Source organism: Streptomyces sp. NPDC088730 (genome assembly GCF_044751215.1).
GTDB lineage: Bacteria > Actinomycetota > Actinomycetes > Streptomycetales > Streptomycetaceae > Streptomyces.
This window is the reverse complement of record NZ_JBIVLK010000002.1, coordinates 940371-996823: the sequence shown is the minus strand read 5'-3', so window position 1 is coordinate 996823 and position 56453 is coordinate 940371. Positions and strand designations below refer to the sequence as shown.

General features: G+C 71.6%; 50 protein-coding genes and 2 pseudogenes (1 of these 52 only partly in view). 28 read left to right on the top strand and 24 right to left on the bottom strand.

All coding sequences use genetic code 11. The features are described 5' to 3' along the window. Both ACIP89_RS11365 and ACIP89_RS11360 read left to right on the top strand, forming a co-directional pair. Positions 1-445, top strand: partial view of a 2OG-Fe(II) oxygenase family protein gene (locus ACIP89_RS11365; RefSeq protein WP_402114396.1) — the 3' end only. It extends 470 nt beyond the left edge of the window; the window shows 445 of its 915 coding nt (coding positions 471-915); the start codon falls outside the window, past its left edge; its stop codon occupies positions 443-445. Further along, on the top strand, positions 442-1383 hold the full coding sequence (locus ACIP89_RS11360) for a 2OG-Fe(II) oxygenase family protein (RefSeq protein ID WP_402114393.1): 942 nt from the start codon (positions 442-444) through the stop codon (positions 1381-1383). The genes ACIP89_RS11365 and ACIP89_RS11360 overlap by 4 nt, the downstream gene beginning before the upstream one ends. A gap of 174 nt (positions 1384-1557) precedes the next feature. On the opposite strand, the gene ACIP89_RS11355 is transcribed toward ACIP89_RS11360, so the two are convergent. Further along, entirely contained in the window at positions 1558-4560 is a 3003-nt protein-coding gene (locus tag ACIP89_RS11355; RefSeq protein ID WP_402114390.1) for a S8 family serine peptidase, read from the bottom strand. A gap of 282 nt (positions 4561-4842) precedes the next feature. Between ACIP89_RS11355 and ACIP89_RS11350 the strand changes: the two genes are divergently transcribed. From ACIP89_RS11350 to ACIP89_RS11340, 3 genes are read left to right on the top strand one after another with little or no spacing between them, the layout of a single operon-like run. Beyond that, complete coding sequence (locus tag ACIP89_RS11350) at positions 4843-5823, top strand: transcriptional regulator (protein WP_402114387.1); 981 nt, start codon at positions 4843-4845, stop codon at positions 5821-5823. 8 nt (positions 5824-5831) lie between these two features. Beyond that, entirely contained in the window at positions 5832-6332 is a 501-nt protein-coding gene (locus ACIP89_RS11345; RefSeq protein WP_402114385.1) for a hypothetical protein, read from the top strand. 19 nt (positions 6333-6351) lie between these two features. Then, entirely contained in the window at positions 6352-6726 is a 375-nt protein-coding gene (locus ACIP89_RS11340) for a type II toxin-antitoxin system VapC family toxin (protein WP_402114383.1), read from the top strand. A gap of 34 nt (positions 6727-6760) precedes the next feature. Here ACIP89_RS11340 and ACIP89_RS11335 read toward each other — a convergent pair whose 3' ends face one another. Genes ACIP89_RS11335 through ACIP89_RS11320 form a run of 4 tightly spaced genes read right to left on the bottom strand, consistent with a single transcriptional unit; the run spans position 6761 to position 11454 of the window. Next, entirely contained in the window at positions 6761-7819 is a 1059-nt protein-coding gene (locus tag ACIP89_RS11335; RefSeq protein WP_401928360.1) for a hypothetical protein, read from the bottom strand. A gap of 11 nt (positions 7820-7830) precedes the next feature. Beyond that, a complete protein-coding gene (locus ACIP89_RS11330; RefSeq protein WP_401923750.1) occupies positions 7831-8766 on the bottom strand; it encodes an N-acetylneuraminate synthase family protein in 936 nt (311 codons plus the stop codon). Positions 8767-8776: 10 nt separating this feature from the next. Beyond that, entirely contained in the window at positions 8777-10030 is a 1254-nt protein-coding gene (locus tag ACIP89_RS11325; RefSeq protein WP_402114380.1) for a cytidylyltransferase domain-containing protein, read from the bottom strand. Between the two features lie 32 nt (positions 10031-10062). Further along, positions 10063-11454: a DUF6716 putative glycosyltransferase gene (locus ACIP89_RS11320; RefSeq protein ID WP_402114378.1), complete on the bottom strand. Its 1392-nt coding sequence runs from the start codon at positions 11452-11454 to the stop codon at positions 10063-10065. Positions 11455-11673: 219 nt separating this feature from the next. Between ACIP89_RS11320 and ACIP89_RS11315 the strand changes: the two genes are divergently transcribed. Continuing rightward, entirely contained in the window at positions 11674-12654 is a 981-nt protein-coding gene (locus ACIP89_RS11315) for a glycosyltransferase family 2 protein (protein WP_401923742.1), read from the top strand. Further along, positions 12651-14024, top strand: a complete 1374-nt coding sequence (locus ACIP89_RS11310) for a polysialyltransferase family glycosyltransferase (protein WP_401928371.1) — start codon at positions 12651-12653, stop codon at positions 14022-14024. The genes ACIP89_RS11315 and ACIP89_RS11310 overlap by 4 nt, the downstream gene beginning before the upstream one ends. Positions 14025-14113: 89 nt before the next feature. On the opposite strand, the pseudogene ACIP89_RS11305 reads toward ACIP89_RS11310, so the two are convergent. Further along, positions 14114-16426: pseudogene (locus ACIP89_RS11305) on the bottom strand (glycosyltransferase); the annotation flags it as partial. Further along, a complete protein-coding gene (locus ACIP89_RS11300) occupies positions 16423-17976 on the bottom strand; it encodes a hypothetical protein (protein ID WP_402114375.1) in 1554 nt (517 codons plus the stop codon). The gene ACIP89_RS11300 and the pseudogene ACIP89_RS11305, both read right to left, overlap by 4 nt. 267 nt (positions 17977-18243) lie before the next feature. On the opposite strand from ACIP89_RS11300, the gene ACIP89_RS11295 reads away from it, so the two are divergent. Beyond that, positions 18244-20751, top strand: coding sequence for a YfhO family protein (locus ACIP89_RS11295; RefSeq protein WP_402114372.1), 2508 nt, complete (start codon positions 18244-18246; stop codon positions 20749-20751). Positions 20752-20772: 21 nt separating this feature from the next. Here ACIP89_RS11295 and ACIP89_RS11290 read toward each other — a convergent pair whose 3' ends face one another. After that, positions 20773-21417, bottom strand: a complete 645-nt coding sequence (locus ACIP89_RS11290) for a TetR/AcrR family transcriptional regulator C-terminal domain-containing protein (RefSeq protein ID WP_401923729.1) — start codon at positions 21415-21417, stop codon at positions 20773-20775. Positions 21418-21477: 60 nt separating this feature from the next. Between ACIP89_RS11290 and ACIP89_RS11285 the strand changes: the two genes are divergently transcribed. Beyond that, a complete protein-coding gene (locus ACIP89_RS11285) occupies positions 21478-22905 on the top strand; it encodes an FAD-dependent monooxygenase (RefSeq protein WP_402114369.1) in 1428 nt (475 codons plus the stop codon). A gap of 58 nt (positions 22906-22963) precedes the next feature. After that, on the top strand, positions 22964-23422 hold the full coding sequence (locus ACIP89_RS11280) for a MarR family winged helix-turn-helix transcriptional regulator (protein WP_401923844.1): 459 nt from the start codon (positions 22964-22966) through the stop codon (positions 23420-23422). Positions 23423-23459: 37 nt separating this feature from the next. Here the strand turns inward: ACIP89_RS11280 and leuE are convergent, their stop codons facing one another. Beyond that, the gene (leuE, locus tag ACIP89_RS11275) at positions 23460-24128 is read right to left on the bottom strand and encodes a leucine efflux protein LeuE (protein ID WP_073733130.1); all 669 of its coding nucleotides are present in this window, start codon (positions 24126-24128) and stop codon (positions 23460-23462) included. A gap of 160 nt (positions 24129-24288) precedes the next feature. Here leuE and ACIP89_RS11270 point away from each other — a divergent pair, with 160 nt between their 5' ends. Continuing rightward, positions 24289-25227, top strand: a complete 939-nt coding sequence (locus tag ACIP89_RS11270; protein WP_401923724.1) for a L,D-transpeptidase family protein — start codon at positions 24289-24291, stop codon at positions 25225-25227. Positions 25228-25403: 176 nt separating this feature from the next. Here ACIP89_RS11270 and ACIP89_RS11265 read toward each other — a convergent pair whose 3' ends face one another. Beyond that, positions 25404-26582: a hypothetical protein gene (locus ACIP89_RS11265; RefSeq protein ID WP_402114367.1), complete on the bottom strand. Its 1179-nt coding sequence runs from the start codon at positions 26580-26582 to the stop codon at positions 25404-25406. Beyond that, positions 26582-27394, bottom strand: coding sequence for an RNA polymerase sigma factor (locus ACIP89_RS11260; RefSeq protein WP_402114593.1), 813 nt, complete (start codon positions 27392-27394; stop codon positions 26582-26584). The genes ACIP89_RS11265 and ACIP89_RS11260 overlap by 1 nt, the downstream gene beginning before the upstream one ends. 619 nt (positions 27395-28013) lie before the next feature. Between ACIP89_RS11260 and ACIP89_RS11255 the strand changes: the two are divergent. Continuing rightward, positions 28014-28142 (top strand): annotated as a pseudogene (locus ACIP89_RS11255) (Uma2 family endonuclease); the annotation flags it as partial. 115 nt (positions 28143-28257) lie between these two features. Here ACIP89_RS11255 and ACIP89_RS11250 read toward each other — a convergent pair. The 3 genes from ACIP89_RS11250 to ACIP89_RS11240 all read right to left on the bottom strand — a co-directional run bounded on the left by ACIP89_RS11250 (position 28258) and on the right by ACIP89_RS11240 (position 31709). Beyond that, complete coding sequence (locus ACIP89_RS11250) at positions 28258-28827, bottom strand: hypothetical protein (RefSeq protein WP_402114365.1); 570 nt, start codon at positions 28825-28827, stop codon at positions 28258-28260. 132 nt (positions 28828-28959) lie between these two features. After that, on the bottom strand, positions 28960-29880 hold the full coding sequence (locus ACIP89_RS11245; RefSeq protein ID WP_402114363.1) for a DUF4328 domain-containing protein: 921 nt from the start codon (positions 29878-29880) through the stop codon (positions 28960-28962). A gap of 221 nt (positions 29881-30101) precedes the next feature. Next, positions 30102-31709 carry a glycoside hydrolase family 20 protein gene (locus tag ACIP89_RS11240; protein ID WP_402114360.1) on the bottom strand — a complete coding sequence of 536 codons (1608 nt, stop codon included), beginning with the start codon at positions 31707-31709 and terminating at the stop codon, positions 30102-30104. Positions 31710-32046: 337 nt separating this feature from the next. On the opposite strand from ACIP89_RS11240, the gene ACIP89_RS11235 reads away from it, so the two are divergent. The 6 genes from ACIP89_RS11235 (at position 32047) to ACIP89_RS11210 (ending at position 37107) form a co-directional block, all read left to right on the top strand. After that, positions 32047-32556, top strand: a complete 510-nt coding sequence (locus ACIP89_RS11235) for a 2-oxo-4-hydroxy-4-carboxy-5-ureidoimidazoline decarboxylase (RefSeq protein WP_402114358.1) — start codon at positions 32047-32049, stop codon at positions 32554-32556. Positions 32557-32936: 380 nt separating this feature from the next. Then, positions 32937-33317, top strand: a complete 381-nt coding sequence (gene sdhC, locus ACIP89_RS11230) for a succinate dehydrogenase, cytochrome b556 subunit (protein WP_073732547.1) — start codon at positions 32937-32939, stop codon at positions 33315-33317. Between the two features lie 5 nt (positions 33318-33322). Beyond that, positions 33323-33796 carry a succinate dehydrogenase hydrophobic membrane anchor subunit gene (locus ACIP89_RS11225; protein WP_401923708.1) on the top strand — a complete coding sequence of 158 codons (474 nt, stop codon included), beginning with the start codon at positions 33323-33325 and terminating at the stop codon, positions 33794-33796. A 30-nt stretch (positions 33797-33826) separates the two neighbouring features. Then, on the top strand, positions 33827-35581 hold the full coding sequence (sdhA, locus tag ACIP89_RS11220) for a succinate dehydrogenase flavoprotein subunit (protein WP_401923706.1): 1755 nt from the start codon (positions 33827-33829) through the stop codon (positions 35579-35581). Continuing rightward, the gene (locus tag ACIP89_RS11215; RefSeq protein WP_401923704.1) at positions 35581-36357 is read left to right on the top strand and encodes a succinate dehydrogenase iron-sulfur subunit; all 777 of its coding nucleotides are present in this window, start codon (positions 35581-35583) and stop codon (positions 36355-36357) included. The genes sdhA and ACIP89_RS11215 overlap by 1 nt, the downstream gene beginning before the upstream one ends. Before the next feature lie 177 nt (positions 36358-36534). Beyond that, positions 36535-37107 (top strand): hypothetical protein, encoded by a 573-nt coding sequence (locus tag ACIP89_RS11210; protein ID WP_402114355.1) that lies wholly within the window; start codon positions 36535-36537, stop codon positions 37105-37107. A 277-nt stretch (positions 37108-37384) separates the two neighbouring features. Here ACIP89_RS11210 and ACIP89_RS11205 read toward each other — a convergent pair whose 3' ends face one another. After that, on the bottom strand, positions 37385-37894 hold the full coding sequence (locus ACIP89_RS11205) for a MarR family winged helix-turn-helix transcriptional regulator (protein ID WP_402114353.1): 510 nt from the start codon (positions 37892-37894) through the stop codon (positions 37385-37387). Positions 37895-38087: 193 nt separating this feature from the next. On the opposite strand from ACIP89_RS11205, the gene ACIP89_RS11200 reads away from it, so the two are divergent. Genes ACIP89_RS11200 through ACIP89_RS11190 form a run of 3 tightly spaced genes read left to right on the top strand, consistent with a single transcriptional unit; the run spans position 38088 to position 39740 of the window. Further along, a complete protein-coding gene (locus ACIP89_RS11200; RefSeq protein WP_401923695.1) occupies positions 38088-38519 on the top strand; it encodes a hypothetical protein in 432 nt (143 codons plus the stop codon). 9 nt (positions 38520-38528) lie between these two features. Beyond that, positions 38529-38963 carry a thiol-disulfide oxidoreductase DCC family protein gene (locus ACIP89_RS11195; RefSeq protein WP_401923692.1) on the top strand — a complete coding sequence of 145 codons (435 nt, stop codon included), beginning with the start codon at positions 38529-38531 and terminating at the stop codon, positions 38961-38963. Positions 38964-39002: 39 nt separating this feature from the next. Beyond that, positions 39003-39740, top strand: coding sequence for a TetR family transcriptional regulator (locus ACIP89_RS11190; RefSeq protein ID WP_401923690.1), 738 nt, complete (start codon positions 39003-39005; stop codon positions 39738-39740). Between the two features lie 87 nt (positions 39741-39827). On the opposite strand, the gene ACIP89_RS11185 is transcribed toward ACIP89_RS11190, so the two are convergent. The 3 genes from ACIP89_RS11185 to ACIP89_RS11175 all read right to left on the bottom strand — a co-directional run bounded on the left by ACIP89_RS11185 (position 39828) and on the right by ACIP89_RS11175 (position 43231). Continuing rightward, on the bottom strand, positions 39828-41381 hold the full coding sequence (locus ACIP89_RS11185; protein ID WP_401923688.1) for an ABC transporter substrate-binding protein: 1554 nt from the start codon (positions 41379-41381) through the stop codon (positions 39828-39830). A 209-nt stretch (positions 41382-41590) separates the two neighbouring features. Further along, the gene (locus ACIP89_RS11180; RefSeq protein ID WP_402114351.1) at positions 41591-42931 is read right to left on the bottom strand and encodes a metallophosphoesterase; all 1341 of its coding nucleotides are present in this window, start codon (positions 42929-42931) and stop codon (positions 41591-41593) included. Between the two features lie 54 nt (positions 42932-42985). After that, positions 42986-43231 carry an SCO4848 family membrane protein gene (locus ACIP89_RS11175; RefSeq protein WP_079193131.1) on the bottom strand — a complete coding sequence of 82 codons (246 nt, stop codon included), beginning with the start codon at positions 43229-43231 and terminating at the stop codon, positions 42986-42988. Here ACIP89_RS11175 and ACIP89_RS11170 point away from each other — a divergent pair. Beyond that, positions 43170-44633 carry a D-alanyl-D-alanine carboxypeptidase gene (locus ACIP89_RS11170; protein ID WP_402114349.1) on the top strand — a complete coding sequence of 488 codons (1464 nt, stop codon included), beginning with the start codon at positions 43170-43172 and terminating at the stop codon, positions 44631-44633. The two genes, ACIP89_RS11175 and ACIP89_RS11170, sit on opposite strands and share 62 nt — an antisense overlap. Here the strand turns inward: ACIP89_RS11170 and ACIP89_RS11165 are convergent. Beyond that, a complete protein-coding gene (locus tag ACIP89_RS11165) occupies positions 44581-45648 on the bottom strand; it encodes a YihY/virulence factor BrkB family protein (RefSeq protein WP_402114346.1) in 1068 nt (355 codons plus the stop codon). The two genes, ACIP89_RS11170 and ACIP89_RS11165, sit on opposite strands and share 53 nt — an antisense overlap. Positions 45649-45788: 140 nt before the next feature. Between ACIP89_RS11165 and ACIP89_RS11160 the strand changes: the two genes are divergently transcribed. Together ACIP89_RS11160 and ACIP89_RS11155 are read left to right on the top strand one after the other, a co-directional pair. Next, entirely contained in the window at positions 45789-47234 is a 1446-nt protein-coding gene (locus ACIP89_RS11160; protein WP_402114344.1) for an FAD-binding protein, read from the top strand. 127 nt (positions 47235-47361) lie between these two features. Further along, positions 47362-48141, top strand: coding sequence for a decaprenylphospho-beta-D-erythro-pentofuranosid-2-ulose 2-reductase (locus ACIP89_RS11155; RefSeq protein WP_402114342.1), 780 nt, complete (start codon positions 47362-47364; stop codon positions 48139-48141). Between the two features lie 77 nt (positions 48142-48218). Here the strand turns inward: ACIP89_RS11155 and ACIP89_RS11150 are convergent, their stop codons facing one another. From ACIP89_RS11150 to ACIP89_RS11140, 3 genes are all read right to left on the bottom strand, one after another. Beyond that, positions 48219-48809 (bottom strand): 2'-5' RNA ligase family protein, encoded by a 591-nt coding sequence (locus tag ACIP89_RS11150; RefSeq protein WP_401923672.1) that lies wholly within the window; start codon positions 48807-48809, stop codon positions 48219-48221. A gap of 106 nt (positions 48810-48915) precedes the next feature. Beyond that, the gene (trpS, locus tag ACIP89_RS11145; protein ID WP_402114341.1) at positions 48916-49929 is read right to left on the bottom strand and encodes a tryptophan--tRNA ligase; all 1014 of its coding nucleotides are present in this window, start codon (positions 49927-49929) and stop codon (positions 48916-48918) included. Positions 49930-50475: 546 nt separating this feature from the next. Next, positions 50476-50679, bottom strand: coding sequence for a hypothetical protein (locus ACIP89_RS11140; RefSeq protein WP_402114338.1), 204 nt, complete (start codon positions 50677-50679; stop codon positions 50476-50478). A gap of 442 nt (positions 50680-51121) precedes the next feature. On the opposite strand from ACIP89_RS11140, the gene rocD reads away from it, so the two are divergent. From rocD to ACIP89_RS11125, 3 genes are all read left to right on the top strand, one after another. Beyond that, complete coding sequence (gene rocD, locus ACIP89_RS11135) at positions 51122-52327, top strand: ornithine--oxo-acid transaminase (protein WP_402114336.1); 1206 nt, start codon at positions 51122-51124, stop codon at positions 52325-52327. A 137-nt stretch (positions 52328-52464) separates the two neighbouring features. Then, entirely contained in the window at positions 52465-53325 is an 861-nt protein-coding gene (locus ACIP89_RS11130; RefSeq protein ID WP_401923838.1) for a hypothetical protein, read from the top strand. Between the two features lie 187 nt (positions 53326-53512). After that, entirely contained in the window at positions 53513-54064 is a 552-nt protein-coding gene (locus ACIP89_RS11125; RefSeq protein ID WP_402114333.1) for an EF-hand domain-containing protein, read from the top strand. 63 nt (positions 54065-54127) lie between these two features. Here ACIP89_RS11125 and ACIP89_RS11120 read toward each other — a convergent pair whose 3' ends face one another. Both ACIP89_RS11120 and ACIP89_RS11115 read right to left on the bottom strand, forming a co-directional pair. Continuing rightward, on the bottom strand, positions 54128-55105 hold the full coding sequence (locus ACIP89_RS11120) for an alpha/beta hydrolase (RefSeq protein ID WP_401923668.1): 978 nt from the start codon (positions 55103-55105) through the stop codon (positions 54128-54130). A 184-nt stretch (positions 55106-55289) separates the two neighbouring features. After that, positions 55290-55643: a PRC-barrel domain-containing protein gene (locus ACIP89_RS11115; protein ID WP_401923666.1), complete on the bottom strand. Its 354-nt coding sequence runs from the start codon at positions 55641-55643 to the stop codon at positions 55290-55292. 505 nt (positions 55644-56148) lie between these two features. On the opposite strand from ACIP89_RS11115, the gene ACIP89_RS11110 reads away from it, so the two are divergent. Then, positions 56149-56304, top strand: coding sequence for a hypothetical protein (locus ACIP89_RS11110; protein ID WP_401923663.1), 156 nt, complete (start codon positions 56149-56151; stop codon positions 56302-56304). Positions 56305-56453 lie beyond the last annotated feature (149 nt).

The following is a 56453-nucleotide window of genomic DNA, read 5'->3' as shown; positions in this document are numbered from 1 at the left end:
GCAGGACACGGGCCTGTGCTACACGACGGTCAACCACTACCGGGCCGGCCTGAGCGACCGCGCCGGTATCGTCGAGCACTCCGACAGCGGGTTCATCACCACCATCTGCACCGACCAGCAGGGCTACGAGATCCTGCACGAAGGCCGCTGGCTGCCGGTGCGCGAGCGCCCCGGCCACTTCACCGTCAACCTCGGCGACGCCTTCCGGGTCCTGACCAGGAAGCTGGCCACCCCGGTCACCGCCGTCTACCACCGGGTGCCGGAACTGCGCCCCGAAGCGGGTCTCCCGGACCGCTCCTCGTTCACCGTCTACATGGGCCCCCGCTACGACATGCCGCTCTACCAGTACGACACCGGGGGAACGCTGCGGGAGTACCAGAGCTTCCGCGACTTCTCGGTGGAGAAGGCCGGCAAACTCGGCTACGACTTCCACTCCCGCATATGAGCACCGCGGCGGGACACCCGCGCACGGTCGCGCTGCAAGGCTGGCAGTTCGCCGAACTACGCGACGGCGAGCTGGTCTTCACCGCAGAGGACGGGCTAGAACGCGCGCTGCGGGACGGCTTCTTCTACGTGCGGCAGCCCGCCGGCACCGACCTGTCGGCGGGTGACCGCTTCGCCCGTTCCTTCTACCTGCCGGCCGGGAGCCCGGCGGGCGACGCCTCGGGGCCCCCGGACCCCTACCGGGGCTTCCACCCCTGGACCGAGGAGCGGTTGGGCAGCCACCAGGGCTACTTCTGCCGTGATGCCGACCAGACCGAGCAGTTCTTCCTGGAGAGCGCCCGGTGGGACGAGGTCTATCCGGCCGCGCTCACCCGGCAGGCCGAACGCATGCGTGACTTCGCGCTCGACGTGCAGCGTGCCGTGCTCGCCCGTCTCGACCTGCCGCGCGCACTGTGGGAAGAGGCGACCGGGCACAGTCTCACCCCGCACGGCACGCACACCCTCACCTTCAACCACTTCCGTCCGGAGGTGGCCGCTCGCGGCCTGAACATCCACAAGGACTCCGGCTGGGTCACGGTCCTGCGCTCCATCGAGCGCGGACTGGAGGTGGACCGGGACGGCGAGTGGCGGCCGATCGACCCGGTCCCCGGCACATTCATCGTGAACTTCGGCTGCGCGATGGAGATCCTGACCCGGCGGACCGCCACGCCGGTGGCCGCGGTGGCCCACCGCGTGGTGCGCCAGCCGCCGGGCGGCGGGACCAAGCCCGACCGCTTCTCGTACGCCCTCTTCGTCGACAGCACGCTCGACGAGAGTGTGTGTCCGGGGCTGTTCGCCTACGAACCGGGCAGCGGGCTCCACCTGCACTCGGGGTTCGGGGCCTTCCTCGACGACATCCTCGACAACACCTACCGGGAGGACACCAGCGGTCTGTACTGAGAAGGCTCCGGCCGGTGGGGAGCGGGCCGTGGTGCCCAGCCCCGCCGTCCGCCCGGCCGGCCCCGAGCCGGCCCCCGTGACACCTGGGGGCCGGCGCGGGGCCGGCGTCCGCGACAGCGGGTCCGGAGGGGCGGTGACGGTGCTCTCGCACCGCCACCGCCCCTCCGGAACGGGTCAGTTGAGGGTCAGGACGGTGCCCGCGCCGTTGGCGTACTCGATCCAGGCGGTGGACCGGGCGTCCGACGGGAGGCCCGACCAGGCGGCGGTCATACCGGTCGGAGCTCCGGGGGTCACGTGGACGCGGTCGGGAGTGACGGTGACCGTACCGGCGGCCGGCGGGGCGTCGGTGACGTTGTTCACCTGGTAGGTGTACGGAGTGACGCTCTCCCCGGTGCCGCTGCCGTCGACCGAGACGAGGGCCACGAAGATCTTCCCGGCCTCGGGCTGCCGCAGGGTGATGGTGACGGTTCCGTCGCTGTCGGGGTCGGCGAACGCGACGTCCGTCGGGGCGCCGCCGACCAGCCGTCCCCAGACGACGCCGGCGATGTCGCCCTCGGCGACGTCGAAGTGGGCCGAGATCTGGGTGGCCCTGGTGCCGTCCGGGATGACCGCTTCGTAGTCGGCCTCGCCGTTGCCGGTCAGGGTGCCCCTGGTGAGGGGCGCGGAGACGGGGCCGTAGGCCTTGGCCACCAGGGTCTTGGTGGCCGGGGTGACGGAGTAGGTGCTTTCACCGTGGGTGCCGGTGCCCTTGACCTCCTCGGGGGCGTGGATGCTCTGCGGAGTGACGACGATCGGGCTGCGGACCGTGGTGCGGCCGGACTTCCAGATCAGCGAGCCCGTGTCGACGGCCCCCGCGCGTGCGGTGGTCACCTTGAGCTTGACGGTGAAGGTGCGCTTCTGCCCGGCGTGGCTGAAGTGCAGGACGGACGGGGAGACCGTGGCGGAGACGCCGGGGAGGTCGACCTCGGCACGGTAGGTGCCGGCCGAGGTCGCCGTCACGGTGCGGGTGACCGTCTGGCTGCCGAACAGCTCACCGATGGCGATCGAGGGGTAGTTGAGGTCGCTGGGGTCGATGGCCCTGGTGCCCGTCCCGGTGTCGACACCGGAGCCTTCGAGGTAGGCGAGCCAGTCCCGCTCCGTGGAGTCGTAGACGAGTCCGGGCCGGAGCATGGTCCGGGCCTCGACCTCGCCGGAGCCCTGCGCGAAGGCGTCGTGGCTCGCCTTGCCCTCGGGCGTCCTGGTGGGGGAAGCGGTCGTCATCATGGCCGACTTGACGCTCATGGGCGACCAGTTCGGGTGCTCGGAGAAGTAGAGGGCCGCGAGGCCGGCGATGTGCGGTGCGGCCATGGAGGTGCCGGAGTAGAAGTCGAAGTCGCGGCCCTGGTTACCGGGCGGTGCCACCGCGGCGAGGATGGTCGCGCCGGGCGCGGTGATGTCGGGCTTGAGCAGGTCGCCGTTGCCCACGAGGGAGGGGCCGCGCGAGGAGAAGCTCGTGACCTGGGGGTAGGGGGTGCTGCCGGTGGCGCCGCGGGTGAGGGTGGCGGTGGCGTTGCCCGTGGCGGCGTAGTCGCGTACGGCGGTGGCGTCGGCCCCGGTCAGGTGGACGGTCGGCACGGAGTGCAGGTCGCCGTCGGTGCTCTCGTCGTGGAGGTTGGCGAGGACCATGCCGATGCCCCCGGCCCGCTGGACCTCGGCGGACTTCGCGACGCGGTCGACGGTGCCCCGGTCGCAGACGACTATCTTTCCGGCGGCGCGTGCGGGGTCGAGGGTGCCCTTGGCGCAGACGTCGGCCTCGGTGGCGCCGGCGGCCTTGACGGCGGCGGCGCGGACGAGCGGCGCGGAGCCGACGGTGTTCCGCACGCTGGTGCTGATACCGGCGTAGCTCTTCCCGTTCCCGAGCGTGACGGTTCCGCTGTACGGGGCGATGGTCCCGGCGGCGACCGTGGTGGTCCAGGGAGCGGTGTTGTCGAGGCTGGAGGCGTCGGGGCCGGTGTTGCCCCCGGCGGTGGAGACGAAGATCCCGGCGGCGGCGGCGTTGCGGAGCGCGGTCTGCGCGGGGTCGTCGTAGTCGCTCTCGAACTGGGCGCCGAGGGAGTAGTTGATGACGTCCACGCCGTCGGCCACGGCCTGGTCGATGGCGGCGACGAGGTCGCTGGTCAGGCCGCCGCTCTGTTTGCCGTCCTTGCTCTGCCAGAGAGCCTTGTAGACGGCCACGGCGGCGGCGGGTGCGACGCCGGAGACGGTGCCGTAGTCGGCCCCGCCGATGGTGGCCCGGACGTCGGCGTTGCCGGCCGCGGTGGACGCGGTATGGGTGCCGTGGCCCTCGCCGTCACGGGCGGAGAAGTAGTCGGGGTCGAAGTCGGGAAACGCCTGGACCCAGCCGTCGGCGAAGTAGCGGGCGCTGATGATCTTCTCGTTGCAGTCGGCGGCGGTGAAGCTGTCGCCGGTCTGGCAGGTGCCGGTGAACTTGGTGCCGTCCGCCTTGGGCATCACCGTGGTGGTGCCGTCCAGGTAGGGCCGGTACCGGTCCTTCTCCGCGGGCTTCCTGGCCGGCTTGCGGGCCTTGAGCGCGGGGGCCTCGAACGAGGCGCTCTCGGGCCAGATACCGGTGTCGATGTCACCGATGACGACGCCCCTGCCGGCCTTGGCGCTGCCGCCGAGGGATGCCCACAGGCCCTTGCGGCCCGAGAGCCCGAGGAAATCGGTGGAGTTCTTGTCGTCGGTGGCGTGGTGGAGCCGGTCCGGGGCGATGGAGGTGACGCCCTCGGTGGCGGCGAGCCGGACGAGCTGACGGGCGGTGAGCCGGGCGCTGAAGGTGTTGGTGGTGACGGCGTAGTGCTGGCGGACCGTGGCGCCGACCTTCTTGGCCACCTCGGCCTGTTCGTCGACCAGGCGGGTCCGGTAGCGCTTGGCGTTGGCGGCGCCGACGTCGAGCTTGCGGCCCTCGACGGGCCGGGTGGCGGCGATGCCGTCGACGCTGCCGTCATAGGTGACGAGCGGCTGGTCGGTGAGGGTGACCAGGTAGACGCCGGCGGCGAGCGGGGCCGCGGGGCCCGTGGCCGCGGTGGCGGGGGTGGCGAGAGGCAGGCTGACGGCGGCGAGGGTGGTGGTGAGCAGAGCGCCGATGGTGCCGCGTCGTACGCGGGCGCGGGACGCTCTTCGTGGCCGAGGTGACACGAGTTTCCTCACAGGGGTCCGGGCATGCCGGGCAGGCGAGCGGGGGTCGCTCGCCTCGCGGGGCGTGGGCCGACGGCTGGGGTGGTCGGACCGCCGTTCACGTGGAGCGATCGACCGGCGGTCCCTCAGGAGTGAACGCTGTGCGATCACTTACTGTCCAGATAATCTGTTGGCGTCTTTGGCCTGGTGACCAAACGCGCCACCTGGGAGAGGACGGTCGGCCGTGACTGACTGCCGTACCTGTCCGGGGGCTCCCCCACACGTAGTGCAGGGGAGGTTTTTGTGCTGGAAGCGGTGGGCGTGAGCCCGTTCGACGAGGGCGTGTACCGAGCGGTGCTGTCGGGATCGCAGAGCGCGGTGCGCGATCTCGCGGAGAGCGCGGGGGCCGGGGTGGCCCGGACGGGACAGGCGCTCACGCGTCTGGCCGGCCTGGGGCTGGTGCGGCGAGTGGGGCGGGGCCGGTGGGAGGCGGTGAGTCCGCGTTCGGCGCTGACGGCACTGCTGCACCGGCGCCGCTCGGAGGCGGAGACCGCGTTCGCGGATGTGGAGACGGGCTTCGCCGATCTGAGCCGCCTGCACCGGGCCGGACAGCTGGGGTCGGACCCGGGCTCCCTGGTGGAGGTGCTGACGGGCCGGGAGGTGATGACGCGGAAGATCGAGGAGCTGAGCCGGTCCGTCACCACGCACCTGTGGACGCTGGACAAGCCGCCCTATCTGGAGCAGGTGGGTCAGCCGCAGGTCGATGAGCGGGAGGCGGCGACGACCCGTCAGTGGGCGGAGCGCGGGATGGACATCCGGAGCGTGTACTGCCTGGAGTCGATCGAGCCGCCCGGACGGCTGGCCACGATCCTCAATCTGACGGCGGCCGGGGAGCGGTCGCGGCTGTTGCCGCACCTTCCGCTGAAGGCGCGGATCGTGGACCGGCGGATCGCGGTGGTGCCGTTGACGGGGGGCAGCAAGGACTCCATCGTGCTGGTGTACCCCTCGCACCTGCTGGACGGGCTGATGGAGCTGTTCGAGGCGTACTGGGAGCGGGCCGAGCCCTTGCTCGCCGAGGCACCGGACGTGGTGGAGGGCCCCAGCGAGGAGGAGCTGATACTGGTGCGCCTGTTGCACTACGGCTACAAGGACCAGGCGATCGCACGGCAGTTGGGCGTCAGTGTCCGGACGGCGACGCGCCGGGTGGCCGCGCTGATGCAGCGGCTGGACGCGGGGACGCGGTTCCAGGCCGGGGTGCGGGCGCGGGAACGGGGGTGGGTGTGAGGGCCGCCGTGGGTGAGCGCGTCGCCGGGCCGTGCCGGACTTCCTGCGACCACCTGACCCTGCGCGCCACCCAGCGCGGCGAGTACCTGGCCGACTCCTTCGCCGCCCGATGCGGCTCGACGGCCGCCGCCGTGGGGCTGATGGACGGGCTGCTGGTCTCCGGCTCCGCCTCCGCCACGCTGCTGCGCGAGTCCAACGCGCTCCGCAACCGCCGCTCCTCCGGCGGCCGGGCGGCCGGCGAGGCGGAGAGCGGCCTGTGGGAGCGCCTGGCCGCCCACGTGGAGTCGATTCCGGCGAGCGAGTACGAGCGTCAGCGCCGCCGCAGCGCGGTGCGCGGGCACAGCGTCGACTCCACGCACCCCCCGACCCACCTGCGCCGGTCCCGGCTGCTGGCGGTCGCCGCGCTCCCGGCCACGGTCACGGCCGACAGCGCCCGCGACGCCGCGCTCCGGGCGGAACTCTCGGGGGCACGGGGCGTCGTGGCTCGCCGCGTCCTGAACGGCGGGTAGCCCCGGGGCGGGCGTACGGATGAAGATGCTGCTCGACTGCCACGCCGTCCTGTGGTGGCTCGACGACTCCGCCGAGCTGTCGGACAAGGTCAAACGCTTGCTGGACACGGAGCCTTCGGTCTTCGTCAGCGCGGTCAGCCCGTGGGAGACCGCGATCAACCAGTCACCCGGGAAGCTCGAAGGGCCGCAGGACCTCGCGGAACGGGTGCGGGACAGCCGGTTCCTCCCGCTTCCGATCACCGCGGGCCACGGCGTACGGGCGGACAGGCTGCCGGAACACCACCGCGATCCCTTCGACCGGATACTGATCGCGCGGGCTCAGACCGAGGCGATGACCATCCTGACCCGGGACAAGTGGATCCCCTCCTACGACGTGCAGGTCATGCCCGTCTGACGTGCCCGGACAGCCGGGCAGCGTCCGCCCGGCTTCACGCCTCCCTGACCACCGCCGTAGCCCGCCAGGGCGCCAGCCGCTGGACGTCGCGGGCCGTCTCCGTGACGCCTGTCAGGAAGCCCTGGGCCCGCGGGGACGCCGTTTCGCGCAGCCACTCCGGGGCGATGTCGCAGACCGCGACCTTCACGTCGGTGCCGACCAGGGCCAGCGGGAGGGTGTGGACCACCGTGGAGGGGAAGCTCAGGACCGTGCGGCCGATCGGGCCGCGGCGGGCGATGAGTTCCAGCGGGAGGTCGGGGCGGACGATCTCCAGTCCGGTGGCGGCCTCCAGGGCGTGGAGCTTCTCGGTGGACTCGCGGCGGTGGGCGAAGTAGCGGGTGGCGCCGTGGGTGCGGGCCAGCTCCGCGACCGCTTCCAGGTACTGGACCCGGTCGACCACGCCGGTCTCCACCAGGGAGGTGCCGACGAGGTCCGCGCCCTTGGTGAGCAGCGGCGGGCCGAAGCGGGAGCGGGTCCAGGAGAAGGTGTTGGGGATGAGGCTGATGCCGGGCGGCGGGATCACCGGCATCGCGGTGAAGAGCTCGACCTCGCGGGCCGCCGACGGGGTGAAGCGGCGGCGCGCGGTGGCGGTGACCGGGGCCAGGGCCAGGTCGCGGGGGTTCGTTCCGCCGCGCCGGTGCCAGCGGGTGAGGCGTTCGCCGCGGGTGAGCTGGGCGACGAACTCCATGGTGGCGGTGCCGTCGTCGACCACGGTGAGGCGGCGGGGCCGGACCAGCGTGAGCAGCAGCTGTACGTAGCGGGAGAACGGGTCCCCGATGACGATGTGGTCGGCGTTGCGGACGAGCCGGGTCAGGGCGCGCAGCGACTTCAGGGGGGTGCCCGAGTCGCCGCGCGCCTCCTGCCAGCGCACGGTGACGCCCTCGTCGCGGGCCAGCTCCGCCATCCGGCGCAGCTGACCGCGCGACATCGGGTCGACCGGAGGGAGGACGACGACGGTGACGTCCGCGAGGACGCGGCCGCCGCCCCCCTCTGTGTAGGCCCACTCCAGGACGTTCAGGAGCTGGACCGGGCTCTCGACGAAGGCGAGGTTCACCGGTCGGCCCGTCAGACCGTGAGCGGCTCGGCGGCCTGGGCCGTCTCACCGCTCTCCGCGACGACACCCGGGACCCGGCGGAGCTTCTTCATCGGGCCGAGCTCCGACTCGTACACCTTCTTGACGCCGTCGCCGAGGGAGGCCTCGATGGTGCGGATGTCGCGGACCAGGCGGGTCAGGCCCTGCGGCTCGACGGAGGCGGCCTGGTCGGAGCCCCACATGGCGCGGTCGAGGGTGATGTGGCGCTCGACGAACGCGGCGCCGAGGGCGACGGCGGCGAGGGTGGTCTGGAGGCCCGTCTCGTGGCCGCTGTAGCCGATCGGAACGTTGGGGTACTCCTGCTGGAGGGTGTTGATGACCCGCAGGTTGAGCTCCTCCGCCTTCGCCGGGTAGGTCGAAGTGGCGTGGCAGAGCAGGATGTTGTCGGAGCCGAGCACCTCGACCGCGTGGCGGATCTGGCGCGGGGTCGACATGCCGGTGGAGAGGATCACCGTGCGGCCGGTGGCGCGCAGCGAGCGCAGCAGCTCGTCGTCGGTGAGGGAAGCGGAGGCCACCTTGTGGGCGGGTACGTCGAACTTCTCCAGGAACGCGACGGCCTCGGTGTCCCACGGGGAGGCGAACCAGTCGATGCCGCGCTCGGCGCAGTGCTCGGAGATGGCGCGGTACTCGGTCTCGCCGAACTCGACGCGGTGGCGGTAGTCGATGTACGTCATCCGGCCCCAGGGGGTGTCGCGCTCGATGTCCCACTGGTCGCGCGGGGTGCAGATCTCCGGGGTGCGCTTCTGGAACTTGACGGCGTCGCAGCCGGCCTCCGCCGCCACGTCGATCAGCGCGAGGGCGTTGTCGAGGTCACCGTTGTGGTTGATGCCGATCTCGCCCGTGACGTAGACGGGGTTGCCGGGGCCCGCGGTGCGGGTGCCGAGGGTGCGCAGTCGGGAGGTGCTCATGGTGCGTTCCTTACTTGGGGAGGGGGGTGTTGGTGGTGAGGGTGGAAGTGGTGAGGGTGGGGCCCAGCAGCCAGGCCGCGATCTCGCGGATGGCGCCGGAGCCGCCGGGGGTGGTCGTGACGGCGCGCGCCGCGGCGCGTACCGAGTCGTGGGCGCTCGCGACGGCGACGGGCCAGCCGGCGAGGGCGAAGCAGGGGAGGTCGTTGACGTCGTTGCCGACGTACAGGACGCGTTCGGGGGCGATGGACTGCTCGTCGCACCACTGCTTGAGCGCGAGGTCCTTGCGGTCGATGCCGTGCAGGACGGGGACGCGGAGCTTGTGGGCGCGGGCGGCGACGACCGGGTTCTGTTCCGTGGAGAGGATCAGCAGCGGCAGTCCGGCCTTGCGCAGCGCGGCGATGCCGAGTCCGTCGCCGCGGTGGACGGCGACCGTTTCGCGGCCGTCGGCGTCGATGAGGACCCGGTCGTCGGTCTGGGTGCCGTCGAAGTCCAGGACGACCGCGTCGATGTCCTCGCGGGTGGGCAGCGGCGCCGGGTCCAGGAGCGGGGCCAGGGCGCGGGCGCGGGCCAGGTCGTGCGGGTCGTCGATCTCCAGGACGCGGGCCGGGTCCGTGCGCACCAGCGCGGTGTGGCCGAAGAAGCGGTGCCGGTGGGTGCGGAAGCCGGCCGCGTCCATCGCGTAGGCGGCGCCGGTTTCGAGGAGGTCCTCGGGGCGGTCCTGGCGGCGGGGGCGGACCGACTTGTCGTGGTTGACGCCGTAGTTGTGGTCCTCGACCGCGCTGCCGTCGCGCCACAGGAAGCCGTGGAACGGGGCGACGGTGACGGCCGAGTCGGCGCCTTCGCGGGCGACGGCGGCGGCGACGCCGTCGATGTCCTCGCGGGCGACGAAGGGGCTGGTGCACTGGACGAGGAGGACGACGTCCACGCTGCGGTCGTGCGCGGTCTCGTAGCTGTCCATCGCGTGCAGCACGGCGGCCTCGCTGGTCGCGGTGTCCCCCGCGATGGCCTCGGGGCGCTGGACGCAGTGCAGCCGGGCGGTTTCGCCGAGCGCTCCGGCGGCGGCGCGGGCGGCTTCCGCGACGGCCGGGGCGTCGGTCGTCACGACGACGTCGGTCACCTCGGCAGAGGCCAGGCAGGCGCGGACCGCGCGGACGACCAGCGGTACGCCGCCGACCTGGGCGAGGTTCTTGGCCGGTACGCCCTTGGATCCGCCGCGGGCGGGGATCACTGCGAGCACGGTGGGCCGTGCGGTGGGCTGCGTCATCGCTGCTCCCAGGGGTGTTTTGGTGGTGGTGTTCACAGCTCGCCCATCCGCCGGACGACCGGGGCGACCCGCTGGACGCCGTGCCGGTAGGCGCCCCGGGCCGCGTCCCGTACCGCCTGGCGCACCGCTCCCCTGACCCGGCCGCGCTCCCCGGTCGCGGTGGCGCCCGGCAGCGGGTGGCCGTCGGGGGCCAGGTGGTGGCGGGCGAGGATGCCGGGGAGGTAGCCGGGGGCGGTGGCGGGGGTGTAGTAGGGCGTGAGGGCGGGCAGCCGGTCCCGCTTCGCGAGCAGGGCGGTGACCCGGGCCCGTGCGGTGTCGTAGGCCGTCCCGTAACCGCCGTCGGCCGCGACGCCCTGGCCGGCCAGCCACGCGGCGTCGGGCTCCGGGTGGGCGCCGCCGTCCAGATGGTCCCAGGAGGTGAGCAGGCCGGAGCCGATGAAGTGGTGGTTGCCGAGGGTCTCGCGCACCCCGAGGTCGGTGAGGACGGCGGTGGGGATGCGCCGGTGCAGGGATTCCAGGGCGGCGGTCGAGGAGACGGTGACCAGCAGGTCGGTGCGGTCCAGGACCTCGCCCATGTGGCCGTACACCAGGCGGAAGTTGGGCGGGAGTCCGCCGGGCAGCCGCTCGGCGAGCCGTTGGTAGGGGAGCTCCTCGATGTGCGTGGTGTGCTCGCCGGGCTTGGAGCGCAGCTTGAGGAGCACCTCGCGCTCCGGGTGCAGCCTGGCGTGCTCGACGAGTCTGCGCAGCAGGTACGTGCGGTCGGCGCGGGAGGCCGGTACGGAGGGCTGGGCGGCGAACACGACGGTGTCGCGGCCCGGCTCCGCGCGGTGCGGGTCGCCGCCGAGGAAGGGCAGGGCGGCCTCCGTGACGGCGGAGGCGTCGGCGCCCACTCCCTCGTACACCGCGCGGAAACGCTCCGCGTCGTGGCGGGAGTTGGCGAGGACGATGTCGGCGCCGTGCCGCAGCAGCAGCCCGTCCGCGAGCTTCTCGTAGACGACGCCGACATAGCCGGTGACGACGACGGGGCGGACGGGCGTCCGGAGTGCGGCCAGGCCGTGCAGCATCGCCTGGACGGCGCCGCCGACCAGCGCGAGGACCACCAGGTCGTAGCCCTCGTCCCGCACGGTGCGCAGGAACTCGGCGGCCGTCACCTCGCGGACCCGGCCGGGGTCGATGCCGACGTCCCCGACCTCGGCCAGCTGGCGCGGCGTCGGGGTGGCCCGGCCGCGCAGCAGCAGTCCGCTGATCTCCACCCGGGGCGCGTCCGTACGGCCGCCGCCCGAGGTCAGCCGGCGCGCGGTGAGCGCGCCCCACTTCCATCGGGTGTCGGAGTCCGCGAGCACGGCGACCCGGAGCACCGGGGACGGCGCTCCCGCGGATTCCAGTTCTGCCGGCGAAGCCGAATTGCTTTTACTAGGGGGCACGTCCAAGAAGGTAGGAAGGCCCGGGGGTGAGCAGCCCAACGTGACAGCAACAAAGGGTTAACAGCCTGCCGACGATTGCCCAACCCGCCGCCGGGCTGCTCGAACGGGCCGAAAAAGCGCTCCTGATGCTTACCGGTTCATCATTTCGACGGGCGCCGTTCACCTCGCGTCCGTACGAGCGCAAGGGCGAATGCCCGGCCCGGAACTAGCGTGATGCGGGTGGTTAAGCTCTCGGTCATCGTGCCGTTCTACAACGTGCAGACATACGCCCCCGACACCCTGAGAAGCCTGCGGGCGAACGCCCGCGAGGACTTCGAGTTCATTCTCGTCGACGACTGCTCGACCGACGGGACCGCGGACATGCTGAGCCGTGCGCAGGAGGAGATTCCGGGGGTGGTCGTCCGCAGACACCAGCAGAACGGCGGACTGGCCACCGCCCGGAACACCGGTCTGGACGCGGCCCGCGGCGAGTACCTCGCCTTCCTGGACGGGGACGACTGGCTCGCCCCCGGTTACTACGCCGAGCTGCTGGCCAGGACCGAGGCGCTGGGCTGCGACTTCGTCCGCACCGACCATGTCCAGGCCGACGGCAGGGCCCGTACCGTCCAGCGCGTCCCGCACGGTCCCAGGAACGAGGTGATGGCGCCCAGGGACGCGATCCTGCCCGCCGGGCGCTCCACCTCGGTGGACTACGCGTACGCCTGGGCGGGCCTCTACCACCGCAGGCTGCTGGACCGGGGACTGCTGCACTTCACGGACGGGCTGCGCACGGCGGAGGACCGGCCGTGGATCTGGCGGCTGCACCGGGAAGCGGATTCCTTCGCGGTGCTGGGACTCCTCGGAATCTTCTACCGACGCGGCGTCGCCTCGTCGCTCACCCAGATCGGTGACATGCGCCAGCTCGATTTCATTCGCTCGTTCGACCAGGTCATAAGGGAAACCGCGGCGGACCGCGATGCGGCGGAACTCCTGCCGAAAGCGGTCCGTAACTATTGCGCGATCATTTCCCATCACATGGGTTCGATCGAAAGGTTCGAGCCGGCGGTGGCGCGCGCCCTGAAATCGATGAGCGCCGGCGCGCTGGGGCGAATGCCGCAGGATGTGCTGGACGCGGCCATCGACTCGATGGACGTCAAGCGGGCGACCCTGCTGCGCCGGCTGCGGCGGCGGTCCGTCGCGAAGGAGGTGGCGGCCGCGTGAGCAGCAGCCGGGAACGTACGACGCAGATCTTCCTCGCCTCCACCCTCTACGGCACGGCCACGCTCGCCGCCGCCCTGGACGCGGGGCTCTTCGAGGACGCCGGGCGCCGCGTCCTGCTCGTCTCGGACAACGCGGCGATCCCGGAGACGGCGACCGCCCTCGACGCGATGCCCGGGTTCGACCTGCTGCGCGGCCGGTTCGACGACGTCGTGTCGTGGAACGCGACGATCGCCCCGCACCACCCGGGCGCCTGGTCGCCGCGCCCGGACGACGTACCGCTGTGGGAACGTCATCTGCGGCTCGCCTGGGGGCTGGGCGAGGACGCCGTGGAGCTCGCCGTGGAGTCGATCCAGGTCGACCCGGCCATGGCGGTCGCCCAGATCTTCACCGGCGTACCGGTCGATGTGTACGCGGACGGGCTGATGAGCTACGGACCGACCCGGAACAAGATCGACCCGCTGGTCGGCACCCGGGTGCGGCGGCTGCTCCACCTCGACCTGGTGCCGGGGCTGCGGCCGCTGCTGCTCACCGAGTTCGGCGTGGAGCCGGAGATCGTGCCGACCGACGCGTTCCTCAAGGTGCTCGGCGAGCTGGGTGACGCGCCGGACGTCGCGGCGGGTGTGCCGTCCGTGGAGACGCCCGCGCTGCTGCTCGGCCAGTACCTCTCCGCGCTCGGCCTGATCAGCGCGGCCGAGGAGGAGGAGCTGCATCTGCGGATGATGCGCGGCGCGGTCCGGCTCGGCCACTCCCGGCTGGTGTTCAAACCGCATCCGACGGCCCCGGCCCAGTGGTCGCGCGGCATGGAGGCGGAGGCGGCGAGGCTCGGCGCCGAGCTGACCGTGCTGGACGCGGGGGTGCTCACCGCGCCGGTCCTGGCCGAGGTGCTGTACCGGCGGATGCGGCCCGCACTGGTCGTCGGCTGCTTCTCGACGGCGCTGCTCACGGCGTCCGCGTTCTACGGGCTGCCGGTGGCCCGGGTCGGCACGGAGACGCTGCTGGAGCGGCTGACTCCGTTCGAGAACAGCAACCGGGTCCCGGTCACGCTGGTGGACGCGCTGGTGCCGGACCTGGAGGCCCCCGCCCCGGTCCCGGCCGGCCCCGCGGTGGCGCCGGACGGGCTGAACGACCTGGTGCGGGCGGTCGGCTTCGCCATGCAGCCGAAGATCTACCCGGGGCTCCGGCCGGTCGCGGAGCGGTATCTCGCCGCCCGTCCGGCGGCCGCGTCCCGGCGCTACTTCAAGCGCAGGCGGCTGACCGCCCTCGCGCTGCCGGGCGGGGTGCCGCAGCAGCTCGGGTTCCTGCCGCGCAGTGCGGCGGTGCGCCGGGTGGCACGGCGTGCGAAGGCGCTGCGGCCGGGCGCCAAGCGGTAGGAGCGCAGTGAGGGGGGCGGGGGGGCCGGCCCGCGCCCCCCCCCCCCCCCCCCCCCCCGGCCGCCCCCCCCCCCCCCCCCCCCGCAAAGCTGGAGGTCCGCGGCGTTCGCCTCCGTGACCTTCCACAGTTCCTGCTGGCGTCCGTGCACATCGGCCACCGCCGCGGCGTGGTCGTCCAGCATCCCGGCCGCCCGCTCCAGCAGCCGCGCCCCGAGGTGCCGGTCGTGGACGGAGATGCCCCACTCGGGCCGCTCGATGTCGGCCAGGAAGTACGCCATCTTCGGGTGCGAGATCAGGCTGATGACCGGGGTGCCGCAGCCGAACGGGATCATGCCCGCGTGCCCGCGCATCCCGATGACCAGCTTCGTGCGGGCGTAGGTGTCCCGGATCGCGTCGTTGCCGAAGTCGTACATCGGGATCACCGGCAGCGCGATGCCGTGCTCGCGCCGCAGGTCGAACGCGATCCGCTCGTCGTCCAGCGAGTGGGCGACGCACTTCACCTCCGCGTACTTCCCGAGTCCGCGCACGGCGGTGGCCATCTCGGCGAGGAAGTGCCCGTAGTCGTGGCCGAAGCGGAGTCCGGAGCGGTCGTACGCGGCGTTGATCAGGACGGTGTTCTCGCGCTCGGCGGGGTCGGTCCAGCCGTCCACCAGCTGCCGGGTGACGGTGGTCGGGCAGGGCTGGAAGCGGACCTTGCCGTGCAGCGAGGCGGGCAGCAGCTCGCGGACCTTCGCGATCGATCCGTGGTTGCGGAGCCCGAAGAAAGCGGAGCGCTCCACCAGCTTGCGCAGGGAGGAGAGGAACCGCTCCCGGCCGTGCCCGTACGCCTGGCCGTCGAAGGCGTTGAAGCCGACCGCGTACACCATGACGGGTACGTCTATCCGCTCCAGCAACGCGTCGGGGACGTTCCACTGCCAGCCGCTGTTGCCGTTCGGCGCGGTGTCCGGGATGAACAGGCCGCCGCCGCCGATGACCAGCCCGCGCCGGGCGTTGACCCGTTCCAGCGCGGCCTCGTCGAACAGCCGGTGGGCGTGGACGGAGTGCCAGCGGGACGGGCCCGTGTCGCGGCCGAACGCGAGGCGGACGCTCGCAGGGAGGAGCTTGTCCCCGGCGTTGCCCTGCCGGTCCATGTAGAAAGCGACATGGGCCAGTTGATCGTCGGGCGCGCCCTCCGCGGGGGCCTCGGCGTCCCGGGTGCGCTTGTACATCAGCCGGTTCGCCCGGTGGGTGGGGTCGACGCCGAGCCCGTCGAGGGCGTACCGCGCCGCGCTCGTGTCGTCGCCGTGTATCCAGGCGATCTGGGCGAGCCGGGAGAAGGCGGTCGCGGCCCGGTTGGGGGCGGCGGCGGCCAGCAGGAGCTGGGCGCGGGCCTCCTCGTAGCGGGAGACGCTCATCAGCGCGTGGCCGAGTACCTCGTGCGGCCAGGCCTCGTCCACCGGGATGCGGACCGACCCGAGGAGTTCGGCCGCCTCCTGGTACTCACCGGCGGCGATGTGCGCGGTGGCGACCCGGCGGGCGCTGTCGGGGTCCCCGGTGCGGCGGACGTGCGGGGTGCCGTAGTGCACCAGCAGGTCGTGGTGCTTGGTGCCGGGCCGGGCCAGGTAGGCGGCGTGGAACGCGGCGTCGGACAGCTCGAACTCGCGCCAGCGGTCCTCGGCCTGCCCGTACCCGGCCTCGCCGCCCTGCCAGGGCTTGTGCCGACCGGTGAAGTGCAGGATCGCGGTGGTGTCCGGCACCGGGAGGTCGCCGGAGAGCCGCCGCTTGACGAAGTTGTAGCGGGAGTCGAGCTGGACGAAGTCGCCGTCGAGCACGGCGTTCAGGATGCCCTGGTCGTGCTTGTCCAGCTCGTACGCGCCCGAGCGGCCGGTCTCGTCGATCCGGGCGCAGAACGCGTCGCTCAGGTACTCGCGCTGGATGACCAGCAGTCCGCTGTTGAGCTTGTGCTGCCCGTAGAAGAACTGCGGAACGGCGGCGAGGCCGTCACGCAGCCTGAGCAGCTCGCCCAGGTCGCCGAGGACGACCATGTCGGTGTCCAGCGTGATCACGGTGTCGTAGTCGCGCACCCGGAACACGTCCAGGATGAAGTAGGCCTTGCGCACCAGGTAGTTGTCCTGGTCGCCCTTGGCGTACGAGTCGTAGTGCGCGGCGTCGACCCGGCGGAAGTCGGCGCGCGGGTGCAGCTCCCGGATGCGGGCGACGGACGCGGGGCGCAGCCCGTCGTGCAGGACGATGAAGTCCTCGCACAGGCCCGGGTTGGACAGCGCCAGGCTGCGCAGCAGGGTGAGGAAGCCGGGCAGGTAGTTCTCGTCCACGAAGCTCGCGAAGGCGACCCGGCGCTTGCCGGTGAGCGCGTTGGCGGGCGCGGGCGGTACGGGGGCTCCGGCAGGGGGCGTTGTCGTCATCGCAGTGAGATCCTCGTATCGGTGACGCTCTGGGCGCGTTCCATGACCCACGCCTTTTCGCTGGTGTACTCGTGCACGGAGGTGATGGGCATCTTCATCGCGGCGGGCAGCCGGTAGGCGCCGCTCTCGTAGAAGTCGAAGCCGATCAGGTCCAGGCGCGGGCTGACGTCCAGGTGGTCCAGCAGCCAGAGCATGTTGAAGCCGCTGGTGGGGATGGACGGCCAGACGTCCGTGGTGACCTTGCCGATGTCGCGCAGCGGCCAGCGCAGCGACTCGTCGCCCAGGTACCGCTGGGCGCCCGGCACCAGCCGGGTGCGCAGGGAGTGCTTCCAGTCGCCCGCGAGCCCGCCGAAGACCAGCCGGGTGTGGACCCGCTGGTCCCAGTTGAAGCCGTGCTTGTGGATGCTGGCGTGGATGTCGGTGCGGCTGCCGGTGGCGGCCGGGTCTATCCGGTACGAGTTGAAGCGGACGACCAGGTCGTACGCGTCGATCTCGGCGCCCAGCGAACCGGTGCCGACCCGCTGGGAGTTGGCGATCAGGCAGATCGACTTCCCCGCGATGTGGTTGCGGAACTCACCGAGCGTGATCCACTCGACCCCGCCGAAGGTGGGGTCGGCCAGCGGTCCGCGCATCCGGCTCCGGCGCTGCCCTGCGTAGAGGGCGATCAGCTCGGTGAGGTGGGCGGCGTTGCCGCTGCCGTTGCCGTTGCGCGGGGCGGCGCCGCTGCCCGGTGCGCCGCCGGCCTCCAGGGCGAGGCCCAGGTAGTGGGCCAGGGCCTCCTGGATCTCCGGGACCGGCGCGCCGGACCGGTCCTGGGCCAGCAGCGCGCCGATCAGCCGGGACCGCGCCCGGTTCCAGTCGCCTCGGGCGTGCAGGGCGAGGCCCTCGGCCCAGGTGTCGGTGACCGGTGCCCCGGCGAAGCCCGCGGCCTCCGGGCAGTCCCGCTCCAGCATCCGCAGCAGTTCGCCCTGGCGCTCGGCCCCGGCGCGCAGCCCGGCCGTCCTCGCGGCGATCCCGAAGCCGTCGTCGTCGGTGAGCGCGAGGTAGCGCTCGTACGCCTCGACGGCGTCGGCCTCCGCGCCCGTCGCCTCCAGGACCCGGGCCCGCAGCCGCCAGGCCGCGCGGGAGCGGGTGCGCTGGGTCAGCACGGTGTCCGCGACGAGGAGCGCGAGCTTCAGCTCGTCCTCGTAACCGCAGTCCAGCGCCTTGTTGCCGACCGCGAGCAGCGGGTCCATCAGCCGGTCGCCGAGGACCAGGGCCGCGCCGGTGGCTTCCTTGGCGGTGCGGCGCAGCAGCGGGGCCGGGGCGGCCGCGGCGGGCGGCCGCTCCATGGCGGCGTGGGTGGCCAGCAGGTTGCGCAGGGCCTCCGCGAGCGCCGTGCGCCGCCGGTCGAGTCCGGCGACCAGCTTCCCGCTGTGGGCGGCGCAGGCGCGCAGGCAGGTCTCCAGCTCCGTCGGGCGGACGGCGGCGCGGGAGGGCGTGCCGTTCTCGGACGGGAGCGGGGCCTCCGCGTCGCGCTGCCGTGGCCAACGGGTGCGGGCTTTCGTCATGGCGCTCCAAAGCGTCTGATGCCCGTGGGGGGAAGGGGCGTGGGGCGGGGAGACGGATGTTCGTCAACCGTTCGGGGTTCCGTGGCACGGTAGGAAACCTGGACGGCCGCCGGGTGAACTCACCCTGTCGGCGCGGAGAACGGCTCCCCCGCTCGTCCGGCCCCGGTGACCCGGCGGGGACCGGGGCGTGAAGGGCGGCGGACCATCAGGTGAACCGCCTTTTCCCGCACGGGATTTCACGGTGTTCGATGACATATTCGAGCCACCATGAGGACTCCGCCCCTTCTCCGCTCGCCGCGCGCCACGGCCGCGGCCCTGGCCGCCGTGCTCACCGTCGTCACCGTCTGCGTGGGCGACGCGGTGGCCCGCAGCTACCCGTTCGGTCCGCGCACGCGCAGCGTGAACGACCTGGGCAACCAGTTCGTACCGTTCCACGCCCACCTCTGGGACCTGCTGCACGGCAGCGGGGACGGCGGACTGCTGCTGAACTGGCAGTCCGGCTTCGGCACCAGCTTCCTGCCCGACCTCGGTACGTATCTGAGCAGCCCGTTCGCCCTGCTCGTCGGGGTGTTCCCGAGGGACCGCATCGACCTGGCCGTCTACGTGGTCACACTGGTGAAGACGGGGGTGGCGGCGGCGGCGATGACGTGGCTGCTCACCGCCTTGCGCCGGGGGCGCGGCCGGGAGTGGGCGGCGGCCGTGCTCGGCGCCTCGTACGCGCTGTGCGGCTGGTCGGTCGCGGAGGCGGCGTACAACCCGATGTGGCTGGACGGGCTGATCGCCTTCCCGCTGCTGTGCCTGGCCGGTGAGTGGGCGCGGACCGCGCGGCGGCCGGTGCTGGGGACGCTCCTGGTGACGCTCGCCTGGGTGTCCAACTTCTACACCGCGTATATGGCCACGCTCGGGGCCGCGCTGGTGCTGGTGGTGCGGCTGCTGCTGGAGGACGGGGAGTCGCGGGAGCGGGTACGGGGGCTGGTCCGCGCGGTGCGGACGGTGCTGACCGGCATCGGTCTGGCCGCGCCGGTCCTGCTGCCGGTCTTCCTCGGCACCAAGCACGCCTACCCGGGCTGGACGCGGGAGTTCGCCCCGGCCGCCTGGCCCGATGTCGCGGCCCGGCTGCTGCCGGCCACGTACGGATTCTTCAGCCCGGCGGTCTTCCTGGGCACGGGCGCCCTGTTGCTCGCCTGCGTGCTCGCGTTCCACCGGGGTGTGCCGCGCGCCGAGCGGTGGGTGTGGCCGGGGCTGGTGGCGGTGGTCGCGCTGTCCATGCAGTGGGGGCCGACCCATCTGCTGTGGCACGCCTTCGCGACGCCGAACGGCAGCCCGTTCCGGCAGACGTTCGTGTTCTCCGGCATCGTGGTGATCGCCGCCTGGACGTCGGTCGCCCGCGGCTGGCCGGACCGGCGGGCGCTGCTGGCCGGCGGCGGGGTGCTGGTGCTGATCGCGGCGGCGGCCGCGCCCAGCGCGCTGGTCACCCAGTGGACGTATCCGCTGTTCGCCGCGGGGCTGGTGGCGGCGCTCTGCGCGCTGGCGCTGGTGCGCGGCGGCAGGTTCCTCGCGCTCGCGGTGCTGCTGCTGGTGGGGGCGCAGGCCGGGCAGGCCGCCGCCACCACGGCGTACGCCGACCGGCAGCGGCTGAAGCAGCTCGACGACTACGCGCCCTGGGGCGAGCGCCAGCGCCTCCAGGCAGAGGCGGTGGCGGGCGCCGACGGCTGGCCGCGCTACCGCACGGATCCGGGCCTGGAACAGAGCACGGCGAACGACCCGCTGACGGTCGGCGGCCAGGGCGGGGCGTACTACAGCAGCCATACGCCCGACGTGACGACCCGCACCTTCCTCGCGCTCGGCGTCGGCTTCACCTCGCGCGGCCGGGCACTTCAGAGCCTGGACAACCCGGTGACCGACGCGGTGTTCTCGGTCGGCGCCCGGGTCCACGTACCGCGCGACCCGCACCAGGTCTGGAACCGCCCCGACGACCGCCCTGTGACGGTGACCCGCCGCGACGTCCCGCCGCTGGTGACGGTACGGCCGGACGCCGGTTCCGGCGCTGCTTTCGGGCGCTCGCCGTTCCGGAACCAGGAGGAGCTGCTCGGCGCCCCGGTGTACACGCTGCCGCGGACCGTGCTGCGCTCCGCGGACGGGGTGGCCGCCCCCGACCGGAACGCGTACGCGTACGAGGCGCGGTCCGGTACGTACACCCTGAGTGCGAGCTGCCCGGCCGGCAGCGAGGTGTTCCTGTGGGCGCCCGATCTGTTCGGCACCGCGCGGCTGGGCGCTGCCGGCGAACCGGCCGACCTGCGGGGCGACCTGCCCGCCCGCCGGGCCGGGATGCTGCCGCTGGGGCCCGGTGCGGGCCGGGTCGCCGTGACGTTGCGGGCGGAGCGGGACGGGACGGTTCCGCACGAGGCCGTCGGCTGCCTGGATCCGGGGCGCCTCGCCACCGCGGTGGCGGGGCTGAAGCGGACGGGGGCGACGCGGGTCACGGTCTCCGGCAGCGGTGTGCACGCCGAACTCCCGCCGGGCACCGAGGGGGTGGCCGTGCTGGCCGCGCCCAGGATCGCGGGCTGGAGCTGCGACGGGCGCCCGGCCGGCTCGTACCTCGGGCTCGTCGCGGTGCCGGTGGGCGGGGGCCGGACGGCGGTGGACTGCTCGTTCCGGCCGCCGGGGCTGCGGGCCGGGACGCTCACCGGGGCCGCCGCGCTGGCGGCGCTGCTGGGCACGGCGTTCGGTCCTGCGGTGCTGACCCGGATGCGGCGGCGGCCCGCCCGCCGGTAGCTCCCGGGGCCCCCCGGGGGCTCAGCGCCCCCCGTACCGCGCCTCGATGCCCGCGATGATCAGCCGCAGGCCGTCCTCGAAGCGTTCGTCGTAGTTGGCGAAGATCTCGGAGCCGGCCGCCGCGGCGAGCGGGTAGCGGGCCAGCCGTTCCGCGCGTTCGGCGACGTCGAACCCCTCGCGCCGCTGGTCCGGCATCGGGCGGACGCCCTGTTCCTCGCTGACGAACCCCATCGTGTAGGAGTACGCGGTGGTGCCCGCCCGGATCGCCTGCCACAGCTCGAAGCCCGCGTCGACCATGGTCCGCAGATGCCCTTCGAGCCCGTCGGCGTGGTCGGTGCCGGTGAACTTCGCACCCCCGTAGACCTTCGCCCCGTCGCGGTAGCGCAGCAGCGCGCGGCGCAGTCCGCTGTTGTACGCGACGAGCTGCTCCTGCCAGACCTGTGGCGCCGGACCCGGCAGGTCCTCTTCGAGCATCCGGCGGTACATCACGGTGGCCATCTCGTCGAGCAGCGCCTGCTTGTCCTTGAAGTGCCAGTAGAGCGCGGGCGCCTTGACGTCCAGCTCCCTGGCGATGGCGCGCAGGCTGAGCCCGTCCAGGCCCACCTCGTTCAGCAGCCGCAGCGCCGTGTCGGCCACCCGGGACCGGTCGATCTTCGTCGTACCCACCCGGTCAAGTTAACAGCACCCGCCTTGACAACTTAACAACGTTAAGCACAGACTCACGACATGGAACTTAACAGCGTTAAGGAAACTGGGGTGCTGATCGCCGGTGCCGGCCCCTGCGGTCTCGCCCTCGCCTGCGACCTGGCCCGCCGGGGCGTGCCCGCCCTGCTCGTGGAGCAGGCGCCCGCGCTCTTCCCCGGCTCGCGCGGCAAGGGCATCCAGCCCCGCACCCGGGAGGTCCTGGACGACCTCGGGGTGGGCGACGCGGTCCGCGAGCACGGCGGTCCGGCACCGGTCGGGATGGCCTGGCAGGACGGCGAGCGGACGGGCGAGCACCGGATGTTCCGGGTGGCGGCGCCGACCGACGCCGAGCCGTACGGGGAGCCGTGGATGATGCCGCAGTGGCGGACCCAGGAGATCCTGCTGGCCCGGCTGCGGGAGCTGGGCGGGGACGTCGTGTTCGGCACCGCGCTGACCGGCCTCGCCCAGGACCGGGACGGGGTCACCGCCCAGCTGTCCACCGGTCCGGTCCGCGCCTCCTACCTCGTCGCGGCGGACGGCGGGCGCTCCACGGTGCGGCGGGCGCTGGGCATCGCGATGACCGGGGAGACGGTCGACCCGGCACCGATGCTGGTGGCCGACGTACGGATCGCCGGGGACGCGCTGGACCGGCTCAACTGGCACCTGATGAACACCGACGCCGGATTCATCGCGCTGTGCCCGCTGCCCGGCACCGAGGACTTCCAGCTGACCGCCCAGTTCAAGGAGGGCGAGCCCGACACCTCCGCGGAGGGGGTGCGCGCGCTGGTCGCCGCACGCACGCACCTGGAGGCGGCGGACGTCACCGAGGTGCGCTGGTCCTCCGACTTCCGGCCGCGCGCCGCCCTGGCCGACCGCTTCCGCGAGGGCCGGGTCTTCCTGGCCGGGGACGCCGCCCACGTCCACTCCCCGGCGGGCGGGCAGGGGCTGAACACCAGCGTCCAGGACGCGTACAACCTCGGCTGGAAGCTCGGCCAGGTGCTGGACCACGGCGCGTCCGCGGCCCTGCTGGACACGTACGAGCAGGAGCGCCGCCCGGTCGCCGCCGAGATGCTCGGCCTGTCCACCCGGATCCACCGGGGCCGGCAGGAGCGGGGCGCGGCCGCCCAGCAACTGGGCATCGGCTACCGGGGCGGCCCGCTCTCCTCGGGCCGGGCGGGCGTGCTGGAGGCCGGTGACCGCGCCCCCGACGGACCGGCCGGTGACCGGCGGCTGTTCGACGTCTACCGGGGACCGCACTTCACGCTGCTGGCGGTCGGCACCGACACGGAGCTGCCGGAGCCAGCGGCTACGGAAGGGCTCCGGGTGCACCGCCTCGGCGCGTACGAGGCGTACGGCAAGGGGCTGTTCCTGGTCCGGCCGGACGGCTACCTCGGCTGGGCGGGCGAGGACACCGGCGGGCTCGCCGAGTACCTCGCACCCCTGGGCCTCGACCTCAAGACCGGGCCTTGACCTCAAGCGCGGTTGAGTTCCTACCTTCGTCGTCATGGACCACTCAACGGACCCATCGATGGACTACTCACATGACGACGAAGGGCTCGCCAGGCAGCCGATCGGCTACTGGAGCTGGGCCGCCCACACCGCGACGGTGGGCCACATCCGGTCCGCCCTCGCCGAACACGGTCTGACGCAGCCCCGCTGGTGGGTGCTGAACCAACTGGCCGACGCGGACGAACCGGGCCGCCCCAGGGCGGAGGTGGTCGCCCTGCTGCGCGGCTACCTCGATGTCGGGGACGGCTTGGAACCCGAGGTCGACGCCCTGATCGGCCAGGCCCTGATCACCCAGGACGCCGGCACCCGGCTGCGGCTGACCCCGGAGGGCCGCGAGCTGCGCACCCGGGCGCACGCACGCGTCTCGCGGGCGAGCGCGGAGATCCACGAAGGCATCCCGCCCGAGGAGTTCGTCCGCACCATGAAGGTGCTTCAGCGCATGATCCACAACGTCGGCGGCAAGGCCTGGCACCACTGACAGGGCCGGCCGGGCGGGACCGGACCCGTACGTCCGGTCAGACGCTGCTGAGCGACAGCTTCGCGGCGAAGCCGAGGAACAGCACACCCGCCGCAGAAGTGGCCCCCGCCGAGAGCCGCTTGCGGCGGCGGAACGCGGCCGACAGCCGGGTACCGCCGAAGATCAGCGCGGAGAGGTACAGGAAGCTGGCGGCCTGGAGCAGCGTGCCCAGCAACAGGAAGGAGAGCGCCGGATAGGCATACCCGGGATCGACGAACTGCACGAAGAACGAGATCAGGAACAGGATCGCCTTCGGGTTGAACAGGCTGACCACCAGGGCCCGCCGGTAGGGCCGCTCCATGGTGCCGATCGCCTCGGCCCCGTCCGCGGACTCGCCCGTCAGCTCGGCCACCCGCCGGTGCCGCTCCCGCCACATGGACACCGCGGCCCGCAGCATCCCGAAGGCCAGCCAGGTCAGATAGCCCGCCCCGGCGAACTTCACCACGGCGAACAGCACGGGTGTCGTCTGGAGCAGCGACGACGCTCCCAGCGCGGACAGGGTCATCAGCACGGTGTCCCCGGTCCACACCCCGGCCGCGGCCACATAGCCGGTCCGCACCCCGCGCCGGGCGGCGACGGACAGCACGTACAGCGAGTTCGGGCCCGGCAGCAGAACGATCAGCACCAGGCCGGCGAGATAGGTCGGAAGGTCAGTGACACCCAGCATGAAACGGAGTCTCGCACGCGGCCGGGGCCGTACGGATCCGGGGTGGCGGAACCAGAACGCGCCCCCCGGCCCGCGCGCCCGGACAACGATTGGCAGGGTTCGGCAACCGGGCAGGGCGGGAATCCGTCCCATGAGATACCGGAGACCCCAGGGGGCCGAGATGACACGCACCAGAAGGACCGGGCGCGGCCGCGCGCACCGGGGCAGCCGCGCGGCGGCGACGGCCGGCGCCGCCGTCGCCGTCCTCGCGCTGACCGCCGTGACCGCGGGGTGCGAACCGCAGGCCGCGGGCAGCACCCCGTCGGCCCCGTCGCCCGCGCGGACGAGCGGCAGCCCCACCGACGACGGCAAGCCCGGCGCGGACGAGCCGGGGACGCCGACACCGTCCGCGAGCACGGCACCCGGCAAACCGGCGAGCACACCGCCGGAGCCCACGCCCTCGGCCACGGCCGCGCCCGACCCGCAGGGCAAGGTGCTGATGGCGAGCGGCGCGCAGGGCAAGCAGGTGCGCGAGCTCCAGGCCCGGCTGCGCCAGATAGGCCACTTCAACCGCACCCCCACCGGCTACTACGGCACCGTCACGGTCACCGCCGTACAGTCGTTCCAGGGCAAGCGCGGACTGTCCCGCACCGGGAAGGCGGACACGCTCACCTGGCAGAAGCTGCTCGGCATGACGCACGAGCCGACGGCGGCGGAGCTGGACCCGCCGACCACCCGGCCGGTCGCGAAACCGGACAAGCGGTGCATGGAGGGCCGGGTGATCTGCATCAGCAAGAACAGCCGGTCGCTGTCCTGGATGATCGACGGCAAGGTCGTCTCGTCGATGGACGTGCGGTTCGGCTCGCAGTACACGCCGACCCGCGAGGGCACCTTCTCCGTCTACTGGAAGTCCCGGCACCACGTGTCGACGCTCTACGACTCCCCCATGCCGTACGCGATGTTCTTCAGCGGCGGCCAGGCGGTGCACTACTCCTCGGACTTCGCGGCCCGCGGCTACAACGGTGCCTCGCACGGCTGCGTCAACGTCCGGGACGAGGGGAAGATCGCCTCGCTGTACGCCCAGGTCCGCAAGGGCGACAAGGTCGTCGTCTACAGCTGAACGGCCTGTACGGGTGAGGGGCGCGGGCGGGACCGGGGGAACGTGTCCCGCCCGCGCCGTTGCGCCGAGCCGAAGGTACGGGGGGAACCCCGGCTCAGGACGCTGCCGATGACCAGTCGGCTCACTCTGTACTGCGTCCGCGTGCCGAAAAACGTCACACCCGGTGGCGGACGGGGTCAGCGGGCCTCGGCGGGCGCCACCTGAGCCGAGGCACCGGCGTCCGCTCCGAGGTCCGCCGCGGGCTCCGTCCCGGCCTCAGGTCCGGCGAAGGCGGTCGACGGCTGCGGGGGCACGGGGGTGAAACCGATCGACGGGAGGGATTCGAAGCCGCCGCCGTCGCCGTCCGAATCATCGCCGTCGCCGTCCCCGCCGCCATTGCCGCTGTTGCCGGTGTCGTCGCCGTGGCCGGTGCTGTCGCCGCCACCCTTGCCGTCGGCCGCGTCGAGCATCCGCTCGCAGAACCGGTCCAGGTTGCGGGCGCCCTTGGCCAGCGCTTCGAGGCGGCGTCGGCGGTCGTCGTCGAGCTTGCCGTCGCGGTAGTCGCGGCAGGCCTTCAGCGTCTTGGCGTACCAGGCGCCCGAGGAGTCGGGCGGCGAGGTGTCGGGCTGCCCGGAGCCGTCACCGTCACCGCCCGTGCCCTTGGTGCTGTCCGGGGCACCGCTGCCCGGGTCCTCGTGCGTTCCGACGGCGGGGCCGCCGTCGGTGGCGGGGCCGGTGGGGCCGGGCTCCTCCGTGCTCCCGCCGCCGGGGCGGGCGGAGTCCGGGGCCTCGGGGGGTGAGCTCTTCGGGCTCGGCGTGCCCGACGGCGGCTCCGGCGTCCCGTCGGCCGTGAGGCCGGAGCCGAGCTCCTCGGGCGAGGCGGCGGCCGACACCGATGTCGCCGGTGCGGGGGCGTGCCGGCCGAAGGGTCCGGGCAGCACTCCGGTCCCGGCGGCCACCGCCACCCCGCCGATCGCGCAGCACGCGAGGGAGGCGACCAGGCCGAAGCGGACGGGCCGGCTCCAGCTCGGCGGCCGGACACCCGGCCCGTTGCCGGTACCGGCCCTGCCTATGTGCACGGGTGCGAGCAGGCCGCCGCCCCCGTCCGGCCCCGCGCCCGGTACCCGGCCGGCCCGCGCGGACGCGGAGCGGGAACGGGCCGCGGAGCGCGGGACGGCACGGAAGGCGGCCAGGGCGGCGGCCTCGCCGGGGAGTTCACCGGCGGCCGGGCGGGCGGACCGGGCCGCGGCGTCCAGGGCGGCCGCGAGCCTGTCGGCATCCTGTCCCTGCTGGCCGTCGACGGGATCGACCGGTTCACGGCGGAGCAGTCTCTCCGCCGCTTCCTTGTCAAGCCATTCGTACTGCTCGTCGGCCATCACATGTCCTTCTGCGTCCAAAGACGCGAATGCGTCACAGCGGCGGGCGCCACCAGGCCGGTGCGGGAGGGGCGCTGCGCGGGTACGGCGCCCAGTTCCGCCGTCCGGCCGGCCGCACTCCCGTGCGGTGCCTGCAGGGGGGCCGGGCCGTCGGCCGGGCCCCTGGGGGCGCCGCCCTGCGGACGGCCCTCCGCCGCACGGTCCGGCCCGCTCCCGCCCTCGGGATCCGCGGTGCCGCCCGGTACGTCCGCGCTGTCCGCGCTGTCCGCCCGCAGCAGTTCGGCGAGTCGCTTCAGCCCGCGATGCGCGGCGGTCCGTACCGCACCCGGCCGCTTGCCCAGCGTCTGCGCCGCGCTCTTCGCGTCCAGCCCGACGACCACCCGCAGCACGACGGCCTCGGCCTGGTCCTGCGGCAGCTGGGCGATGAGCGACATGGCACGCCCGGTGGCCAGGGCCTCGATCGCCTCGGCCGCCGTGTCGGACTCGGCCGCCTTCTCGGACAGTTCGGCCTCGTCGCCGCCGGCCGAGGGACGCCTGCCGCGCATCCGCAGATGGTCCAGGGCCCGGTTACGCGCTATCCGCGCCGCCCAGCCCCGGAACCGGTCCGCGTCCCCGCTGAACCGTTCGAGGTCGCGCGCTATCTGGAGCCAGGACTCCGACGCCACGTCCTCTGCGTCCGGCTCCCCCACCAGCGTCCTTATGTAGCCCAGCAACCGCGGCTGCACAGCGCGGTACACAGTACGGAAGGCGTCCTCGTCCCCGTCCTGCGCCGCGAGCACCGCGGCGGTGAGCCCCGCGTCGTCCCCCAGCACTCCCTCAACCTGCCCTGCTGTCCTGAATCGCAGCTGGTCACCACTGCCGCGCCACCCTGCGCGAATCAGCACGCTACGTCCTTCGCGGGCATCACGTCCATGACTTGTACAACCCGCAACATTGTGCGGACGCGACGCGGTGTGACAGAAATCGCGGTGCCGACGCTGAGATGAGTACGGGGTCGTTCCGCGGCCCCGCGGAAGACGACCGGGGCCTCTCCTGTGGGGGGTGGCGGCCCCGGTCGTCCTCACCTTCCCTACGCCTCTGACCAGGCAATACTCCGAGGTATGGGGCTGTCACGACCAGCCCGTGACGAACACTCCCGGCGTTCATCCGGTCTCCCCCGGACCGGTACGCCGTGTCATCTCTGTCCGATCTCCCGGCGTCCGGCCCGGCGTTCACCGCGCTGGACGCCGTGCCGGTCCCGGACACCGGGTCAATTCACCGCCCGTACCGATCCGGTGAGCATCTCGGCACCACGGGGAGCAGGAGGATGAGGACCGGACCAGATCGCTCTGCCCCGACGCCTCCGTCATGACGCTCTCGACGGAGGCCTCATCCCCGCGCCGCAGGAACCCGCAGCGACTGCGCCGAGGCCCTGATCCGAGGCTCCGGGAGCTGCCCGGCTGGACGCGCCCGCCCCGCGCGGAAGGCTGGTTCGCGGAGGACCTGGATCACCTCCCCGAGGCGCCGCGCCACACTGAGCTGATCGACGGAGCGCTCGTATTCACGGTGTCCCCTCGGCGTCCGGTGCCCTTCGGGATCAGTCTCGATCTCGGCGGGCTCACGCCTCCCCGGAGCGGCTGAAGGCCCTGGCGGGGAGCACCTGACCCGTAGGACGACGGGCAGACCCCCGACGGCCTCACCCCAGGACACGTGCGCGTCGCGAGGCCGCCGCGCGCAGCACGCGCTGCCCCTCGGCCGACACGTCCAGGACCTGACGCAGCCCGGCGCCGGCCGGAGCCGTGTCGGCGATCTCCGCCAGCATCTCCAGGATCCGGATCTGGCGCGCGGTCTCCCCGGCCAGCAGCGGCCCCGCCCCTCGCGGGTCGCCCGCACGGCAGTGCGCCACCGGATCCGCCGGGCCGGTGCGTTCGGCGTCGTGGCCGAGGTGGACCTCCAGGGCCAGCACCGAGCAGTCGTCGGCCCAGTCGCGCAGCCGGGCGCCCGCCCGGTCCGCGGGGGCCTCGCCGAGCAGTTCGCGGACGCGGCGGACGGTCGCGTCCGCGTCCGGCAGGGCGTCCAGCGCCGCGCGTGCCTCGGCCAGCCGGTCCGGCCAGGCCGCCCCGTCCGCGCAGCCGGCCCAGAGCGGGCGCAGCGGGTCGGGGTCCGCGCCGGCCGCGGGCTGCGGCAGGCAGCGGTCGAGGCAGGCGGCCCCGCTCGCGGCCAGGCCCCGCTCGTCGGCGGCGGCGATCAGTTCCAGCAGGCTCATCGGCAGTCTCCCGTCGCCCTCCCCACGCCGGGACGCATGGGGACGCAGTGCTTCCTGTTACCGCGTTCAGCGCCGAATGGCCGAAAATCGTCACTATGGGCGGCCGAAACCGCTTGCTGCCCGGGGGCGTCGCTAGAACCGGGCGTTGAGCGGGAACAGGCCGACGGCTGCCCGCTCCCCCTGCATCCTGGTCAGCTCGCGCACGAACAGGATCGCGAAGACCGCGGCCGCGATGTCGAGCAGATCGGACACCACCATCATCGAGGCGGCGTCCATGATCTGCTGCGGCAGCTCGGCCCGGTCGTACCGCTCGCCGGCGAGCCGGCCGAACACCATCGAGGCCACCCAGGTGCCCCACCACAGGTTCACCGGGGCCAGGGAGACGTCGCGCCGGCCGCCGTCGGTGTCGGTCTGCGCACTCGCGTTCCAGATGCCGCCTGCGATCCGACGCGGCAGCCACAGCCCGGCGACCGGGACGAACCAGCCGCCGATCGCCCAGCCGGGCCGCATCGGCTGGGCGTTCGCGTCGAAGATCTCGGCGTTCGCCCGGACCCGCCAGAACCACATGAGGAAGGCGATGGCGGCGGCGAGGGTGGTGAGCATCTGCAGGACGCCCGCGCCCGCGTAGAGCGTGTCGGCGCGGTCGGCTTCCGCCTGGTCGATCCGCACGAAACCGGTGCCGAACCCGGAGTCGAGACCGTTGTCGATCAGCGTGCGGACGTTGATGTCAGCGGCCACCGCCAGCAGGTCCGCCACGGCGACCACCACCAGCAGGACGACGACGGCCTTCGCCAGCGCCTCGGGCGAACGCAGCCACTGCTGCGGGGCGGTGAAGGCCGGGGCGGACGGGGACTGGGCTCTGACCCGTCCGGAGGTCCGCGCTACGGCGGGTGCGGCGGATATGGCGGGTGCGGCGGATGCGGGGGATGCGGCAGGTGCGGCGGATGCGCCGGGTGCGGCGGATGCGGCAGGTGCGGCGGCGGTCTGCGCGCAGGGCGCGCAGCGTCCGTCGGAGCCGGCTGATGGTCTGGTGCCGCAGGTGGAGCACAGCATGGAGCAACCCCCCAGGGTTGTGGGCGCGCGGAGACCCCGGGCGCGGACGAGAGCGGACAGCAAAGGCCGCGCGCTCCTCCCCAAGTGCGCGCGGCCTCCGGAACCTAGCCCCGGGCCACCACCTTGTCCACAGGGAATCCACAGGCCCCCGCACTCCCGCTCACCGGCACTCCGGTTTCCCGGTACTCCCGCTCCCCGGTACTCCGGCCCCGGTGCGGAACTCAGCCCTTGTCGATCTCCCCGGCCAGTTTCCGGAACCCGTCCCAGCCCAGCTTCGGCTTCCCCGGGTCCCACAGCTTCTGGGACGTCGCCCGCAGGGGCATCCGGATGCCCTGCGCGACCTGCGCCGCGGTCTGGGCGTTCGGCAGGTCGCCCCAGACCGCGAACCGGCCGCCGAGGATCTGGCGGGAGTAGCGCGCCGGGACGGGGGTGGTGCCGCGCAGGACGAGGGGGGTCCACTGCTCGTAGATCCGCTTGCCCGTCGGGTAGACGAAGTCGTTGGGCTGGCCGAGCACGTAGTAGAGGAACTCGTCGTTGAGGTTCAGCACCTGGCGGCCCTCGCGCAGGTACTCGTCCGGCTGCCGGGCCCCGTACTCCTTGCCCGTCCAGTACTCGATCTCGATGTTCTTGGCCGCCTTGACGACGCTGTCGCGGAAGAGGCCGTCGTTCCACGCCTTGGGCTGCTTGCCGTGCGGGCGGACCACCGCAGCGCGGTCGTTGAGCCAGCCGGTGGCGAGGTCCGCGATCCCGGCCTTCGGCCCGTATTTCCGTACGGCGGCACGCTGGAGCTGGGGGTAGGAGGCGGCCGGGTCCCGCGCCATCAGCGCGAGGTACTCGTCGGCGCCCAGGTGCCAGTACGTGCCGGGGAAGAGCTCCGTGTACTCACCGAGGAGTTCGTCGACCAGCTTCGCCGCGCCCGGCTTGGAGATGTCGAGCGATCCTTGCGAGGCCACGCCCGACACATTGCGCAGCTGGAGATCGGGATGGGCGCGCAGGACCGCGCCGAGATGGCCCGGCGAGTCGATCTCCGGCACCACCTGGATGTGCAGCCGGCCGGCCAGGGCGACAATCTGCCGCACCTGCGCCTTGGTCAGGTGCTCGGGCGAGACGATCTCGGGGTGGGTGTCGGACTGGACGCGGAAGGCCTGGTCGTCGGAGAAGTGCAGACCGAGCTGGTTGAGCTTGAGGTCGGCCATGTCGCGCAGCCGGTCCTCGATCCAGTCGACGCTGTAGAACTTGCGTGCGATGTCGAGGTTGAGCCCGCGTTGCGGGCGGTCGGGGCGGTCGCGCACCTCGCCCTCGGGCATGACGCCGTCGGCCCGCACCGACTGCTTCAGGGTGCGGGTCCCGTAGAAGACGCCCGCCTGGCCGGGCCCGCTGATCGTGACGCGGCCGTCGTGGGTCTTCAGGGTGTACGACTCGGACCCGCCCTCGGCCGTCGGGGTGAGGGCCAGTTCCACATCGCCGGCCCGCGCCGCCACCGCACCCCGGTAGCCGATCTTGAGCTCGCCCGCGAGCAGCCGCCCCTCGTCGGCGAGCCCCTCGCTGCCGTCCGCGATCACCACCGCGCTGCCCTTGCCGGGCCGCCAGCCGGGACCGTGGGCGGGGGTGTGCTCGCGTACGGCGGGGATGGTGCGGGGCGTCTTCGACAGCGGGTAGCTGCGAGTCGGGGAGGGGGTGGGGGCGGCGGACGTGGCCCCGGGCGAGGTGTGGGAGCCGGACCCGCGTGCGGGGTCGGAGCTGTCGGGCCACAGGACGACGGTGAGCGTCACCGCGGCGGCCGCGGTGACGGCCGCTCCGGCCGCGAGGGCGCCGCGTGAGAGCGACATCGGTCAGAAACCTCCGGTTTTAGCGGGAAAGAAGGCAGAAGTATGGAGATAGCCGGGCATTCTCCTCGCTATTTCGTACAGCAGTGATTCCGAAACTCTCCGGCCCACTCTCCCGTCCGGGTGAAGTTCGCACATCCGCCGGACGGCCGTTGCCCGGCCTCGATACCTTTGAGGCACATTCGTCTCTCCCTTCACCCTGCATCCGCCTGGTCACTCCGAACCCTCACCACTCCAGGTTCACAGATGCCGCTGATTCGAGGAGCCCACGCTGTCCAGGTCCAGCGAGTCCCACGCCGGCCTGCCGGAGCAACCGCACCGGCCCGTCCGGCGGACCGCCGTGCCCGTACAGAGCTGCGGACAAGCCGCCGGCCCGCTCGGCCCGTACGCCTTCGGCCTGCGGCGCTTCAACGCCGCGCCCGCCGCCGACGTCGAGGCCGCCCTGCTGGACTGCTTCGGCAGCCACCGCTGGGCGCAGCGGCTGGCCGCCCACCGCCCCTACCCGGATCTGGACGCGCTGCTCGCCGCCGCCGACGAGGCGGGCTACGACCTCTCCCTCACCGAACGCGCCGAGGCGCTCGCCGCGGAGGCCTCCACGGCGCTGGCGCCCGACGCGGCGCCCTCGGCGCACCTCGCGCTGGCCGCCGCGCACGCCGCGTACGAGTCGAAGTTCGGGCATGTCTTCGTCATCTGCCTCGACGGGGTCCGGCCCGCCGAGCACCCCGCCCAGGTACTGGCCTCCATCCTGGCCAGGATGGACCACGACCCCGACCAGGAGCGGGTGGTGACGGCGGACGAAATGCGGCGACTCGCCCGGGGCCGCGTCGTCGGTCTGGTATCGAGTCAGTAACGGGTTACGGACGGCCCGGAAGCCGCCCGGCCCGCGGACCGGCCCACGCCAGGGCCTCTCGCTCGGATCAGGCTGGATCAGGGAGCGGGGCCCGGTGCCGTGCGTCGCGAGGCGGAGGATCGAGGCAGCGCGGAGCGTTGCCGACTGACGACAACGCCGCGAGCCGCGGCGCCAGGCCCCGCGAGCCCAGCCCGATCCGGACGAAACGCCCTAGCCCGTCCGTGCCTGTTTGGTTGCCACTTTGATCACACCAGAGGCCCCGCCGCGAACGAACCGACAAACCGTCGCTACGATGGCCGGGGCCGGTGGACCGTACCCGGCCGGGTCAGACCGACAGTCAAGCCGGCCGACCCCAATCCCCGCTCCCGGAGGGTTCTTCCGTGCCGGCTGGAACGCTGTACCGCGGCCGGGAAGGCATGTGGTCCTGGGTGGCTCATCGAGTCACCGGTGTCCTCATTTTCTTCTTCCTGTTCGTACACGTCCTGGACACCGCTCTCGTCCGTGTCTCCCCCGAGGCCTACGACGAGGTCGTGGCCACGTACAAGACATGGCCCGTCGCGCTCCTCGAATACGGCCTCGTGGCCGCGATTCTCTTCCACGCGCTGAACGGTCTCCGCATCATCGCTGTGGACTTCTGGGCCAAGGGCCCGCGACTCCAGAAGCAGATGCTCTGGACCGTGCTGGGCATCTGGATCGTGCTCATGGTCGGGGCCCTGTACCCCGTCCTCGGCCACGCCGTCCGTTCCATCTTCGGGAGCTGAGGCCCATGTCCACCGAGACTTCCGCGATCGGCGCAGTCGAAGGCGTCAGCCTCTACGACGTCGACAATCCGGCCCCCGTGATCGAGCCCCCGCGTACGCGGACCAGCAAGACGCCCAAGGGGTCGCGCACCAATTTCGAGATGTACGCCTGGCTCTTCATGCGCCTGTCGGGCATCGTCCTGGTCGTCCTGGTCATCGGCCACCTGCTCATCCAGCTGGTGCTGGACGGCGGCGTGTCCAAGGTCGGCTTCGCCTTCGTGGCCGGCCGCTGGGCCTCGCCGTTCTGGCAGATGTGGGACCTGGCGATGCTGTGGCTCGCCATGCTGCACGGCGCCAACGGTCTCCGTACGGTCATCAACGACTACGCCGAACGGGACAACACCCGCTTCTGGCTGAAGATGCTGCTGTACACCGCCACGGTGTTCACCGTCCTGCTGGGCACGCTGGTGATCTTCACCTTCGACCCGAACATCCGCTAGGCGCCGGGCCCGAAGGACCAGAGGTAAACCATGCAGATCCACACGTACGACACCGTCATCGTCGGCGCCGGCGGCGCCGGCATGCGCGCGGCCATCGAGTCGACCAAGCGCAGCCGCACCGCCGTGCTGACCAAGCTCTACCCCACCCGCTCCCACACGGGCGCCGCGCAGGGCGGCATGGCCGCCGCGCTCGCCAACGTGGAGGAGGACAACTGGGAGTGGCACACCTTCGACACGATCAAGGGCGGCGACTACCTGGTCGACCAGGACGCCGCCGAGATCCTGGCGAAGGAGGCCATCGACGCCGTTCTCGACCTGGAGAAGATGGGCCTGCCGTTCGGCCGTACGCCCGAGGGCAAGATCGACCAGCGCCGCTTCGGCGGTCACACCCGCAGCCACGGTGAGGCCCCGGTCCGCCGTGCCTGCTACTCGGGCGACCGCACCGGCCACATGATCCTCCAGACGCTGTACCAGAACTGCGTCAAGGAGGGCGTGGAGTTCTTCAACGAGTTCTACGTCCTGGACCAGCTGGTCGTCGAGGAGGACGGCGTCAAGAAGTCCGCCGGAGTCGTCGCCTACGAGCTGGCCACCGGCGAGATCCACGTCTTCCGGGCGAAGTCGGTCATCTACGCCTCGGGCGGCACCGGCAAGTTCTTCAAGGTGACGTCGAACGCGCACACCCTGACCGGTGACGGCCAGGCCGCCTGCTACCGCCGGGGTCTGCCGCTGGAGGACATGGAGTTCTTCCAGTTCCACCCGACCGGCATCTGGCGCATGGGCATCCTGCTGACGGAGGGCGCCCGCGGTGAGGGCGGCATCCTCCGCAACAAGGACGGCGAGCGCTTCATGGAGAAGTACGCGCCCGTCATGAAGGACCTCGCGTCCCGTGACGTCGTCTCGCGCTCCATCTACACGGAGATCCGCGAGGGCCGCGGCTGCGGTCCCGAGGGCGACCACGTCTACCTCGACCTGACGCACCTGCCCCCGGAGCAGCTGGACGCCAAGCTCCCGGACATCACCGAGTTCGCGCGTACGTACCTCGGCATCGAGCCCTACACGGACCCGATCCCGATCCAGCCGACCGCGCACTACGCCATGGGCGGCATCCCGACCAACGTCCAGGGCGAGGTGCTGGCCGACAACACCACCGTCGTCCCGGGCCTGTACGCCGCCGGCGAGGTCGCCTGTGTCTCCGTGCACGGCGCCAACCGCCTCGGCACCAACTCGCTGCTGGACATCAACGTCTTCGGACGCCGCTCCGGCATCGCCGCCGCCGAGTACGCCTCGAAGAACGACCTCCTCGAAATTCCCGAGAACCCAGCACAGCTGGTCATCGACCAGGTCGAGCGGCTGCGCAACTCCACCGGCACCGAGCGGGTCTCCACGATCCGCCTCGAACTGCAGGAGTGCATGGACGCCAACGTGATGGTGTTCCGCACCGAGCAGACCATCAAGACGGCGGTCGACAAGATCGCGGAGCTGCGCAAGCGCTACCTCGACGTGTCCATCCAGGACAAGGGCAAGCGGTTCAACACGGACCTGCTGGAGGCCGTCGAGCTGGGCAACCTGCTCGACCTCGCCCAGGTCATGGCGGTTTCGGCGCTGGCGCGCAAGGAGTCGCGCGGCGGTCACTACCGCGAGGACTTCCCGACCCGCGACGACGTCAACTTCATGCGCCACACCATGGCGTACCGCGAGGTGGCCGACGACGGCACCGAGTCGATCCGGCTGGACTACAAGCCGGTCGTCCAGACCCGCTACCAGCCGATGGAGCGTAAGTACTGATGGCTACCCCCACGATGGAAAAGGCCGACAAGGTCCCCGAGCCCGAGGCCGGCTTCGCCGATTCCCCGTACATCACCGCCACCTTCCGGATCCGCCGGTTCAACCCGGAGGTCTCCGAGGAGTCCGTGTGGCAGGACTTCCAGATCGAGATCGACCCGAAGGAGCGGGTTCTCGACGCCCTTCACAAGATCAAGTGGGAGACCGACGGAACGCTGACGTTCCGCCGCTCCTGCGCGCACGGCATCTGCGGCTCGGACGCGATGCGGATCAACGGCAAGAACAGGCTCGCCTGCAAGACGCTGATCAAGGACCTGAGCCCGGAGAAGCCGATCACGGTCGAGGCCATCAAGGGCCTCACGGTCCTCAAGGACCTCGTGGTCGACATGGACCCGTTCTTCCAGGCCTACCGCGACGTCATGCCCTTCCTCATCACCAAGGGGAACGAGCCGACCCGCGAGCGTCTGCAGTCCGCCGAGGACCGCGAGCGCTTCGACGACACCACCAAGTGCATCCTGTGCGCCGCGTGCACGTCCTCGTGCCCGGTGTTCTGGAACGACGGGCAGTACTTCGGCCCGGCGGCGATCGTCAACGCGCACCGCTTCATCTTCGACTCGCGTGACGAGGGCGGCGAGCAGCGGCTGGAGATCCTCAATGACCGTGACGGGGTGTGGCGCTGCCGCACCACCTTCAACTGCACGGACGCCTGCCCGCGTGGCATCGAGGTCACCAAGGCGATCCAGGAGGTCAAGCGCGCGCTGATCACGCGTCGCTTCTGACCCCGGCTTCGCCCCTGGCACACCGGCCCCGTCGACCGCAGTAACTCTGCGGGAGGCGGGGCCTCTTGCTGCGCCCCGCGCCCTGTGCCGGTACGGTCGTGCGGAACCGGCACCGGTTCACCGCCCGCGGTCCAGCACGGCACGGGGGTGCACACCATTGACCGAGAGCAGGGAACGTTGAGCGATCCGAATCCGCAACCGGGCGACCCATACGCCTGGGGGCCTCCCCAGAAGCCGGTGAATCCACCCACCTACCCGGACGGCCAGGCCTACGGATACCCGGCCTACGGATACCCGGAGGCGACGCCCGGCCCGGGGGCTCAGCCCGGCTACGGCTACCCGGCGGGCCCGCCGACGATGCCGTTCCAGGGCTACCCGGGCCCTCAGGGCATGACGCCGACGGGCGGCGGACCCATGCTGTCGTTCGGGGACATCACCGTGGTGAACGACTCGGTCGTGACTCCGTCCGGGACGATGCCGCTCAAGGGCGCCGTGTGGACGGCCACGGACATGTCCCGCACCGAGGAGAAGATTCCGACGGTCGGCATCGTCCTGGCCATCGTCTTCGCCTTGTTCTGCCTGATCGGGCTGCTCTTCCTCCTGATGAAGGAGAAGCGGACGACGGGCTTCATCCAGATCACGGTGACCAGTGCCGGCCGCCACCACGCGACGATGATCCCGGCGGTCGGTCCGGAGACCTTCCAGATGGTGATGGCCCAGATCAACACGGCCCGTTCGATGAGCATGTGAGTGGGACGCATCGACGCATGACCGTCCCGCGGTTCCCCGTCGCCGTCCCCCCGCCGGGGCAGGACCGATACCGGGGGCCGGCTGTCCGCGCACGGCCAGTGGCGGCCGCGGCGGGTCGCCGCGGCCGCCCTGCTGATGGCCGGACGCCACCCAGAGCGGGCGTCCGGCCCCTCGGGCAGGTATGGGGCTGCCCCGTGCAAGCAGGTGCGGGCGGCCCGGCCCGCGATGCCGCGGGACAGCCCTAGGGTCTGTCCGGCGGATCAGGGTCGGACAGACCCTAGTCCCAGGCGGCGCCGCCCCGGTCCTCCGCGACCACCATGACGCGCCGCAGCATGGCGTTGAGCAGCCGGCGTTCGTCCTCGCCCAGTACGCGGAGCAGCCGCTCCTCCTCGTTGCCGACGACGTCCATCGCGCCGAGCCACGTCGAGCGTCCCCGGTCCGTCAACTCCACGTCCACGCGCCGCCGGTCGGTGGTGGAGGGCGTCCGGCGGACGAATCCGCGACGCTCCAGCGCGTCCAGCCGGCCGGTGACGGAGGCGGGCGCGAGGTCGAGGTCGGCGGCGAGATCGGACGGGGCTGCCGTGCCGCCGCGCCCAGCCAGCTTGTGCAGGGTGTCGAACTCCTGGCGGTCCAGGTCGAAGTCGAGGAGGGACTGTTCGCGCACCCGGCGCAGATGGACGGAGAGCTTCTTCATCCGGGTCACCGCGCCCTCGACGTCCGGGTCGAGTTCCGGAAGCACCGGCTTCCACCGCTCCACGTGTCCGTCGGTCCAGTCGCGTCGCTCCATGCGCCACAGCCTACGCCGAACCCCAACTTCCTTTCTCTCACTCATATTTCGGTGTCGGATACTTCGAAAACGAAAGAGAACTGGGCGGGCGGGAAGGTGACGCGCACCACCGGGGCATCGACTTGAACCTGTTCAAAACCAGGTCTACAGTCCATGACAACAGCATTTGAACGCGTTCAAGGGAGGGTGGGGCATGGACCTCACTGTTGTCGCGTACGTCATCTATCTGCTCATCAGCGTGGCGCTCACCATCTGGGTGGCCCGCACGCTCAGCCGCAACGGCAAGGTGTTCCTCGCCGATGTGCTGCACGGGAACGAGAAGCTCGCGGATGCGGTCAACCACCTGCTGGTGGTCGGCTTCTACCTGGTCAACCTGGGGTTCGTGACGCTCTACCTGAAGAACTCCGAATCGGTCACCGACGCCCGCGGCCTCTTCGACGCGCTCTCGGTGAAGGTCGGCGTCGTCCTGCTCGTCCTCGGGGTCATGCACCTCGGCAACGTCTACGTGCTGAACAGGATCCGCCGCCGGGGAATGATGGAGCGCGAGCACACCCCGCCCGTGCCGCCGCAGGGCTGGACGCCTCCGGGCACCGGGCCGTGGACCGCTCCCGCCACCAAGGCGTGAGGGCGGGCCATGACAGCCCGGACAGCTGGGCGCCGGCCGTCCGTCAGCCGGCTCACCGTGCTCTACGACGCGCAGTGCCCGCTCTGCGTCCATCTGCGCCAGTGGCTGATGAGACAGCGCCAGCTGGTCCCGCTGGACCTGGTCCCGGCCGGCTCGGCCGAGGCGCACCGGCGCTTCCCCGTTCTCGACCACTCCCGGACGCTGGAGGAGATCACGGTCATCGGTGACGGGGGCCAGGTCTACCGGTCCACGTCCGCGTGGATCGTCTGCCTCTGGGCGCTGGCCGAGCACCGGCCGAAGGCCCACTGGCTGACCACCCCGGCCGGCCGCCCGTTCGCCAGGGCGACCGTCCTCGCCGCCGCGAAGTACCGCTCGCTGACGGCGGCGCCCTGCGGGGCGGACGGCGGCGAGGGCGGGGAGTGCGCGGTACGGGGCACCCCCTGAAGGTCTCCGGTCCGGATCGGGCCGGATACCCTCGGGACCGTGGTGAAGGAAGAGAAGGACGTGAAGGAAGTCAAGGCTCCCAAGAGCGAGCAGACCCGCACCCTCATCCTCGAAACCGCGCTCCGGCTCTTCCAGGAACGCGGTTACGACAAGACGACGATGCGGGCCATCGCCCAGGAGGCCGGGGTCTCCGTAGGGAACGCGTACTACTACTTCTCGTCCAAGGAACACCTCGTCCAGGGTTTCTACGACCGGATCGCCGCCGAGCACGAGGCAGCGGTCCAGCCGGTCCTGGCCGGCGACCAGGACCTCGCGGTACGCATCCGCGGGGTCCTCCTCTGCTGGCTGGACGTGGCGGAGCCGTACCACCGCTTCGCCGCCCAGTTCTTCAAGAACGCCGCCGATCCGGAGAGCCCGCTCAGCCCCTTCTCCGAGGACTCCGTCGCGGCGCGCGACGCGGCGATCTCCATCCACCGGCGCTGCCTGGCGGGCGCGGACACCAAGGTCGATCCCGAACTGGCGGAGCTGCTGCCGCAGCTGATGTGGCTGAACCAGATGGGCCTGGTGCTGTACTGGGTGTACGACCGGACGGACGACGCCGAACGCAGCCGCCGCCTCGTCGAGCGCACCGCCCCGATCGTCGCGCGGGCCATCGCGCTGTCCCGGTTCCGGGTGCTGCGGCCGCTCGTGCGCCAGGTCCACTCGGTGCTGGAGGAGTTCCTGCCGGGCGCGACGGGACGCGCGAAGGCGCACACGCCGGAGCGGCCGCCCCGTTGATGCCGGGGCGGCCGCTCCTGTGCGTTCTGGTGTTCCGGTTACTGGTTACTGGTTACTGGTTACTGCTTACCGATCCGCGACGGACCGTCAGATCCAGCCGAGTTCCCACAGCCGCCAGATGCCGGTGCCGTCCGAGAGGTACTGCGAACCGGACACGTCGGGCTTGGCCAGGACGTAGTCCTTCTTCTGCCACAGCGGGACGAGCGGCACGTCCTCGCCGACCAGCTTCTGGAGGTCCTTGAAGTCGGCCGAGGTGCGGCTGCGGTCGCTGAACTGCAGCGTGTCGCTGATCAGCTGGTCCATCTTCTTGCTGGAGTAGCCGTTGTGGAGGCTGTTGTCGCGGCCCACGAGCGGCTGGCTGAAGGTGTCGGGGTCCGGGTAGTCGGGGAGCCAGCCGACGGTGTACATGTCGTACTCACCGGCCGCGTAGGCCTTCTGGAACGCCGTCCACTCCACGGACTTGATCGTCACCTTGAACAGCCCGTCCGCGTTCAGCTGGCGCTGGATCTCCTTGCTCTCCGGCGTGTACGAGTCGCCGGTGCGGTAGGCGAAGGTGAGCGGGAGCGGCAGCTGGACGCCCGCTTCCTGCATCAGCTTCTTGGCGCGCTCGGGGTCGGGCGACGGGTACTCGTCGAAGAACGGGGTGCTGTGCCCGATGTAGCCCTGCGGGATCAGCGAGTAGAGCGGCTCGACGGTGCCCTGGTAGACCTTGGTCACCAGCGGCGCGCGGTCGATGATCGACGCGATGGCCTGCCGGACCCGCTTGTCGGCGAGCGGCGAACCGGCGCGGACGTTGAAGACGAGGTTGCGGATCTCGGCGCTGTCCGCCTCCGTGACGCGCTGGTCGGCGTCACCGGGGTTCAGCTCCGCGAGCGCGTTCGGTGGGAGCTGACGGTGCGTGACGTCGATCTGCCCCGACTTCCAGGCCGCCAGCAGGTCGTCCGACTGCGTGTAGTAGCGCACGGTGACCGGTCCGCCGGTCTTCTTCAGCGCGCCCTTGTACCGGCTGTTCGGCACCAGTTCGGCCTTTGAGCCCGGCTGGTACGACTTGAGCACGTACGGCCCCGAGCCGCTGACCTTGTTGTCGGACCGCAGCTTGCTCTCCGAGTAGGCCTCCCGGTCGACGATCGAACCGGCCCCGGTGGCGAGCTTCTGCGGGAACGTCGCGTCGCGCGCCGAGAGGTTGAACGTGATCGTCCGGCCCTCGGTCACCACGTTCTTGAGGGTCGGGAACAGCACCGAGGGGCCGACGGGCGTCTTGATCTTGAGCATGCGCTCGAAGGAGTACTTGACGTCCTCCGCCGTGATCTTCCGGCCGTTGGAGAACGACAGGTCGTCACGGAGCTTGCACTGGTACGTCTGGAGCTTCCCGCCGAGGAAGCCACAGCTCTCGGCCGCGTCCGGCTCGGGGACGATCGCCCCGGACTTGAACGTCATGAGGGACTGGTAGACGTTGCTGTACATCGCCCACGAGCCGGCGTCGTACGCTCCCGCCGGGTCGAGCGAGGTCACGATGTCGGTCGTGCCGACGGAGACCGGGTCCTCCTTCGCTCCGTCCGAAGGAAGCAACTGCCAGGCGCCGACGCCTGCGATGACCAAAACCGCGAGAATCGCGAGAATCCGTATTCGGATCGACCGCATTGCCGTGCTCTCCCTTAACAGCCCCACCTCGGTGTCGCGCTCAGATACGCAGATCACCGCACGTTCGCGCTCAGCCAATCACACGATTTTCACATCTGGAAGGGGAAATCAGGGATACATAGCCTTTTGTTCGCTACTTGAAACCTTCGAAGGAAAGGCCGAATACAGAGGGTTGGCGACCGGTCACCGAATTCGCCTGCGGACACCGTCTAGGCCTGCCTGGAGGCGAGTTCGACGACGGTGATGTCCGAGGGGGCGCCGACCCGCACCGGCGGACCCCAGGCCCCCGCGCCGCGCGTGACGTAGAGCTGGGTGTCGCCGTAGCGTTCGAGACCGGCGACCGTGGGGTTGGACAGCTCCGCGATGTAGTTGCCCGGCCAGAGCTGGCCGCCATGGGTGTGCCCGGAAAGTTGCAGGTCCACGCCGTGCGCGACGGCCTCGTCGATGAGGACGGGCTGATGGGCCATGAGGACGGCGGCCCGTGAGCGGTCCCGGTCGCCGAGGGCGCGGCCGAAGTCCGGGCCCTGCCCCTCGCTCTCGCCCCCGATGTCATTGACTCCGGCCAGATCGAAGCCGTCGATCTCCACCCGGGCATTCTCCAGCGGGTGCATCCCCAATTCCCTTACGTGGTCCACCCATTGGGCCGCGCCGGAGTAGTACTCGTGGTTGCCGGTGACAAAGAACGCGCCATGCCGGGAGCGGAGGCGCGCGAGCGGCTCCGCCGCCGGACCGAGATCCGCGACCGATCCGTCGACCAGGTCCCCGACGACCGCGATCAGATCGGGCTGGGTCCGGTTGACCGTGTCGACGATCCGCTGGGTGTGCGCCCGGCCCAGAATCGGGCCGAGGTGGATATCGCTGACCACGGCGATCCGGAAACCGTGTGCGGAACGGGGCAGCCGGGCGAGCGGGATGGTGACGCGCTTGACCCGCGGTCCGCGCAGCACCCCGTACGTGCCGTACCCGACCGTGCCGAGCCCGGCGACGGCCGCGGCGCCCCCGACGGCCCGCGCGACGAAGAGCCGGCGCGAGGCGGAAGCGGCGGCGGGCTGCGAGGAGGAAGAAGAGGAGGGCGGTGCGAGGGGGGCGGGGGGTGCGGCCGTCCTGGTGTCGGAGCCGGCGGCTCCGGCGCGCTCGGCCTCCGGCTCCTGCTCGGCCTCCGGCGTGCGCGTCCGCCCGGCCTCCGGCGTGCGCACCGGCTCGGCCCCGGCCCCGGCAGTCGTCGCCCGGCGTGCGAGCAGTCGGCGCAGCAACGGCCGTACCGCCTCACCGACCAGCAGGGCCAGCGTCAGGTAGAGCAGCGCGGCCAGCCACAGGTAGCCCGGCCAGGCCAGCACCTGCTGGAGCCAGAACGGCACACCCGAACGGCCGGAGACCAGTGCGCCGACGCTCAGCAGCGGGAGCAGGTACGCCGCCACCGTGCCCGCCCGGCGCAGCCGGCTGCCCGCGGCTGTCGTGTCGCCGACGAAGCGGCGCCACACATAGCGGTGCACGGCGACGAGCAGCGCGAGGGCCACGATCGCCAGCAGACCGAATCCCACGACTGCCATGTGCGCTACCCCGCCCTGTTTGTCCGCATGTGGTCCGTACGAGGTGCCGAGTCGCTACGCGGACCGGTCACGCAACGCCCTGACGCCACGGAACCCGATCACGCCAACCGCCGTCCCCAGAAGAAAGGACGTGATGGCGAGCAGCAGATGCACCCAGAAGTACGCAGTAGGGTCACCCGCGTCGTCGAAGGCGAGTCCGCTGCCGTCCTTCCACAGGTTCTTGACGAAAGTGATCCAGATGAACCAGCTCCACACCCCGAATGCGAGCAGGAACCAGGAGACGGGGCGGCTGAGCTTCATGGACTCAGTATCTCCGGCTCGCCGGCGCCGGCTCGCCCGGGGTGGGCTGTCCCGTGGTGGGCTGTCCCGGCGGTACGCGCGGCGGGTCATACCATCGGTGCCTATTTTCACATCAACTGCATGTACGTTTTTGACCGTGTCAGCTCTCAAGAAGGCCGCGCTGGCGGTCACCTCTGCCGCTCTGCTGTCCACTTTTGCCGTCAGCCCTGCCTTGGCGGCGGCCGCCAAGGACACCTCCGACGACGCGCCGAAGCCGCCCGCCGACATGTCGCGGATCGGTGGCGAGCAGCTGGGCCGGTCCGGCACCCAGGTGAATCTCGGCCCCGGGGCGCCGGTCCTGCCCAAGGACCTGACCGGCAGATCGTGGATGGTCTCGGACGCCGAGAGCGGTGAGGTGCTCGCCTCGCACAATCCGCACTGGCGGCTGCCTCCGGCCTCCACCCTGAAGATGCTGTTCGCGGACACCGTGATGCCGTCACCGGCCCTGCAGCCGAAGACCCGGACGTACACGGTGAAGGACGAGGACCTCGCGGACATGGGCGAGGGCAGCAGTCTGGTGGGGGTGAAGGAGGACCTCAGCTACACGGTGCACGACCTGTGGCTCGGCGTCTTCCTGCGTTCGGGCAACGACGCGGTGCACGTGCTGTCCGCGATGTACGGGGGCGTCCCGAAGACCGTCGATGACATGAACAGCCACGCCGAGGAGCTGCAGGCCCTCGACACCCACGTCGTGTCGCCCGACGGCTACGACGCCCCCGCACAGGTGTCCAGTGCGTACGACCTGACCCTGTTCGCCCGCAGCGGGCTGCAGAACGCGGACTTCCGCGAGTACTGCGCGACCGGCACGGCGGAGTTCCCCGGCAAGAAGGAGAAGGGCAAGAAGCGGGAGGAGTTCGGCATCCAGAACACCAACCGGCTGCTCACCGGCGCCGACGGCGTCACCGCGTACAAGGGCATCGCGGGCGTCAAGAACGGCTACACGACGCACGCGGGCAACACCTTCACGGGTGTCGCCGAGCGCAACGGCAAGGTGCTGCTCGTCACCGTCATGCACCCGTCGTCCAGTGAGACGCACGCCGTCTACAACGAGGCGGCGAGCCTGCTCGACTGGGGCTTCAGCGCGAGCGGCAAGGTGACACCGGTCGGCGAACTGGTCCCGCCGAAGTCCGCGGTGCCCGACTCCGGCACGGGCAAGGGCGCGGAGGCCGACGGGCCCGCCGCCGCCAAGGCCCAGCACGGCGCGGCGACGACCACGAAGGCCGCCGCCACGAGCGGTTCCGGCGGGGCCGGGGTCGCCCTGGGCATCGTCGGCGGGGTACTGGTGCTGATCGCCGGGGCCGCGTACCTGGTCAACCGGCGCTGGCCGCTGCCGGACCTGGTGCGCCGCCGCCCCCGCCCCTGACCGGGCCGCCCCCGGCCCGGCCGCCCGGGGCGTTCTGGCCCCGGGTTCGCTGCGCCCGGGTGCTCCCGCCCGGGGCCTCGCCGCCGACCGGGGCGCCTGGGGCGTCCGAGGCGTCCGAGGCGTCCGGAGTCGCGTCGCCCTCCACGGGGCGCGGCTCCTCGGCGTCCTTGCTCGGCGTCGCCGTCCAGGCCGCGCAGAACAGCAGCAGCTTCGCGGTGAAGTTGATCCACAGCAGCAGGGCGATCGGCACACCGAACGCGCCGTACATGCTCTTCGACGCGACGCCCTGGATATAGCTGCCGAGCAGCAGTTTCAGCAGCTCGAAGCCGACCGCGCCGACCAGCGCGGCGACCACCAGACGACGTCGCGGCGGCTCGACGCCCGGCAGCAGCGTCAGCAGGTAGAGCAGCAGCAGGAAGTCGGCGCACACCGCGACCAGCAGGGCCGCGATCCGCAGCAGCACACCGCCCACGCCGTTTTCCGGGATGTTGAGCAGATCAGCGACCCGGCCGACCGCGACGGAGCCGACCGAGGAGATCACCAGCGTCACCACGGCCGCCCCGCCCAGGCCGAGCAGCACCCCGGCGTCCTTGAGCTTGCGGATGACGGGATTGCCCTCGTCCAGATCGTCCATGTCCCAGACCGCGCGCAGGCAGTCCCGCATCGAGCCGATCCAGCCGATGCCGGTGAAGAGCAGCAGCGCACCGGCCACCAGGCCGACCGTGCCCGCGTGAGCCACCAGATTGTCGATGCCCAGCTGGTCGGAGATGCCGGGGACCTGCTCGGCGACCTTGTCCTCGATCTTGTCGAGCTGACTGTCGGAGAGCAGCGCGGCGCCGATCGCCGCGGCGACCGCGATCAGCGGGAAGAGCGCCAGGAAGCTGATGAACGTGATCGCCGCGGCGAGCCGCGCCCAGTGGACCCGCACCAGCGTCTCGTAACTGCGCCAGACGTGCGTCTCCATCAGCCGCGAGACGAGCGGCCCGATGACGGGGAGTTTTTTCAGCCAGTCCATGACGTACGACTACCCTCCCCGCCACCGAAAACCGACGTCCGGTCGGCCGCGTAGGAGATGACACCCTTTCAATCACCCATTTCGGTGAGTGTTGTAACAAATCCCTCAAAAGTGTTTTCTCGGGCGATACGGTCACCCTCATGTCTGTCGACACCGTGTCCCTGACCGGCTGGGGCCGCACCGCCCCGACGACCGCGCTGCGCTTCCGCCCCGGCAGTTTCGAGGAGGCCGCGGCGACGGTACGCGGCTGCGGGCCCCGTGGCTCGATCGCCCGCGGGCTGGGCCGGGCACACGGCGATTCGGCGCAGAACGCGGGGGGTTCGGTCCTCGACATGACGGCGCTGGACCGCGTCCTCGCCTTCGACGCCGGGACCGGTGAGGTGGTGTGCGAGGCGGGCGTGAGCCTGCACCGGCTGCTTGAGGTGCTGTTTCCGCTCGGTTGGTTCCTGCCGGTGGCACCGGGCACCCCGTACATCACGGTGGGCGGCGCGATCGGCTCCGACGTCCACGGCGACAACCACCGCGCCGCGGGCTCCTTCTCCCGCCACGTCGTACGGTTCGAACTGCTCACCGCCGACGGCGGGATCCATACGGTACGGCCCGGCACCCCGCTCTTCGACGCGACCACCGGCGGCATGGGCCTGACCGGGGTGATCCTCTCGGCCACGCTCCGGTTCCACCCGGTCGCCACGTCCTTGATGTCGGTCGACACCGAACGGGCCGCCGATCTGGACGACCTGATGACCCGTCTCGCCACGGCCGGCGACCACCACCGCTACGCGTCCGCCCGGGTCGACCTGACCTCGCGCGGCCGGGCGACGGGCCGGGGGGTAGTGATCCGGGGGGAGCACGCCCCCTTGGACGCACTCCCGGCGCACGCCCGGCGCACACCGCTCTCCTTCCGCACCGCCCAACTGCCCGCCGCCCCCTCGCGCGTCTCGGATCTCGTCTCGGGCCTCGTACGGGGTCTCAGCTCGGATCCCGTACCGGGTGCCGGCTCGGGCCTCGTAGCGGGTCTCGGCTCGGGTCTCGGCTCGGGAGGGCTGTTCGGCCGCGCCTCTGCGGCCGCCCTGGCGGAACTCCGCCACCGGCGGGCGCCCCGGTCCCGCACCGGTGAGCTGCGGCGGATCTCCGCCTTCTTCCACCCGCTGGACGCCGTGCCGCACTGGAGCCCGGTCCAGGGGCGCGGCGGGCTCGTGCGCTACGAGTTCGCCGTCGGCCACGGACAGGAGGAGACGCTGCACCGGATCGTCCGGCAGCTCTCGCAGCGCCGGAGCGCACCGTTCCCGGGCCTGCTCCGGCGGTTCGGTGCGGGCGATCCGGGCTGGCTGTCGTTTCCGGTGCCCGGCTGGGCGCTCTCCCTCGACCTGCCGGCCGCCCTGCCGGGGCTGGCCCGGTTCCTCGACGGCCTGGACGAGGAGGTGGCGGCCTCGGGCGGCCGGGTCTGTCTGACGAACGATGCCCGGATCCGCCCGGACGTGCTGGCCGCGATGTATCCCCGACTGGGCGATTTCCGTTCGCTGCGTGCCGAGTTGGACCCGGACGGCGCGTTCAGATCGGACCTCTCACGCCGGCTCTCGCTCTGACCGAGGCGCCGCCTACACCTCTCCGTTCCCCGCTTTTCCCGCTTTTCCGTATTTCTCTCTTTTCTCTCTTTCCCCTCTTTTCTCTCGTCTCCTCCCGCCTTCTCCCCCTCCCCCAAGGAGCGTTTCCGTGAAGGATGCATTCGGTGCCCCGCAGTCCGTGCTCGTCCTCGGCGGCACATCGGAGATCGGGCTCGCCACCGCACGCCGCCTGATCGCCTGCCGCACCCGCACGGTCTGGCTGGCCGGGCGCCCCTCCCCCGCCCTGGAGTCGGCGGCGACCGAGCTGCGCGGGCGCGGCGCCTATGTCCGTACCGTCGACTTCGACGCGCTGGACACCGAGTCGCACGAGACCACCCTCGGCAAGATCTTCACCGAGGGGGACATCGACATGGTGCTCCTCGCCTTCGGTATCCCCGGCGACCAGGAGCGTGACGAGGAGGAGCCGCTCTCGGCGGTCCGGGTCGCCCAGACGAACTACACGGGGGCCGTCTCCGCCGGGCTGGTGTGCGCGGGCGCACTACAGGCGCAGGGGCACGGCTCGCTGGTGGTGCTGTCCTCGGTGGCCGGGGAGCGCGCCCGGCGCGCGGACTTCATCTACGGGTCGAGCAAGGCGGGCCTGGACGCGTTCGCCCAGGGGCTCGGGGACGCGCTGCACGGCACGGGCGTGCACGTGATGGTCGTACGCCCCGGTCCCGTGCGGTCGGCCGGTGCGGCGGCCGAGGTGCCGCTCGCGACGATCCCGTTCACCCGGACGCCCCTGGTGACCACGCCCGACGCCGTCGCGGCCGCGATCGTGACGGGTCTGCGCCGCCGCTCGGAGACGGTGTGGGTGCCGGGGGCGCTGCGGGCGGTGATGTCGGCGCTGCGCCATGTGCCGCGCCCGCTGTTCCGGCGGCTGCCGGTCTGATCCGGCGACCCCGGTCCGTTCCGGCGGCTGCCGGTCTGATCCGGCCGACCGGGTCCATCGGCCCCGGGTCCATCGGTTCAGGGGTGGAGCGAGGGCGCGTCCACGGAGCTGCCGCTCTGCGCGGGGAGGGCGGGCGCGCCGCCGCCCGCCGCGAACGGGAACTCGTTGATCTTGCGCCAGACGCTGTCCGGCCCCTGCTCGTACAGCGCGAAGGAACCGCAGGTCCAGGCGGCCTCGTAGTCGCTCAGCTCCGCGTACGCCCGGTCCATCGCCTCTTCGGAGATGTCGTGCGCCACGGTCACGTGCGGGTGGTACGGGAACTGGAGCTCGCGCACCAGCGGCCCCGACGCGTCCCGGACCCGCTTCTGCAGCCAGGAGCAGGCCGAGGCGCCCTCGACGACCTGGACGAAGACGACCGACGAGAGCGGGCGGAAGGTGCCCGTGCCGGACAGCCGCATCGGGAAGGGGCGGCCACCGGACGCGATCCCGGCGAGATGCGCCTCGATCGCGGGCAGCTGGGCCGCCTCCGCCTCGGTCGGCGGTAGGAGGGTGACGTGGGTGGGAATGCCATGTGCGGCAGGGTCCCCGAAGCTCGCGCGCCGCTGCTGGAGCAGGCTGCCGTAGGGCTCCGGGACCGCGATCGAAACGCCGAGCGTTACGGTCCCCACGTCGTTCTCCTCAATCCTCGATGGTCTGTTTTCAGCCACAGACGGGCACAAGCTTTACGCCGCCAGTGTGCCGCCTGTGGAGGTGGTACCGCCAGGGTCCTTGGACTCAGTGCTTCGCGGGCAGAAGACCCATGCGGTCGTAGGTCCGCGCCAGGGTCTCGGCGGCGACGGCCCTGGCCTTCTCCGCTCCCTTGGCCAGGATGGAGTCCAGCGTCTCGGTGTCGTCGAGGTATTCCTGGGTGCGGGTGCGGAACGGTGTGACGAAATCGACCATGACCTCCGCGAGGTCGGTCTTCAGCGCACCGTAGCCCTTGCCCTCGTACTTCTGCTCCAGGTCGGCGACGGACGTGTCGGTGAGCGTCGAGTAGACGGACAGCAGATTGCTGACGCCGGGCTTCTCCGCCGGGTCGAAGCGGATCACCGTGTCGGTGTCGGTGATCGCGCTCTTCACCTTCTTGGCGGTGACCTTCGGATCGTCGAGGAGGTTGATCAGGCCCTTGGGGTTCGCCGTCGACTTGCTCATCTTGGCGGACGGGTCCTGGAGGTCGTAGATCTTTCCCGTCTCCTTGAGGATGTACGGGTCCGGCACGGTGAACGTGTCGCCGTAGCTGCCGTTGAACCGCTCCGCGAGGTTGCGGGTCAGCTCCAGGTGCTGGCGCTGGTCCTCGCCCACGGGGACCTGGTCGGCCTGGTAGAGCAGGATGTCCGCGACCATCAGCATCGGATAGGTGAAGAGCCCGACCGTGGTGCGGTCGGTGCCCTGCTTGCCGGACTTGTCCTTGAACTGCGTCATCCGGGCCGCCTCACCGAAGCCGGCCAGGCAGTTCATGACCCAGCCGAGCTGGGCGTGCTCGGGAACATGGCTCTGGACGAAGAGCGTGCAGCGGTCCGGGTCGACCCCGGCGGCGAGCAGCTGGGCGACGGCGAGCCGGGTGTTGGCGCGCAGTGCCGCGGGTTCCTGCGGGACGGTGATCGCGTGCAGGTCGACGACCATGTAAAAGGCGTCGTGGGACTCCTGCAGGGCCACCCACTGGCGGACCGCGCCGAGGTAGTTGCCGAGGTGGAACGAGCCTGCGGTGGGCTGGATTCCGGAGAGCACACGGGGACGTTCAGAGGCCATAGAAATCATTGTCTCAGGTACGGAACCGATCTCGGGCAGCCGGTGTATGAAAGATGTGAGGACGCAGGAGGGGGTTCCACGGCCGAACCGGAAGGGAGCCCGCGCCATCGACGACGAGGGTGCGGGCCGCGCTTTCGCGCCGTCGGATCACTAGCGAATGAGACCAGGAACACAGTCGGTCCGACCGGCCGGCCGCGCACCTCCCGGGCGGCGACGTCACCGCGCGGACACACGCGGTCACGGACGTGTCCACGCTAAGCCGCGAGACCGGCCCCGGGAGGCGGAGCCCGAGGACCGGGTCGCGCTCATCACCGGCGCCGGGCTGCCTGGAGAACGGGGCGACAGGGCGGGGGCCACGCAGTGCCGATCCCCGGGGACGGGGAGAACTCCCCATCCGGCACTCCCGGTGTCGCCCACCCAGCACTGCCGCAGTGTGGTGGCGACCTCGTCCGGGCGTTCGAACTGATCCCTTCGCACTGCTTCGCTGCTTCGCTGCTGCGATGGCGTCGTCGGGGGCATCCCGCCGCTTGCCCGGCTCGGCGCCGCTCAGTTCCCTGACGGAGACCAGCAGGGATCCTCCAGCCAGTCGGCCTGGGTTCCGAGACGCCGGACAAGGGATACGTCGCCGCCGATCCGGCGGTCCATCGCCTTGGTGAAGGCGGCGGCAGTGTCATCGACCAGGTCGCCGAGTTCGTGCAGGCGTCGCTGCCGGGCGGCCACGCAGTCGTTGCTCGCGGGCCGGTGAACCACCGGGATGGGGCTTCCCCAGCGTTTCCGGCTCGGCAGAGGTGAGCCGCACCGGCGCCGCGTCCGCCCCGGGCAGCGCCCGTTCCTCCCCGAATGACATGCGCCCCCCCCCTTCGCACATGCCTCACCAACCGCGGAGTAATACGACGCTGCCTGTGCGGACCGTCGACGTGGAAGTCTTCGGCTTTGCCGGTCAACCCCCGTTCGAAAGCGCTGAGTTCGCGTGGAGCGGTAGGCCGATGCGCACCGCGGGCGGCACGCGGCGGGTGTCGGGCCTGCGCGTGTCACGGCGGCTCACGGCTGCCGGAGGCCGCGGCTCGGCTCACGAAGCGCCCTGAAAGGAAGTCGCGGGGCACGCCGTGAAGTGTGGGTTTCGTCGTGGGGAATCCGACCGACGATACAAAGTGGGCACACCAACCCAATCCGCACGACGAACGGAGATCCCGTGTCGACCACGGAGAACGCCATCGCCTCCGCCGATGCGCACAGCGCGCACAACTACCATCCGCTGCCCGTCGTCGTCGCGACGGCGGAGGGCGCCTGGATGACCGATGTCGAGGGGCGGCGCTATCTCGACATGCTCGCCGGCTACTCGGCGCTCAACTTCGGCCACGGCAACCGCCGTCTGATCGACGCGGCCAGGGCGCAGCTGGAGCGGGTGACCCTGACCTCGCGGGCCTTCCACCACGACCGCTTCGCCGACTTCTGTACGCAGCTGGCCGAGTTGTGCGGCATGGAGATGGTGCTGCCGATGAACACCGGGGCGGAGGCCGTGGAGACCGCGGTGAAGACCGCCCGCAAGTGGGGCTACCGGGTCAAGGGCGTCCCGGACGGCATGGCCAAGATCATCGTCGCTTCGGACAACTTCCACGGCCGGACGACGACGGTCATCAGCTTCTCCACGGACCACGAGGCCCGTGCGGACTTCGGCCCGTACACGCCGGGATTCGAGATCGTGCCGTACGGGGACCTGACCGCGATGCGGGCCGCGATGACGGAGAACACCGTGGCGGTGCTGCTGGAGCCGATCCAGGGCGAGGCCGGGGTGCTGGTGCCGCCGCCCGGCTACCTCCCCGGGGTGCGGGAGCTGACCCGCGAGCGGAATGTGCTGTTCATCGCGGACGAGATCCAGTCGGGCCTGGGCCGGACCGGGAAGACGTTCGCGTGCGAGCACGAGGGCGTCGTGCCGGACATGTACGTGCTCGGCAAGGCGCTGGGCGGCGGCGTCGTGCCGGTGTCGGCCGTGGTGTCGTCGGCCGCGGTGCTGGGGGTGTACCGCCCCGGCGAGCACGGTTCGACGTTCGGCGGCAATCCGCTGGCGTGCGCGGTGGCGCTGGAGGTCATCGCGATGCTGCGGACCGGTGAGTTCCAGGAGCGGGCAACGGAGTTGGGCGACCACCTCCATCGGGAGCTGGCGCTGCTGGTGGGCGGGGGCGCGGTGGAGACGGTGCGGGGGCGCGGGCTCTGGGCGGGTGTCGACATCTCCCCCGGCCACGGGACGGGCCGGGAGATCTCCGAGAAGCTGATGGAGCGCCGGGTGCTGGTGAAGGACACCCATGGCTCGACGATCCGGATCGCCCCGCCGCTGGTGATCAGCAAGGAGGACCTGGACTGGGGCCTGGAGCAGCTCCGCGAAGTCCTGCGCGGCTGACGGCTCCCGTCCGGTCGCGGGGGCGATCGGGGCGGTCGGGGCGGTCGGGGCGGTCGGGGCGGTCGGGGCGGTCGGGGCGGTCGGGGCCAGCGTCTCCGTCCGTTCCGCCCCAGTAGAGTCCCCGTGTGCTCCTGGGGATGATCTGCGCGCTCGGTTCAGCGGTCTGCTTCGGCACGGCCTCCGTCCTTCAGGCCGTCGCCGCGCGGGCCGCGGCCGAGCCCGGGGCCGGGGCGGGGGTCGATCCGGCGCTGCTGCTGCGAGCGGTACGGCAGTGGCGTTACGTCGCCGGACTCGCTCTCGACGGCCTCGGCTTCGTGCTCCAGATCATCGCCCTGCGCTCGCTGCCCATCTACGCGGTCGGCGCGGCGCTGGCCGCGAGTCTCGCCGTCACCGCCGTCGTCGCCGCCCGCCTGCTCCAGGTGCGGCTGAGCTCCACCGAGTGGACGGCCGTCGCCGTGGTCTGCGCGGGCCTCGGCATGCTGGGGCTCGCATCCGGCGGCGAGGGCCACCTGACCGGCTCGGACGCGCTGCGCTGGTCGATGCTCGGGATCGCGGTCGCCGTCCTGCTGATCGGTACGGCGGCGGGCCGGCTGCCCGAGCGGGCCCGCGCGCTGGTCCTGGGGCTCGGCGCGGGCTGCGGTTTCGGGGTGGTGGAGGTCGCCGTCCGGCTCATCGACGACGTGTCACCGGCCGCGCTGCTGACCAACCCGGCCACGTACGCGCTGCTGGTGGGCGGCGGCTCGGCGTTCCTGCTGCTCACCTCGGCGCTGCAACGCGGCTCGGTGACGACGGCGACCGCCGGCATGGTCCTGGGCGAGACGATCGGGCCCGCCCTGGTCGGCGTCATCTGGCTCGGGGACCGTACCCGCGAGGGCCTGGGCTGGCTGGCGATCACCGGCTTCGCGGTGGCCGTCGCGGGCGCCCTGGCCCTGGCCCGCTTCGGCGAGGCCCCGGCGGAGGGCGCGGCGGACGACGCGCCTGAGGTGAGCCCGAGGTAGGAGGGCGGAGCTCCTGGCGCTCCGGGGTGGGCCCACCGCGCCATTCAGGCTTGAACTCGCACACCCGTACGAGCCGTGGCGCAAAGACGATCACTAGATCGTGTGCGTTAGGGGGCATTCGCGGTTCCCGCCAGTCGATCTTCCCCATGCTGAGAGGCCCGAGAAAAGATCACGGAAGGACTCGGCCATGACCGCCGCCACACAGGACATCGTCACCATCAAGCTCGAACGCACCTTCGACAGCATGGACGCCAACCAGGACGGCTATGTGGACTGGGCGGACTACCAGAAGCTCGCCGACCGCTACATCCAGGCCTACCAGCTCGGTAAGGAGGACCGCCGGGCCAGGGCTCTCCAGACCTTCTGCCAGATCTTCTGGCTTGAGCTGCTGCGCCATTCGGGCGTGGACGCGGACCGGCTGACGAAGGACCAGTTCGTCACGGCCAACCGCCTCGCGGTCATCGACACCAGTCGGCTCAACGTGACCGAGGGCGGCGGCCACGCGATCTTCGACGTCATCGACAACGACGGCGACAACGAGATCAGCAAGGAAGAGTTCGCCCGCTTCCTGAGGGACGTGTGGAAGACCGCCGCCCCCGATGCGATGGACATGTTCACCAAGCTGGACACCGACGGCGACGGCATCATCTCGCGTCTGGAGTTCATCCGCGCGGTGCGCGAGCACTTCCTCTCCAATGACCCTGACGCACCGGGCGGCCTGTTCTTCGGACACATCTGAGTCACCCCCTGCGGCGAGGCCCCGGAGTCGCACACGGCCTGTGACTCCGAGCGCCCCCTCCCCCTACGCCGCGAGCCCGTCCAGGGCTTCCGCGACCGGGAGGGGATCCAGCGGGCCGACGTGTGACGCCCCGGGAAAGTCGTGGACGCGGAAGCGGTTGCCGGGGGTGAACGCGTCGGCTTCCGCGATCATCCTGTCCTGGAGCGCGGTGGCGATCGTCCGGTCCCTGCCGAAACGCAGGTAGGTGCGGGGAACGCGTCCCCAGCTACCGACCCGGCCGGCCGCTCGCGCCGCATACGCGGCGACGGGCTCGTCGGTCTGCATGCCGGCCAGGATCCGGCGGAAGTCGGCGTCGGGGTAGTCGGCGCAGATCATCTCCTTCAGGAGGGCCAGCGCATGGCTGTCACCCGTCCGGAAGTTCAGCCGTAGTACCCCGAGCCGGTCCGGGTCACCCACCGTCAGCTCGACCGGGCTGACGGCGTCCGCGTTCTCGGGCGCCGCCGTGCAGGCGTCCGCCGAGGGCATGGCACGACTGGGGCAGAAGGCCGCCATGTAGCAGATGTGGTGAAGCAGATGCGGGACGGCGTCGGCGACACGGCTGACCGAAACGCCACCCAGGCTGTGCCCGACCAGCACGACCGGCCCGTTCCGGGCCGCCCGCCGGACGATGCCCGTGACGCGCGCCTCGTAGTCGTCCAGCCCGAGACCCTTCAGCGGGGAAGGCTCGGCCGCCATCGCTTCGAGGTCCTGTCGCTGGTACGCCTCCGGAACGAAAGCCTCCGCGCCGTGCCCCGGCTGGTCCACCGTGACGACCCGGTGACCGCGCAGTGTCAGCTCACGCGCGACCGGGATCCAGAAGGCGCCCGCGCTGTGAGTACCGTGCACCAGTACGTAGGTGGTGGGCCCGCGTCGGGAGCCCGCCGCGGCCGGCGAGGCTCCCAGACCGGTCGCCAGTGCCACGCCTCCGACCGCGAGTCCCAGCCCGCGCAGTGCCGTCCGCCGGGTGGTGCAGGTTCCTTCTTCGTTCGTCGCTTTCATCATGAGCACGACGCTATGAAAGGCCGACTCGGCCCACCAGCGGTCCAGCACCACCACAGGGGGTGGACCCACACACCACTTTGCCAGCAGCCGTTCCGACGCATGGCCGGACGGCCGGACGGCCGGACGCATGAGTGGGCCCCCCGGAGTCGTCCGGGGGGGCCCACTCATTCATCGGCACGGTGTGTCAGTGGCTGCGGTGGCTCTGGTAGTAGCCGCCGAGCTGCTCGTGGTAACCGGCGTCGCCGACGTGCTTGTCCTTGTCGAACTCCGGGGAGCCCTTGATCTGGTCCTTGGTGAGATCGACGAAGATCTTCCGCTCCGCCTGGTCGATCGTCCGCACGGTGCCGGCCGGCAGCAGGACATGCTTGCCGAAGATCCAGACACCGGTGTCGACCACGAGATAAGCGGAGTTGACGTCGTCCGAATGCTTGTCGACCTTTCCGATGCTCCCGTCGGTGGCCTCTACCTTGTACCCGATCAGATCGGTACCCGCGGCGTGACCGGCGGTCGACGTGTAACCCCAGATGTTCTCACTCATTTGCGTCTCCTCATCAGTAATGCTTCGCGGTCAGCGATCGAAAAGCATCGCAATCCGCAATGGCCTCACCCGTATTTGGTGACGCGCTCTCAGAACGACGCCTGCCCCTCGTTCTGGATTCCAATCATGTGCGGTCGAACCGAACCCGGAGGAGACTGGGAGCGATGACCGGGAGCGCTGAGGAAGCAGCGCTGTAGGTGCGGGTCGTCGAGCTCCAGCCTTGTCGGACCTGGGCAGACAGGGCGCCACACCCCGGGCGAGGGCCGCCCGGGAGACCCGCTCACCGGCGCCCCACGACCCCGTCCTCATTTATCTCGGAAACTTCGTGTGTGAAGTCGAATCCGCAGGGCACACGGTTGGACAGGACGGCATCGACGTTCGGACAGGACAGCATCCTGGCGGCTGTCCATTCAGAATCCAGCCAGGCTGAACCTGTCCGAGTGCGGCGAAGTTGCTGCACAGCGGATTTCATACGTACCAATAGAACTTTACGATAGGAACTGACATGATTCTGCTGGGTCTCATTCTGCTCATCATCGGCCTGCTCGTCGGCATGGGACTGCTGACGACCATCGGCGGCATACTCATCGTTGTCGGTGCCATCCTGTGGATCCTCGGCTCGACCGGCCGCGCGGTCGGTGGGCGAAAGCACTACTTCTAGGACGGGCCCTTGAGTGCCTAGCCGGACACGGTCCGCTCCACGGAGCGGACCACCCAGGCTCTCCTTGAGCGAGACGCCCGGACGAGCGTCGGGGGGCCGGGGCCCCCCGGGAAAACAGGTGGGCCCCCGGCCCCCCCCGCCCCGGTGGC

Bases quoted from the DNA above. Each gene is read 5' to 3' on its own strand.
- leuE (WP_073733130.1), bottom strand. From the start codon at position 24,128: ATGCTGGGTGTCACTGACCTTCCGACCTATCTCGCCGGCCTGGTGCTG.
- ACIP89_RS11130 (WP_401923838.1), top strand. From the start codon at position 52,465: ATGATCTGCGCGCTCGGTTCAGCGGTCTGCTTCGGCACGGCCTCCGTC.
- ACIP89_RS11200 (WP_401923695.1), top strand. From the start codon at position 38,088: ATGGACCTCACTGTTGTCGCGTACGTCATCTATCTGCTCATCAGCGTG.
- ACIP89_RS11175 (WP_079193131.1), bottom strand. From the start codon at position 43,231: ATGAAGCTCAGCCGCCCCGTCTCCTGGTTCCTGCTCGCATTCGGGGTG.
- ACIP89_RS11225 (WP_401923708.1), top strand. From the start codon at position 33,323: ATGTCCACCGAGACTTCCGCGATCGGCGCAGTCGAAGGCGTCAGCCTC.
- ACIP89_RS11215 (WP_401923704.1), top strand. From the start codon at position 35,581: ATGGCTACCCCCACGATGGAAAAGGCCGACAAGGTCCCCGAGCCCGAG.
- ACIP89_RS11205 (WP_402114353.1), bottom strand. From the start codon at position 37,894: ATGGAGCGACGCGACTGGACCGACGGACACGTGGAGCGGTGGAAGCCG.
- ACIP89_RS11120 (WP_401923668.1), bottom strand. From the start codon at position 55,105: ATGATGAAAGCGACGAACGAAGAAGGAACCTGCACCACCCGGCGGACG.
- ACIP89_RS11185 (WP_401923688.1), bottom strand. From the start codon at position 41,381: ATGCGGTCGATCCGAATACGGATTCTCGCGATTCTCGCGGTTTTGGTC.
- ACIP89_RS11340 (WP_402114383.1), top strand. From the start codon at position 6,352: ATGAAGATGCTGCTCGACTGCCACGCCGTCCTGTGGTGGCTCGACGAC.
- ACIP89_RS11240 (WP_402114360.1), bottom strand. From the start codon at position 31,709: ATGTCGCTCTCACGCGGCGCCCTCGCGGCCGGAGCGGCCGTCACCGCG.
- ACIP89_RS11270 (WP_401923724.1), top strand. From the start codon at position 24,289: ATGACACGCACCAGAAGGACCGGGCGCGGCCGCGCGCACCGGGGCAGC.
- ACIP89_RS11165 (WP_402114346.1), bottom strand. From the start codon at position 45,648: ATGGACTGGCTGAAAAAACTCCCCGTCATCGGGCCGCTCGTCTCGCGG.
- ACIP89_RS11300 (WP_402114375.1), bottom strand. From the start codon at position 17,976: ATGACGAAAGCCCGCACCCGTTGGCCACGGCAGCGCGACGCGGAGGCC.
- ACIP89_RS11245 (WP_402114363.1), bottom strand. From the start codon at position 29,880: ATGCTGTGCTCCACCTGCGGCACCAGACCATCAGCCGGCTCCGACGGA.
- ACIP89_RS11280 (WP_401923844.1), top strand. From the start codon at position 22,964: ATGGACTACTCACATGACGACGAAGGGCTCGCCAGGCAGCCGATCGGC.
- ACIP89_RS11360 (WP_402114393.1), top strand. From the start codon at position 442: ATGAGCACCGCGGCGGGACACCCGCGCACGGTCGCGCTGCAAGGCTGG.
- ACIP89_RS11115 (WP_401923666.1), bottom strand. From the start codon at position 55,643: ATGAGTGAGAACATCTGGGGTTACACGTCGACCGCCGGTCACGCCGCG.
- ACIP89_RS11180 (WP_402114351.1), bottom strand. From the start codon at position 42,931: ATGGCAGTCGTGGGATTCGGTCTGCTGGCGATCGTGGCCCTCGCGCTG.
- ACIP89_RS11160 (WP_402114344.1), top strand. From the start codon at position 45,789: ATGTCTGTCGACACCGTGTCCCTGACCGGCTGGGGCCGCACCGCCCCG.
- ACIP89_RS11325 (WP_402114380.1), bottom strand. From the start codon at position 10,030: ATGACGCAGCCCACCGCACGGCCCACCGTGCTCGCAGTGATCCCCGCC.
- ACIP89_RS11265 (WP_402114367.1), bottom strand. From the start codon at position 26,582: ATGGCCGACGAGCAGTACGAATGGCTTGACAAGGAAGCGGCGGAGAGA.
- trpS (WP_402114341.1), bottom strand. From the start codon at position 49,929: ATGGCCTCTGAACGTCCCCGTGTGCTCTCCGGAATCCAGCCCACCGCA.
- sdhA (WP_401923706.1), top strand. From the start codon at position 33,827: ATGCAGATCCACACGTACGACACCGTCATCGTCGGCGCCGGCGGCGCC.
- ACIP89_RS11285 (WP_402114369.1), top strand. From the start codon at position 21,478: ATGGAACTTAACAGCGTTAAGGAAACTGGGGTGCTGATCGCCGGTGCC.
- ACIP89_RS11295 (WP_402114372.1), top strand. From the start codon at position 18,244: ATGAGGACTCCGCCCCTTCTCCGCTCGCCGCGCGCCACGGCCGCGGCC.
- ACIP89_RS11330 (WP_401923750.1), bottom strand. From the start codon at position 8,766: ATGAGCACCTCCCGACTGCGCACCCTCGGCACCCGCACCGCGGGCCCC.
- ACIP89_RS11110 (WP_401923663.1), top strand. From the start codon at position 56,149: ATGATTCTGCTGGGTCTCATTCTGCTCATCATCGGCCTGCTCGTCGGC.
- ACIP89_RS11195 (WP_401923692.1), top strand. From the start codon at position 38,529: ATGACAGCCCGGACAGCTGGGCGCCGGCCGTCCGTCAGCCGGCTCACC.
- ACIP89_RS11250 (WP_402114365.1), bottom strand. From the start codon at position 28,827: ATGAGCCTGCTGGAACTGATCGCCGCCGCCGACGAGCGGGGCCTGGCC.
- ACIP89_RS11125 (WP_402114333.1), top strand. From the start codon at position 53,513: ATGACCGCCGCCACACAGGACATCGTCACCATCAAGCTCGAACGCACC.
- ACIP89_RS11170 (WP_402114349.1), top strand. From the start codon at position 43,170: ATGAACCAGCTCCACACCCCGAATGCGAGCAGGAACCAGGAGACGGGG.